Below are 57,671 nucleotides of genomic sequence, written 5' to 3'. Positions count from 1 at the left end.
GCACCAAGAAGAAGGCCGGCAAGGCGCTCACCAACCCCGACGAGGTGGCGGCGGCCGAAGGGTCCGGTGCGGCCAGTGAGGACGACGGCGGCACCGCCTCCGGCTACTACCCCTACAAGCCCTACTGCCAGGACTGCGGCAAGGACACCACGACCGTCACCGCGTACGACGACGCGACCACCGCGTTGACGTACACCTGCGCCTGCGGGCACAGCGAGACCGTGCTGCTGAGTGAGTTCAACTACGGCAAGCTGGTCTGGAAGGTCGACTGGCCCATGCGCTGGGCGTACGAGGGCGTGGTCTTCGAACCCAGCGGCGTCGACCACAGCTCGCCCGGCTCCAGCTTCGTGGTCGGCAGCCAGCTCGTGCGGGAGATCTTCGACGCCGAGCCCCCGATCGGTCCGATGTACGCCTTCGTCGGCATCAAGGGCATGGCCAAGATGAGCAGCTCCCGGGGCGGGGTGCCGACCGCGGCCGACGCTCTGGAGATCATGGAGCCGCCGCTCCTGCGGTGGCTGTACGCGCGCCGGCGCCCGAACCAGTCCTTCGACATCGCGTTCGACCAGGAGGTGCAGCGGCTCTACGACGAGTGGGACGGCCTCACCACCCGCGTCGAGAACGGCACGGCCTCCACCGGTGACCTCGCGGCCTACGGGCGCAGCGCCGCCACCGCCGCCGGACCGCTTCCGTTGACGCCGCGACCCGTGCCCTACCGCACCCTCGCCTCCATCGTCGACATCACGACCGGCAACGACGACCAGACGCTGCGGATCCTGCGCGACCTGGACCCGGCCGACCCGGTCAAGGACCTCGACGAGACCCGGCCCCGGCTCGACTGCGCCAGCAACTGGGTGCGCACCCAGCTCACCCCGGACGAGCGCACCCGGGTCCGCGAGGAGCCCGACGCGGTGCTGCTCGACGGCCTCGACGACGACCAGCGCCGGTCACTGGCCATGCTCCGCGCAGGGCTCCAGGACCACTGGTCGCTGGACGGCCTCACCACGCTCGTCTACGGCGTACCCAAGCAAATGCTCGGCCTGCCCGCGGACGTGAAGCCCACCCCGGAGCTCAAGGTCGCGCAGCGCTCGTTCTTCGCCCTCCTCTACCGCCTGTTGATCGGCAAGGAGACCGGCCCCCGGCTGCCCACGCTGCTGCTGGCCACCGGCGCCGACCGGGTCCGGGAACTGCTCGGCGGGTCGTAGGCTCGAAGGCGGGGGAGGAGACCGCGCCGACCGACCTGTAAGGGAGGTCGCGCGATGAAGAGCGGCAGAGTCACCCATTTCGAGATTCCGGCGGACAACGTCGAGCGGGCCGAGCGCTTCTACGCGGAGTCGTTCGGATGGAACATCCAGGACATGCCTGAGATGTCGTACGCCATGCTGAACACCACGCCGAGCGGCAAGGACGGCCGGCCGACGGATCCCGGCGCGATCAACGGCGGGATGATGAAGCGCAGCGGCATGTTCACGTCTCCGGTCGTCACGATCGACGTGGACGACATCGACGAGGCGCTCGCCACGGTCGAACAGCACGGTGGGTCGACCAAGATGGGCCGGCAGGCCGTCGGCGACATGGGGTTCACGGGCTACTTCTCGGACACCGAGGGCAACCTCATCGGCTTGTGGCAATCTGCGAAGAGTTAGCAGACGAGACGGCCATGCCGTGCGCGGTATTGCGCGGAAGAACGCTCCCAACACCGCCCATGTGCGTAGCGTTGTGCCAATAGTCACCGAGGGCTCCCAACCGGCCTGTTACCTCGCTTAACCTGCGCCCACGGTGGGAATGGGTTACTAAATGGTCGTTCAGTGTTGAGCGCCTGGGAGGGCTCCGGTGACAAAGTTCGTCTATGGCTTCTCGGAAGGGAACAAGGATCTCCGCGACCTGCTCGGCGGCAAGGGCGCGAACCTGGCGGAGATGACCAACATCGGGCTGCCGGTGCCACCCGGCTTCACGATCACCACGGAGGCCTGCCGGGCTTACCTCGACTCCGGCCACCAGCCGGCGGGGCTCGCCGAGGAGATCGCGACCCATCTCGACGCGCTGGAGGCGTCGATGGGTCGCAAGCTGGGGGAGCGCGGCGACCCGTTGCTGGTCTCGGTGCGCTCCGGCGCCGCGTTCTCGATGCCCGGCATGATGGAGACGGTGCTCAACGTCGGGCTGAACGACGCGTCGGTCGACGGGCTGTCGCGGCAGGCCGGCGGCAACGACCGGTTCGCCTGGGACTCGTACCGCCGGCTGATCCAGATGTTCGGCAAGACCGTCTGTGACGTGCCGGGCGACGAGTTCGAGCACGCCATCGAGGCCGCCAAGCGGGCCAAGGGCAGCGACGACGACCTCGACCTGGACGCCGGTGACCTGCGCGACCTGGTCGACCGGTTCAAGGCGATCTTCGCCAAGCACACCGGCCGTGAGTTCCCGCAGGACCCCAAGGAGCAGCTCGACCTCGCCATCCGCGCGGTGTTCGAGTCGTGGAACGCCGACCGCGCGGTGCTCTACCGCCGTCAGGAGCGGATCCCGGCCGACCTGGGCACCGCCGTCAACGTGGTGGCGATGGTGTTCGGCAACCTCGGCTCCGACTCCGGCACCGGTGTCGCGTTCACCCGCGACCCGGCCTCCGGCGCGCAGGGCGTCTACGGCGACTACCTGGCCAACGCGCAGGGCGAGGACGTGGTCGCCGGCATCCGCAACACGGTGCCGTTGCAGGAGCTCGAGCGGATGGACCGGGCGTCGTACGACGACCTGATGCGGATCATGGCCACGCTGGAGGAGCACTACAAGGACCTCTGCGACATCGAGTTCACCATCGAGCGCGGCAAGCTCTGGATGCTGCAGACCCGGGTCGGCAAGCGCACCGCGGCGGCCGCGTTCATCATCGCCGGCCAGCTCGTCGACGAGGGCGTGATCGACCTCGACGAGGCGCTGCACCGGGTGACCGGCGCGCAGCTCGGCCAGTTGATGTTCCCGCGCTTCGACCTGTCGGCCGAGCCCGGCCAGCTGGCCAAGGGCGTCGGCGCCTCACCGGGCGCGGCGGTCGGCCGGGTGGTGTTCGACGCGGTCACGGCCAAGGAGAAGGCGGCCGCCGGCGACGACGTGATCCTGGTGCGCCGGGAGACCAACCCCGACGACCTGCCCGGCATGATCGCCGCACAGGGCATCCTGACCTCCCGGGGCGGCAAGACCAGCCACGCGGCGGTGGTCGCCCGGGGGATGGGCAAGACGTGCGTCTGCGGCGCGGACACGCTCGACGTGGACGTGCGCGGCAAGAAGTTCACGGTGGACGGTCGGACCGTCGCGGAAGGCGACGTGATCTCCATCGACGGCACCACCGGCAAGATCTACCTCGGCGAGGTGCCGGTGCAGCCGTCGGAGGTCGTCCGCTACTTCGAGGGCACGCTCGATCCCGGGCAGACCGACGACGCGCTGGTCAGGGCCGTGCACCGGGTCATGTCGCACGCCGACGAGCGGCGCCGGCTCGCGGTGCGGGCCAACAGCGACACCGGCGTCGACTCGGCGCGGGCCCGGCGGTTCGGCGCGCAGGGCATCGGCCTGTGCCGCACCGAGCACATGTTCCTCGGCGACCGGCGCGAGCTGGTCGAGCGGCTGATCCTGGCGGCCACGCCGGACGAGCGCGACGCCGCGCTGGCCGAGCTGCTTCCGTTGCAGCGCGCCGACTTCGAAGAGATCTTCCGCGAGATGGACGGGCTGCCGGTGACCATCCGGCTCATCGACCCGCCGTTGCACGAGTTCCTGCCGTCGCTGGAGGAGCTCGCCGTGCACGTCGCGGTCGCGCACGAGCGCGGCGAGGACGCCGGCCGCGACGAGAAGCTGCTCGCCGCGGTCCGCCGGATGCACGAGCAGAACCCGATGCTGGGCCTGCGCGGTGTCCGGCTCGGCCTGGTCATCCCGGGCCTGTTCGCGATGCAGGTGCGGGCCATCGTCGAGGCCGCCGTGCAGCGCGCCCGGGACGGCGGCACACCCAAACCCGAGATCATGGTGCCGCTCGTCGGTGCCGTGCAGGAGCTGGAGACGGTACGCACGGAGGCCGAGCGGATCATCGCCGAGGTGGTCGCGGACAGCGGCGTCGAGGTGCTGATCGGCACGATGATCGAGGTGCCGCGGGCAGCGTTGACCGCCGGCCAGATCGCCGAGGCCGCACAGTTCTTCTCGTTCGGCACCAACGACCTCACCCAGATGTCGTGGGGCTTCAGCCGCGACGACGTCGAGGGCGCGTTCTTCTGGCGTTACCTGGAACTGGGCATCTTCGGGATCTCGCCGTTCGAGTCGATCGACCGCGACGGCGTCGGGCGGCTCGTGCGGATCGCGGTCGACGAGGGCCGCCGCGCCCGCCCTGACCTCAAGCTGGGCGTGTGCGGCGAGCACGGCGGCGACCCGGACTCCGTGCACTTCTTCCACGACGTCGGGCTGGACTACGTGTCCTGCTCGCCGTTCCGGGTGCCGATCGCGCGCCTCGAAGCCGGCCGCGCGGCCTGCGAGTCGCAGGGCTCCGACAGCCGCTGAGCGCGGAGGGGCCCCGGCGAAGCCGGGGCCCCAGCGCTGTTAGAGCTCCATCTCCGACTCGATCTTGCGCAGCTGGTGGCGGGCCATCGCGAGGTTCGCCCGGCTCCGCTGCAGCGCGATGTAGAGGAACAGGCCCTTCCCGGCCCGGCCGGTGAGCAGCCGGATCAGGTGGTACTGCGAGTCGAGGGTGATCAGGATGTCCTCGATCTGCTCCTTGAGCCCGAGCATCTCGAGCGTGCGCAGCTTCGCCCGCACCACGTCGGTGTTGCCGGCGGCGGCGACTGTCAGGTCGAGGTCCTTGCCTCCGCCGACCACGCCCAGCGACATGCCGCTGGTGTAGTCGACGAGCGCGACACCGATCGCGCCTTCGATCGTCATGCACTCTTTCAGTGCGGTGTCCATGTCACTCATGAGCCTGTCCTCCGTTGTGTTCGGGCCTGCGGCCTTGACCGTCGAAGCCGAACGACGGTCGGGGCCGATGTGTCAGGACCGGGCAGCGCTGGGTCGGCCCGATCCGGTGGGGCGGGTGGTGCGGCGGGGCAGCGGTTCACGCGCCGGCGGCGCCGGCGGGTTGCCACCGGGGGCGCGCCCCGGGGGTTGGGCGGCGAGCGCCTCGACGAGCACGCCGAGTCGTTGCGCCACGATGCGGGAGGTGCGGTGCACCAGGGCCAGGTTGGCCTGGGGCATGGCGACGACCGTCAGCAGCGCGGTGCCCGCGGCGTAGCTGACCAGGCAGCCACCGTCGGCCTGGATGACCGTCTCGCGGTGGTGGCCGAGACCGACGGTCTCGGCGAACCGCCGGCTGAGGCCGACGGTCGCGGCGGCCATCGCGGCGATGGTGTCGGGCTCGACCCGGTCGACGTCGCTCGAGATGAGCAGCCCGTCCGGGCCGGCCAGAACCGACCCGATCACGTCCGGGACCTCGCGCAGCGCGCGGAGCGCGGCGGCGATGGCGCGATCGGTCTCCACTGGCGGTCTCTCTCCTCTGGTCGGGTTGGCGGCAACCGGCTGCGCCCCGGTGGACCGCGGCTCACCGCAGTGCCTTCAACGCGGTGCGGATGCGCTTGAGCAGCGCCTCGTCGGCCGGGACGGGCGGTGCCACATCGGGCAGCTCCTCGGTCATCTCCGGGAGCCGTTCACCCGGCGCGCGCCGGGGCAACGCGGGCAGTGAGCCGGGCGGGGCCGGCGCCGGCACTGCCGCACGAATGGGTCGGGCCGCCTCGTCGAACGCCGCGCTCCGCGCCTCGGAACGGTCCGGCGCGACCGGGGTGCGTCGCCGGGGCATGCCCGGGTCGCCCAACGAGGCGGACGGGTTGTTCAGCACGGCGGCCGGGTTGCCCAGTGCGGGCGGTGGGTCGCCCACATCGGCCCCGTGGATGCCGCGCGCGCCCGCGGAGCTGCCGCGCGCGGCCCCGGGGTTGCCCAACGCGGCGGCGGGATTTCCCAGAGCCGCCGGGGAGCTGCCCAGGGCCACGGCCGGTTTGCTCAGTGCGACGGCCGGGTCGACGCGGGCGAGGCCGGTCGCGACGTCGGACCGTTCGACCTGCTCGGTGTACGGGATCAGCGGGGCGGGCCGGTGCGCGACCGGTGCGTTCCGGACCACCAGCGGGATGGCGCCGGCCGGCAGTGCGATCAGGCCCGCCGCGGCTAGTCGGCGCACCTCGGTGAGCACCGCGTAGCCGGCCCGGCCGAGCTCCTTGGCCAGGCCGATCGGGTTGAGCGTGCCGTCGGCGCGGCCGATGATCTCCCACTGGAGGGCCGACAGCACGACCCGCGGCACGGGCGGCCGGCGGACCGGCACGACGACGCCGTGGTCGACGCCCGGCTCGTGGTAGATCTCGTCGAGCAGCTTGCGCCGCCGGGCCACCTCGCGGGCCAGCACGGCCGGGTCGACCGAGGTCACCGCGCCCATCCCGTGCGTCTCGCCGTCGACGAAGCGGAGCAGCGCGCTGGCCGAGCCGAGCGCGAAGTAGGCGGCGTCGTAGATCGCGCCGAGCACGCACAGCTCGAGCTCGCCGTGCGTGAGGTGACCCTGCTGGACGAGCCAGGCGGGTGGTCGCACGTCCGCCTTGCCGACGGCACCCCCGGTGGCCAGCGCGGCCAGCCAGGTCTGCGGCGCCAGCCGGTCGGACGCGGTGAGCAGGTCGCCGATGCTGGGGGAGCTGCCCGACTCGGCGAAGACGACGGCGCCGTTGGCCAGGTAGATGCAGTCCTCGGTGCCGATGTGCAGCGCGCCCGTCGCGCCGGCCGTGGCCAGCTGGGTGAGGGCCCGCCGCGGCGAGCCCGTGCGGGGGATCCGTACGGACTTCGCCAATGCTCCTCCTGACGACTCGATTGGTCCGGGCGTTCCGGATCTAGGAACAGATTCAGATTTAAGGGATATGTCCCGGGCGACGGTGGCCGCACGAAGGTGACTGGTCACGGGTGCCGTTGGTTCAGGCCGCGACGAGGTCGTCGGCGAGGATGCGGATCCGTCGTTGCGCGACGGCCAGGTTGCCTTCGTGGCGATCCAGCCACACATAGAGCAGCAACCGGCTGTCGAAGTCGGTGCGGATCATGCGTAGGAGGTGGTAGCCGCCGTGCGTGGTGATGACCACGTCTTCGACCAGGTCGTTGGGGCGCGTCGACGCGAACGGGGCGCGATTGATCGCCGCGTGAATGACGTCGGACGAGCCGGCGGCGGACGCGTCGGGGTCGCCGGTGGGCGCGTTGCCCGCCCACGCGAGCGCGAAACCGGTCGTGTAATCGACCACGCTCGCCCCGATGGCGCCAGGGATGGTCATCGCCTGCCGGAGGCAGTCGTCTATGCCGGACACACGTGCTCCTCCACCCGGGCGGAGCCTTTCGCGTCCACTCCGGCCAGAGGGCGCGCGAGAATCCCGGGTAAACGGGTCGGGGCCGGCGTTGCCGGCCATGACGATGTGCTTCCGCGAAACTACTCCCGGGCGAAGATCGTCCGCAGCAGTCTCACCCTCGGCGATCGGCTAGCAACTCTCGACTGATCGGAGGTTGCAAAAGGGACGCAGATGGGCATGTGCCTCGCCTGGTGCTCAGGACGACCGAACGGGCGCACCGGCGATCGTGGGCGTAACCTGGCGGACACCTTCTCGTTTCCGTCCGTCCGTGCGTCCGCATCGGAGGTAGCTCATGGGCAATCGCTGGGAGAACCTGGTTGTCGACGCGCGCGACCCGGCCCGGCTCGCCCGGTGGTGGGCCGAAGCGCTCAACTACCAGATCACCTACGAGAAGCCCGACGAGGTGGAGATCCGGCGGTTGCCCGACGAGCTGCCCGGCCTGGTGTTCGTGCCCGTGCCGGAGACCAAAGAGGTCAAGAACCGGCTGCACATCGACCTGCGTCCGGACGACCAGGAGGCCGAGGTCGAGCGCCTGGTCGACATGGGCGCCAGGCACGTCGACGTCGGCCAGTCCGCCGGTGACAAGTGGATCGTGCTCGCGGATCCGGAAGGCAACGAGTTCTGCGTGCTCACACCCAGGCAGTAGTTTGACCATGTGACGAGCACTGGCGACGCTGAGCGCTGGGCGCCCGAGCCGGCCAAGGACACCGGCGCCGGGCGCGGCCCGTACGAGCGGGATCGCGCCCGGGTGTTGCACTCGGCGGCGTTCCGCCGGCTCGCGGCCAAGACGCAGGTGCACATGGCCGGCACCGACGACTTCCTGCGCACCCGGCTCACCCACTCGCTCGAGGTCGCCCAGATCGGTCGCGAGATGGGCGCCCGGCTCGGCTGCGACCCCGACGTGGTCGACGTCGCCGGGCTGGCGCACGACCTCGGTCATCCGCCGTTCGGCCACAACGGCGAGGCCGCGCTCGACGAGCTGACCAGCACGTGCGGCGGCTTCGAGGGCAACGCGCAGACGCTGCGGGTGCTGACCCGGCTGGAGGCCAAGGTGCTCGGCGCCGGCCTCAACCTGACCCGGGCGGCGCTGGACGCGACCTGCAAATATCCGTGGCCGCGGAAACCCGACAAGCGCAAGTTCGGCGTGTACGCCGACGACCGCCCGGTCTTCGACTGGCTGCGCGCGGCGGCGCCCGAGCCGGAGCGGCGTTGCCTGGAGGCCCAGGTGATGGACTGGGCCGACGACGTCGCCTATTCGGTGCACGACGTGGAGGACGGCATCCACGGCGGCTATGTGCGGGTGCGCCGGCTGATCGACGACGCGGACGAGCGGGCGGCGGTCTGCCGGGCCGCGGCGGAGGCCTACTCGACGGAGCCGGCGGACGCCCTCGCCCCGGTGCTCGACGAGCTGCTCGCCGACCCGGCGCTGGTCGCGGTCGCCGACCACGACGGGAGCCAGCGGGCCCAGGCCGCCCTCAAGGGCTTGACCAGCGTGGTGACCGGCCGGTTCGTCGCGGCCGCGGTCGAGGGCACGCGTGCCGCCTACGGCCCCGGCCCGCTGCGCCGCTATGCCGCCGACCTGGTCGTGCCGGCGCGGATCCGGGCGCAGTGCGCGCTGCTCAAGGGCATCGCGCTGCGCTACGTGATGCGCCGGCCGGGCGCGCACGGCCGCTACGAGCAGCAGCGCGCGGTGGTGACGGAGCTCGTGGCGGTGCTGGCCGGCCGTGCGCCGGACGGGCTCGACCCGGCGTTCGCGGCGGCGTGGAAGGCGGCCCCCGACGACCCGGCCCGGCTGCGGGTGGTCGTCGACCAGGTCGCGTCGCTGACCGACCCGGCCGCGGTGGACTGGCACTACCGGCTGACCCGGTGAGCATCGGCGCGGTCACCGGGTGGTCCGGACGCGGGTGGCCCGGCGGCGGTGGACGCGGTTGAACAGCCGCTTGCGGTCGGCGTCGGCGATCAGCTCGCGCTGGTGGTCGTGCGCCAGGATGAGCATCAGTTCGGGGTGCTGGTACATCGCGTGACTCCCAAGGTCGAGGTGATGTGTCCATCCTGTTCGGACGGGCCCGCCCCGACATCGGCAGCCATTCCCTAACTTGCGGCCGGCACCCTCCTTACCCGCCCCGCACGAGGCGCCTAGGTATACCTAGTGCCGCAGCTGATAGAAGCGGAAGAAGCCGAAGTCCTCGATCGGGAGCACGTCGACGTCGGCGAAGCCGGCTTCCCGGGCGTACCCCCGCAACGTCGACGGACGCATCACCGTGCCGGTCGCGACCGACTCCGGGTCGGTCATGCTGTCCGGCAGGCAGACCAGCGTGCTGAAGCCGTACATCAGCCGCTCGACGTCGTCGCCCGGCGCCTGGAACGTCTCACCCACCGCCTCGTCCATCACCACGACGGGCGCGCCCGGCCGCACCGCGCCGCGCATCGCCGCCAGCACCTCGACCGGGCGCGGCAGGTCGTGCAGGCACTCGAAGGCGAACGCCGCGTCGTAGTCCCCGTCGGCGGGCAGCCCACCGGCGTCGACCTGGTGGAACGTGACCCGGTCGCGCAGCTTCGTCTCCTTGGCGTTGGCGGTGGCCAGCGCCACCGACGGCGCGTCGACGTCGAAACCGTCGACCCGGGCCTCCGGGTACGCGCGGGCCAGCGCGATCGACGACCAGCCGCCGCCGCAGCCGATGTCGGCGATCCGCGCGCCCGGCCGGCGCAGCACGTCGTCCAGCGCCGGGACGCCGGCCAGCGCGGCCGGCAGCGCGTGCTCGAACCAGGGCCGGTTGGCGTCGGCCTGCGCCTCGCGCATCTCGGTGCCGAACGCCGCCCAACCCACCCCGCCGCCGTCGCGGTAGGCACCGACCAGCGCCGGGAGCTGGATCGCGGCCGCGGCGAGGGTGCGGGCCAGCGGCGCGAGGTAGTTCAGGCTCCGAGTGTCGGTGAGCACCTCGGCGGCGCCGGGCGGCAGGGCGAACAGGCCGTCGCCGGTGGCGGTCAGGATGCCGTACGAGGCCTGCTGCTCCAGCCATTCGCGCGCGTAGCGCTGGACGCCCCCGGCCCGCTCCACCAGCGCCGCCGCGTCGGCCGGGCCGCCCTCGGCCAGCGCCCGGTACCAGCCGAGCCGGTCGCCCAGGTAGACCGACAGCAGCTCGGCCGTGCCGAGCGCGGAGCGGAACAGGCGGTCGGCGAACTCTTCCGTGGTCTGCGTCATCCGTCGGACGCTAGCGATCGCGGAGACACCGCACCGCGTAAAACACGACACAACGTGGTTTCTGGTTGACTGTCCGCATGAGCGAGCGGGTGTTCGTCATCGTGGGCGCGTCCCTGGCCGGCTCACGGGCCGCCGAGACGCTGCGGGCCGAGGGCTTCGACGGGCGGATCGTGCTGATCGGCCTGGAAGACCAGTTGCCCTACGAGCGGCCGCCGCTGTCCAAGGGCTACCTGCTCGGCAAGGAAGAACGGGGCAAAGCCTTCCAGCATGACGAGAAGTGGTACGCCGACCAGCGGATCGAGCTGCGCCCGGGCACCCGGGTGACGGCGGTCGACCCGGCCGCGCACCGGGTGACGCTCGACGACGGCGAGCAGGTGGCCTACGACAAGCTGCTGCTGGCCACCGGCTCGTCCCCGCGCACGCTCGACCTGCCCGGCGGCGAGGGCCCGCGGATCCACTACCTGCGCACGATCGAGGAGTCCGAGGCGCTCGGCGCGACGCTGCGCTCCGGTGGGCCGCTGGTGGTGATCGGCGCCGGCTGGATCGGGCTGGAGATCGCCGCGGCCGCGCGGCACTACGGCTGCGACGTGACCGTGGTGGAGACCGACCGCGGGCCGCTGCGCCAGGTGCTCGGCGACGAGGTCAGTGAGATCTTCCGCGACCTGCACCGCGCGCACGGTGTCGACTTCCACTTCGAGACGCAGGTGCGCGAGCTCGGCGGCATCGGCGACCGGATCACCCACGCGGTGCTCGACGACAACGTCGAGGTGCCGGCGTCGGCGGCCCTGATCGCGATCGGCATCACGCCCAACGTCGAGCTGGCCCGGGCCGCCGGGCTGCGGGTCGACGACGGCGTGGTGACCGACGCCGCCCTGCGCAGCAGCGACCCCGACGTCTACGCCTGCGGCGACGTCATGTCGGCCTACCACCCGCTGCTGCACCAGCACCTGCGCGTCGAGCACTGGGCCAACGCGCTCAACAGCGGGCCGGCCGCGGCCCGCTCGATGCTCGGCCAGGACGTCGCGTACGACCGGATCCCCTATTTCTTCACCGACCAGTACGACCTGGGCATGGAGCTGGCCGGCTGGTTCCCGCGCGGCGGTTACGACCGGGTGGTGTTCCGCGGCGACCCGTCCATCGTGGACGGCAAGGCGCCGGAGTTCATGGCGTTCTGGACCCGGCACGGGCACGTCCTCGCCGGGATGAACGTCAACGTATGGGACGTACAGGACGATATTCAGAAACTCGTGCGGGCCGGCTACACCGGCCAGGATGTCGACCTCGACCGGCTCGCCGACCCCAGCGTGCCCCTCGACACGCTTCTGGCCGGATAACACGCCGGATTCCCTGATCGGCCGCAGGTCGCTCGCCCGGTTGGCGATGCTGAAGCTCTGGCGAGAGCCGAGGAGCGAGCGATGGCAATCAACCACTCGACCGCGCCCGCGGACACGGGTGTGCGGGGTCCGGAGCGCGAACCGGTCACCCTGGACGTCAACGGTGCGACCTACCCGATCGAGCTGGAACCACGCGTAAGCCTGCTCGACGCCCTGCGCGAGCACCTGGACCTCACTGGCACCAAGAAGGGCTGCGACCAGGGCACCTGCGGCGCGTGCACGGTCTGGGTCGACGGCCGCCGGGTGCTGTCCTGCCTGACGCTGGCGATGTCGTGCGAAGGGCACCAGGTCTCCACGATCGAGGGCATCGCCCAGGACGGCGAGCTGCACCCGATGCAGCAGGCGTTCGTCGACCACGACGCCTTCCAGTGCGGCTACTGCACGCCGGGGCAGATCATGTCGGCGATCGCGCTGCTCCGGGAGGGCAACGCCACCACCGACGCGGACATCGCCGAGCACATGAGCGGCAACCTCTGCCGCTGCCAGGCGTACCCGAACATCCATGCCGCGATCCGCGAGGTGCGCGACGCGGACGACGGGGGTTGATGGCGATGCGACCGATCACGTTCTTCCGGGCCGGCTCGATCGACGACGCGGTCGCGGCGGTCAGCGCCAACCCGGACAGCGCGTTTCTGGCCGGCGGCACCACCGAGATCGACCTGCTGCGGCTGGGCGTCATCCAACCCACCCTGCTGGTCGACGTCAACGAGCTTCCGCTGACCTATCTCGAGGACACCGAGGGCGGCGGCGTACGGATCGGCGCGATGGCCCGGATGAGCGACGTGGCCCGGGCACCGCGGATCGTCGAGCGCTACCCCGGCATGTCGCAGGCGCTGCTGCTCGGCGCCTCGGAACAGCTGCGCAACATGGCCTCGATGGGCGGCAACATGTGCCAGCGGACGCGGTGCGCTTACTTCCGTGACGGGCAGTCGCCGTGCAACAAGCGCGAGCCGGGCAGCGGCTGTTCGGCGCTCACCGGAGTCAACCGGGGGCACGCCGTGCTCGGCACGTCCGACCACTGCATCGCCACGCACCCGTCGGACGTGGCCGTGGCGCTGGTCGCGCTGGACGCGACGATCCGCACGATCGGCCCCGACGGCACGAACACCATCCCGATCGAGCGCTTCTTCCTGCGGCCCGAGGACACCCCGAGCGTCGAGCACCCGCTCGCGCACGGCGAGCTGATCGTGGCCATCGACGTGCCGAACGTGCCGGTCGCCCGCACGTCCCGCTACGTCAAGCACCGCGACCGCGTCTCGTACGAGTTCGCGCTGGTCTCGGTCTTCTCGGCGATGCGGGTCGACGACGCCGGCAACGTCGCGGAGCTCCGGTTGGCGCTGGGCGGTGTCGGCACCGTGCCGTGGCGGGCGCACCGCGCGGAGGAGGCCCTGATCGGCCGGCCCGCGACGCCGGAGAACGTCGCCGCGGCGGCCGACGCCGAGTTCGCCGACGCGCGGACCACGCCCATGAACGAGTTCAAGGTGACGTTCGCCAAGCGCGCGATCGTCCGGGAACTGAGCGAGGTGAGCTCATGAGTCCGGTGCTGGGCAAGCCGTTGAACCGCGTCGACGGGCCCGACAAGGTCACCGGGACCGGCCGTTACTGCGGCGAGATCGTGCTGCCCGGCCTCGCGTACGGGCTGATCGTCGGAGCCTCGGTGGCCAGCGGGCGGGTCGTGTCGATCGACGAGACCGCGGCCCGCGCGGCCGGCGGGGTCTACGGGATCCTGACGCACGAGAACACGCCCAAGGTGGCCAACGCGCCGGTGCTGATCCCGTCGCTGGCTGGCAACCCGGCGCCCGGGATGAGCTTCTTCCCCATGCAGGACGACACCGTCCACTACTGGGGCCAGCCGGTGGCGGTGGTCGTCGCGGACTCGCTGGAAGGCGCGGCACACGCCGCGGCGCTGCTCGACATCACCTACGAGTCGAGCACGCCGGTCGCCACTATCGAGGACGGGCGTGCGGCGGCGTACGAGGCGAAAACGCTCTTCGGTGGGCTCATGCCGGCCCACGACGAGCGTGGTGACGTGGCCGGCGCGCTGGCGAAGTCCGACGTGACGATCGACCAGACCTACCACTACGCCGCGAACCACCACAACCCGCTGGAGACCGGCGTGACGACGGCCCAGTGGGACAGCGACCAGCTCACCTTGTGGAACTCCACGATGGGCGTACGCGCCGACCAGCTCACCGTGGCGCGGCTGCTCGGCATCCCGCTGAGCGACATCCGGGTGATCACCCACTACGTGGGCGGTGGCTTCGGCTCCAAGGCGATGGTGTGGCCGCACGTGACGCTGGCCGCGATGGCCGCCCGGCACGTCCGGCGTCCCGTGCGGCTGGCGTTGACCCGGCCGCAGAGCTTCACCTCCAACGGGCACCGGGAGGAGCAGGAGCAGCGGATCAGGGTGGGCGCCAGCCGGGACGGCATGCTGACCGCGATCCGGCAGGAGAAGCTCGCCGTCACGTCGCACTTCGACGACTGGGCGGAGCCGGCGACCGGCGTCTCGTCCGAGATCTACGGCTGCGCAAACTACCTGGGCGCGCACCACCTCATCCGGGGCAACACGATGACGGCCACCTTCACCCGGGCGCCGGGTGAGTCGCTGGAGTCGTTCACGCTGGAGACCGCGATGGACCGGCTCGCGTACGAGCTGGACATGGACCCGATCGAGCTGCGCGTCAAGAACCACCCGCCGGTGGACTCCCACGGCAACCCCTGGTCGAGCGACGGCCTGGCGGAGTGCCTGCGGCGCGGCGCCGACCTGTTCGGCTGGGCGGATCGGGACCCGACGCCGGGCGTACGGGAGGACGGGCACTACCTGGTCGGCACCGGCGTGGCCGCGGCCGCGTACCCGGTGGCGTTCATGATGCCCGTGCAGCGCGCCCGTGCCCGGATCTTCAACGACGGCAGCGCGGTCGTCCAGACCGGCGCGGCGGAGTTCGGCATCGGCGTGCTGACCGCGATGTCCCAGGTGGGCGCCGACGCGCTCGGTGTCGACATGGACGTGCTGCGGTTCGAGGCGGGTGACACCGACCTGCCCAACACGACGTCGGCCGTGGGCTCGATGGGTGCCACCATGCAGTCGTCGGCGGTGCACAACGCGGGCACGACGTTGCGCAACCAGCTCGTCGCCCACGCCGTCAACGACGACAAGTCGCCGCTGCACGGCCTCGCGACGCGCGACGTGCGCGTCGAGAGCGGCCGGATGGTGTCCACCTTGGACCCGTCGATCGGCGAGTCGTACGCGGACCTGTTGCAGCGCAACCGCCTGCTGGACATGGAGGCGCTGGGAAGCTGGACACCGCCGCCGCTGGACACGCCGCACGGCCTGTTCACCTTCGGTGCCCAGTTCGCCGAGGTCGGCGTCGACAAGGACCTCGGCCTCGTGCGGGTGCGCCGGATGCTGGGCGTGTTCGCGCCCGGCCGGGTGCTCAACCCCAAGCTGGCCCGCAGCCAGCTGCTGGGCGGCATGCTGTGGGGCCTGTCGCAGGCGCTGCTCGAAGGCAACCAGATCGACCGCCAGTCCGGCCGGTGGGCGCTCAACAACCTGGGCGAATATCTGGTGCCGGTGCACGCCGACGTGCCCGACATCCAGGTCGAGTTCGTCGAGGTCGACGACGACGTCGTCGGCCCGCTCGGCGCGAAGGGCATCGGCGAGGTGGGCCAGGTCGGCGCCGCCGCGGCGATCGCCAACGCGGTCTTCCACGCGACCGGGCGCCGGATGAACGAGCTGCCGATGACGGCCGAGGTTGTGATGAACGGTGGCGGCGCCGGATGAGGTGAGCGCGACCGCCGCGTTGCCGGAGCGGCCGGCCATAAGCGCACCCACGGCGGATCTGGGACCGGCCATCCGAGCCGCCATCGCGCGGAGCGTCGCCCGCCAACCGTGGCTCGGCCTGAGCGGGTTGCTGCTCGTGGTGCCGATCGCGGTGGCCCTGGCGTTCGCGATGGACGGCCCGGCCCGCTCGGTGGTCGTGATCGGCCCGATCGTCACGTTCTCGCTCGTGCCGATCGCGGTCGTGGCGTTCTGGTGGAACGACTGGCCCGGGACCGCCCTCGCGCCCCGGTGGCTGTCCGGGTGGCTGAACACCCTGTTCATCGTCGCGGCCGGGGTCGGGCTGACCTTCCTCGGGCAGCTGATAGCCGGCGGCGTCGACCCGCGCGGCGTGTTCGACCCGAACCCGGGGCCGGGCCACCTGCCGACGTTCCCCGCCGTGCTGCCCATCGCCGGCACCGCGTTCACCGCGATGCTGCAGTTCACCCTGGTCAACGAGGGCTGGCCGCTGCGCAAGCTGCCCCGGGTGCCGGCCGGGCTGCTGGCCGCCGCGGTCGCGTGGGGCGCCGCGCTGCTCGTCTACTACTTCGTCGTGGACGTGCACCCGCCGGCGTCCACGGGCCTGCACACTCAGACCGGCCCGATGTCCGGAGCGGCGCTCGGCGCCCTGACGGTGACGATCGGCGCCTGGCAGACGTGGCTCTACGTGACGTGGCGCGGTTGGCCGTTCAACCTGGTCAAGCGGCGCTGGCTGCGGCTGCTGGTCGCCAACGGGACGGTGATCCTGGGCGGCTGGGCGACGTACACGCTGATCCACCTGGCGGTCAGCCCCGGGAAGATCATCGCGGGCGCGGCGGCCTTCATCGCCGCGGGCCTGGTGGTCTCGATGCTGTTCGAGAACGCGGTGCGCCCACATATCACGGCGGTGATGGACAAGTGGCTGTCGGTGCTGACGGTGTCGGCGTTGGCCACGGTGCTGTACGTGGTGCTGACCGCCTATGCCCGAACCGTCGACTTCGGCCGGATCGAACCGACCGAGTTCGTGGTGCACGGCAGCCTGAACGCGCTCGCCTTCTCGGTCATCACCCACGTCGCGGTCGGCCGCCGCTGGCCGTTCGCCAGAGATCTACCTTGAGGGGCGCTCCCGCTTCGGGAGCTTCGCCACCACGAAGTCGTACGAGGCGTCGATCGCCTCCAGGATCTCGTCGTCCGGGATTCCGGTGCCGACCTGGAGCGTGTTCCAGCCCGACCGTCCGATGTAGGCCATCACGGCCGCGGAGTCGGGATAGCGGGCCAGCCACTCGTCGGCCAGCTCGCGGTTGGCGCCGCACTTGAGCCCGACGGTGGGCGGCGGCCCGGCACCGAGGAACGCGAAGATCTTGCTGCCGACCTTGGCGACCTGGTCGCCCTCCCACGGCTCGTCCGGCCACGCACCCGGCTTGGCCAGGCAGTAGGCCACCAAATCGTCCCGGGTCATGCGGTCACCATAGCCGCCGTCGAGCCGTGCGCGAACTCGACGGAGCGTGTCAGCGCGACCACTGATCGCGGCGGGTGCGCTCCCATAGGAAACGTATTCGTAACGAAGGCTTGACCCCCTAGCTGATCACGGCGCAAACTCCCGGAAACGTTTACAGCTACCGGGTGGAGGTGCGGGACGTGGGTCGTAAACGTTTACAGGAATCCGCGGACGGGCGGCCGACGGTGCATACCGTGGCCGCTCGCGCCGGGGTCTCCATCGCGTCCGCGTCTCGCGTGTTGAACGGCGTCGGTGGCAGTCCGGAGACCGTCCGCAAGGTGCGCGAGGCCGCCGCCGAGGTCGGCTACGTGCCCAACGCGATCGCCCGATCGCTGCAGTCGCAGCGCACCGAGCTCGTCGCGCTGGCGGTCGAGGACATCGGCAACCCGGTCTACGTCGAGATGATGCGGGCGATCGAGTCCGTGGTCGCCGACTCGGGTCGACAACTGCTGGTGCACGCGACCGGCGGGCGGATCGACAACGAGACCGCGCTGCTGCGCCGGCTCGCCAACCGCTACGTGGACGGCATGATCGTCTCGCCGATCCGCGTCACCGCCGACCATCTGACCGCGCTCCAGGACAGCCCCGTGCCGGTGGTCGTGGTCGGTCAGCTCGCCGAGGACGCGCCCGTCGACAACGTGCGCACCGACTCGCGGCGGGGCATCGCCCTCGCCGTCGACCATCTCGTCGCCACCGGCCGGCGCCGGATCGGGTTCGTCAACGGACCGCTCGACACGGTTCCCGGTGCGGCCCGTGACGCCGGGTTCCGCACCGCGCTGGCCGCGCACGGCATCGTGCTCGACGAGAACCTCGTCGAGGTCGGCGACTTCCAGTACGCCGCGGGCCGGGACGCCACCGAGCGGCTGCTCGCCCGCGCCGAGCCCGACGCGCTCGTGTGCGCCAACGACCTCATCGCCGTCGGCGCCCTGCACGCCCTGCTGGCCCGCGGCCGGCAGGTGCCGACCGACGTGGCGCTGGTCGGCATGGACGACACCGAGCTGGCCCGGATGATGTTCCCCCAGCTCTCCAGCGTCTCCCTCGGCTCGGCCGAGCGTGGTCGCCGCGCCGCCGAGCTGCTCCTGCAGCGCATCGCCGACCCGAGCCTGCCGCCGCGCCGCGCACAGGTGGCACCCAGCCTGGCCGTGCGGGCCTCCAGCGCGCCGGCAACACACGTCCCGGCCCCCCGGGAAGAGGTGACCTCATGACGACGCTCCGTGTCGGGAAACAACGCTCCGACAAGTTCACCATCTACCTGCTGCTGCTTCCCTCGCTGCTGCCGGTCCTCGTGCTCTCGGTGTTCCCGCTGCTGCGGGGCATCTACCTCGGCTTCACCGACGCCCGCGCCGGGCGCAACGTCGACGTGAACTTCACGGGCTTCGAGAACTACAAGCAGCTGCTCGGCGACGAGATGTTCTGGAACTCGTTCAAGATCGGCCTGATCTGGGCCTTCGGCGTCACCGTGCTCCAGTTCGTCCTCGCCCTCGGGCTGGCGCTGCTGCTCAACCAGCAGCTCCGGTTCCGCGGCGTGGCCCGGGTGCTGTCCGTCGTGCCGTGGGCGATGCCGCCGGTCGTGGTCGGCATCCTCTGGAAGCTCGTCTACCACCCGGACGCCGGCCTGCTCAACGAGTTCTTCCACCGGATCGGCGCGGACGGGCTGCGGGCCAACTGGCTCGGCGACTTCAGCACCGCCCTGCCCGCCGTGATCATCGTGGGTGTCTGGGCCGGCATGCCGCAGACCACCGTGGTGCTGCTGGCCGGGCTCCAGGGCGTCGCGAAGGAGCTGCACGAGGCCGCGGCGGTCGACGGAGCCAGCGCGTGGCACCGGTTCCGGCACGTCACGCTGCCCGCGCTGACGCCGGTCATCGTGGCGATCACGTCGCTGGACTTCATCTGGAACTTCAACTCGTTCGGCCTGGTCTACGTGCTGACCGCCGGCGGCCCGGGCGGCAAGACGATGTTGCCGATGCTCTTCGCGTACGAGGAGGCGTTCCGCTACGGCAACTACGGGTACGCCGCCGCCCTCGGCAACGTGATGGTCGTGATCATCGTGGCGCTGCTCGCCATCTATCTCCGTCGCCGGCTGCGGGAGGCGAACTGACATGCTGGGCAAACCGAGCCGCACCGGTCGGGCCTTGCAATACCTGGCCCTCGCGGCATACCTGGTCTTCCTCGGGTTCCCGCTGGTCTGGCTGCTCTCGACGGCCTTCAAGCCGCCGCGCGAGCTGGTGCAGCTGCACCCGGCGCTGATTCCGAGCAACCCGACGTTCCAGAACTTCGTGCAGGCGTTCACCGAGCAGGAGCTCGGCCGGGCGGCGTGGAACAGCCTCCAGGTCTCGCTCGCCTCGGCGGTGCTGACCGTGCTGGTCGCCATGCCGGCGTCGTACGCCCTCGCGAGGTTCAAGTCGAAGCTCGGCACGGTGGCGCTGGGCTGGGTGCTGCTGTCCCAGCTCTTCCCGTTCGTCCTGCTGATCATCCCGATCTTCCTGGTGCTGCGGCAGGCCGGCCTGGCCAACTCGCACGCCGGGCTGATCCTGATCTACGTCGTCTGGGCGCTGCCGTTCGCGCTCTGGATGCTGCAGGGCTTCGTCCGCAACATTCCGCGCGAGCTGGAGGAGGCGGCGTCGGTCGACGGCGCGAGCCGGTTGCAGACCCTGCGCCGGGTGGTCTTCCCGCTGCTCGCGCCGGGCCTGGTGGCGACCGCGCTGTTCTCGTTCATCTCCGCCTGGAACGAGTTCTTCTTCGCCCTGGTGCTGATCAAGACACCCGAGCTGCAGACGCTGCCCGTCGCGCTGGCCCGGTTCGTCGGCATCGAGGGCACCGCCCGGCTCGGCCCGCTGGCCGCCGGTTCACTGCTGGCCACCCTGCCCAGCCTGGTCTTCTTCGCGTTCATGCAACGCCGGCTCTCGTCCGGGTCCCTCGCGGGCGCGGTCAAGGGCTGATCAAACCCCCATCCCCAAGGAGGTAAAACCGATGCTCCCCATCAGATTTCGTCGACTAGCCGCGGCCGCGGCGGTCGCCGTGGTCGGCGTCGGCGCGCTCGCCGCGTGCGGCAGCGGCGGCGACGACGAGGCCTCGTCCGGCCCGGTCAAGCTGCGGTTCCTCAGCCTCGCGTGGCAGAAGGAGTCGCTGCAGGCCAACAAGGACCTGGTCGCCAAGTGGAACTCCGAGCACCCCGACATCCAGGTCGAGTACGTCCAGGGTGACTGGAACTCGGTGCACGACCAGCTGCTCACCTCGTTCGAGGGCGGCGACGCGCCGGACATCGTGCACTACGAGGCCTCGTCGATCGGCGAGTTCAGCAAGCAGGGCTACCTGGCCGACCTCAAGGACCTGATCCCGGCCGACCTGAAGGGCCAGATCGACCAGGGCGTCTGGGACACCACGACGTTCGACGGCCAGGTCACCGGTGTTCCGTTCCTGTTGGAGTCGCAGGTCGTCATCGCCAACAAGAAGCTGCTGGACGCGGCCGGCGTCACCGTTCCGGCGGCCGACGCCGGCTGGACCTGGGACGAGTTCCAGGCCAACGCCCAGAAGCTGACCAAGTCCGGCCAGTACGGCGTGGCGTGGGCGCTCAAGTCGCCGACCAACCGGGTGCTGAACCTGGCGCTCAACTACGACGGCAAGTTCTTCTACACCGACGGCGGCAAGACCGAGGTCAAGATCGGTGACGCGGAGAAGGAGATCCCGAAGCGCATCCACGACATGCTCTACACGTCGAAGACGGCCTCGCCGGAGGCGCTCGGCATGAGCGGCGCCGACACGCTGCCGGGCTTCTTCGCCGGCAAGTACGCGATGCTGCCCGGCTCGGTCTCGCTGCGCCAGCAGATGGTCGAGCAGGCGCCGAAGGACTTCGAGTGGGTCACGCTGCCGCCGGTCAAGGGCCTGTCCGCCAACCAGGCGGCCAACCCGCAGACGCTGTCGATCTCCGCGGACTCGAAGCACAAGGAGCAGGCCGCGCAGTTCCTGTCGTTCTTCCTCAACCCGACCAACATGGCCACGCTGGCCAAGGGTGACTGGCTGGTGCCGACCGGCAAGCAGGCCAACGAGGAGCTCGTCAAGCTCACCGAGGGCAAGCAGGGCTGGGACGTGGCCGCCAACAGCGCCGCCGACCTGACCGTCGCACCGTTCCAGCAGGCCGACGGTTACCCGGAGTGGAAGACCAAGTACGCCACCCCGGCCCTCCAGCAGTACTTCGCCAACAAGATCACCCTGGACCAGCTCGCAGCTCAGTTGGTCGACGGTGGCAAGCAGGTTCTGAGGTAACAATGTCACTCTTGCTCGACACATCGGTCGGTTGCCTGGTCGGCGCCGCGGTCGGAGACGCCCTGGGTGGCGCCACCGAAACCGCGTTGCCGGAGCAGATCCGAGCCCGCTTCGGTGGCTGGGTCGAGGGCATCGTGCCCCCGTACCACGCCGACTGGGCCACCGCGCGGCCACTCGCGCCGTACCACAAGGGCGACGGGCACATCACCGATGACACCTTGATGACCCATGCCCTGGTACGCGCGTACGCGGCCAAACGGGACCACCTCGACGCGTACGACGTGGCGGATCTGCTGGTACCTGACCTGATCGAGCGGGTGGTGCACATCCCCGACCTGGAGCGGGACGGGGTGACCTTCCATCGGCTCGCGGCCGCCGAGCGGTGGCTGGTCACCCGCCTGCACCACGCACACGCGGACCCGCGTGAGGCCGGGGTCGGCAACATCGTCAACTGCGGTGCGGCCATGTACATGGCACCGGTCGGCATCGTCAACGCGGGCGACCCGGCCGGGGCGTACGCCGAGGCCGTGGAGCTCACCGGCGCGCACCAGCACAGCTACGGCCGGGAGGCCGCGGCGGTGTTCGCCGCCGCGGTCGCCGCGGCGGCGGCCCCCGGCGCGGGTGTCGAGGACGTGGTGACGGCGGCGCTCGACCTGGCGCGCGACGGCACGAGGGGGGCCATCGACGCCGTGGTCAAGGAGGCCCGGGGGCACGACGACTGGCGCGTCGCGATCCCCGCGTTGCGGGCCGCCGTGGCGCCCTTCGACACGGTCGGCGAGGACTACCGCCGGCCGGGTCTGGGCGCCCGCCGGCCGAGCCGGCTGCACGCCATCGAGGAGCTGCCGGTCGCCATCGGCATGCTCGTGGTGGCGCGCGGCGAGTTCCGTCCGGCCGTGCTGGGCTCGGTCAACTACGGCCGGGACGCCGACTCGACCGCCACCATGGCCGGCGCGATCGCCGGTGCGCTCGGTGGCGCCGACGCGGTGCCCGCCGAGTGGTCCGACGTGGTTGCCACCGCCTCGAAGACCGACCTGGTCGAGCCGGCCCGGGTCCTCGCTACCGTGGCCAGCGAGGTCTTCGACCGCGACCGGGCCCGGTTCGCCCGGCGCGCGGAGCGGTTCGCCGAGCTCGCCGGCGGCACCCGGTGAGGATCACCTGGGTGCAGCCCGAGGACCTGCTGCCGCACGAGCTCGCGGCCAGCCGGGACGAGGGCCGCGACGTGACCGCGTTGGCCGCACGGTGGACGGCGGCCGGCGGGGACCTCACGCCGCCGGTCAGCGGCGCGTCGCCGGAGCCGGCGTCGCCGGCCCTGCGGGCACTCGCCGTCGAACTGCTCGACGCCGCCGACGCGTTGCCGCCGGCGGCTAACTCGGATGAGCCCGACGACCTGGCCGGCCTGCGGGCGACCTGGCCGGCGACGTGGTCGCTGCCGACGACCGCGTCGGCGGACCGGTTGCACGGTGCCTGGCTCGGCCGGGCGGTCGGCTGCCTGCTCGGCAAGCCGGTGGAGAAGATCTCCCGACACGGGATCCGGGAGATCCTCACCGCCACCGGCGGGTGGCCCCTGCGCGGGTACTTCACCGCGCGGGGGCTGCCGCCCGAGGTCGCGGAGCGCTTTCCGTGGAACCGGCGCAGCGCGCCGACCAGCCTCGCCGAGAACATCGACGGCATGCCCGAGGACGACGACCTCAACTTCGCGTTGCTGGCCCTGCGGGTGCTGGAGACGCACGGGCGCGGCTTCACCAGCGCCGACGTGGCGCAGGCGTGGCTCGACTGGCTGCCCGGCGGGCGGGTCTTCACCGCCGAGCGGGTGGCCTACCGCAACCTGCTGCTGGGCTACCCGCCGCCGGCCAGCGCGCGGCGGCACAACCCGTTCCGCGAGTGGATCGGCGCCCAGATCCGCACCGACGTGTACGGCTGGGTCAACCCGGGCCGGCCCGACCGGGCGGCCGAGCTGGCCTGGCGGGACGCCGTGGTCAGCCATGTCCGCGGCGGGTTGCACGGCGCGCTGTGGGCCGCCGCCCTGGGCGCCGCCGCGCCGGTCGCCCGCGACGTCGACGAGGTGCTGGACGCCGCCGAGGCCGTGCTGCCGCCGCGCAGCCGGTTCGCCACCACGGTCCGCGAGGCGCGGGCGCTCGGGGCGGGCTCCGACGACTGGGAAGCGGTGGTCGACGAGCTCTACGCCCGGCACGGCCACCTGCACTGGGTGCACGTGCGCAACAACGCGGCCCTGGTGGCCGCCGCGCTCGCGTACGGCCGGGGCGACCTCGAGCGCTCGATCTGCGCCGTCGTCAGCGGCGGCTGGGACACCGACTCGACCGGCGCCACGGTCGGCGCGGTGACGGGCGCGCTGACCGGCGCCGCCGCCCTGCCGGAACGCTGGACCGGTCCGCTGCACAACCGGCTGGCCAGCAGCATCGCCGGCTTCGACGGCATCGGCTTCGACACGCTCGCCGCCCGCACCCTGGCGGTGGCGGCATGAGCGAGCGTAGCGAGCGCAGTCAACTCAGTTGCCCGCGTTCATGCTCCGCCGACCGAAGGGAGGTGGCGGCATGACCGCGCGCGTGGTGGTTGTCGGCAGCACCAACCTGGATCTGGTCGTGACGACGCCGCAGCTGCCCCGGCCGGGGGAGACGGTGCTCGGCGAGGACTTCCGCACCGTGCCCGGCGGCAAGGGCGCCAACCAGGCCGTTGCCGCCGCCCGGGCCGGCGCGGACTGCGCGTTCGTCGGCGCGGTCGGCTCCGACGACTTCGGCGTGCGGCTGCGCGACAGCCTGGTCGCGGCGTCGGTCGACGTTCGTGGCCTGCGCACCGTTCCCGGCCCGTCCGGGGTGGCGCTGATCGCGGTCGACCAGGCGGCCGAGAACTTCATCGTGGTCGCGCCGGGCGCGAACGGCGCGCTCGCCGACCTGACCGACGACGACCGGGCGGCGATCGGCGCCGCCGACGTGTTGCTGCTCCAGCTCGAGGTGCCACTGCCCACCGTGGTCGCCGCGGCCGGCGCCGCCCGCGCGGCCGGCACCACCGTGGTACTCAACGCCGCACCGGCCGCGTCGCTGCCGGCGGAGCTGTTGGACCTGGTAGACCTGCTGGTGGTCAACGAACACGAGGCGGCGGTGGTGTCCCGGGCGGCCGAGCCGCTGGACGCCCTCCTGGAGCTGGTGCCCCGGGTCGTCATGACGCTGGGCGCCCGCGGTGCGCTCTACGCCGACCGCTTCGGCCGCCGGCTCGAGGTGCCCGCCCCGCGCATCGAGGCCGTGGACACCACCGCGGCCGGTGACGCCTTCACCGGCGCCCTCGCGGTCGGTTGGGCCGAGCAGGGGGAAGCGGCGATCGCGCACACCCTGCGGTGGGCCTGTGCCGCCGGTGCCGCCTGCGCCGAGCGCGCGGGTGCCTCCTCCGCCCTGCCCGACCGGGCCACCATCGACGCCCTGCACGACGCGACCTACCGAGGAACTCCGTGAGCTTCAACCCGTACGTCCCGCGGCCCATCGACCTGCCGACCGAGGTGCCGCTGGCCGGCCACGCGGACCTCACCGACCTGGACGAGGCGAAGATCTTCGCCGCGCCGTCCGACCCGGCCGACTGGCCGGCCTGGCGCGCGCAGCTCACCCGGTGGCGGGCCGGCGCCCGGGAACGGCTCGGTTACACCGGCAGCCACTACGACGAGATCCCCGGCGACTGCTTCTCCGTCTGCCTGGCCTGGCTGTGGGACGAGACGCTCTACGACCACGAGCGCGGCGTCTTTACGGTCGACGCGTTCCTCGACACCGCCGCCTGGGACTTCGGCGGCTTCGACGGGGTGGTGCTCTGGCACGCGTACCCGGTGATCGGTCTGGACGACCGCAACCAGTTCGACTGGTACCGGGACGTCCCGGAGCTGCCCGCCGTCGTGCGCGCCTTCCAGGACCGGGGCGTCCGGGTGTTCGTCGACTACAACCCGTGGGACACCGGGACCCGCCGCGAGCCGGGCACCGACGCGGCGGAGGTCGCCGCGCTGGTCGAGACCCTCGGCGTCGACGGCGTCTTCCTGGACACGCTCAAGGAGGGCGCCGGCGAGCTGCGCGCGACCCTCGACAAGATCCGCCCCGGCCTGGTGCTGGAGGGGGAGAGCCGCGTCCCGCTCGCCCGCATCGAGGACCACGCGATGTCCTGGGCGCAGTGGTTCGCCGACTCCGAGGTGCCGGGCGTGCTGCGGGCCAAGTGGTTCGAGCGGCGCCACGTGCTGCACCACACCCGCCGCTGGCACCGCGACCACCTCGACGAGCTGCACTCCGCCTGGCTCAACGGCGTCGGCCTGCTGGTCTGGGAGAGCGTCTTCGGCGTCTGGGTCGGCTGGAACGAGCGGGACCGCGCGGTGCTGCGCGCGATGCGCCGCGTGCAGACCAGCCACCCGGCCTGGTTGCGCTCCGAGGACTGGGTGCCGCTCGCGGACCATCCCGGGACCGGGCAGGTGTACGCGTCCCGCTGGACGCACGACGGCGATCCGCTGTGGACGGTGGTGAACCGGGGCGGCGACCACGACGGGCCATGGCTGGTCGTCGACGGGCCTGGCGGCCGGTTCGTCGACCTGGTCACCGGTGCGCCGTTGACCGTGACCGACGCTGGAGACGGCCGTTTCGCGGTCGGCGGCCCGCTGCCGGCCGGCGCGATCGCCGCCGTGGTGCGCACCGACGCCGCGGTCGAGTCGCACGAGCCGCCGGTCGGCGACCCGTCGTTCCCGGCCCGATCCGCTGTTCGCATGCGCACCCCGTGGGCTCCGCTCTCGGAGGTGCCGGCGGTGCTCGTGGCCGTCGACGCCGTCCGGCGGGATCTGGTGGTCCGGCACCGGGTGCGGGAGACCGGTCTCTACGGCGAGGCACCGTATGTCGACGAGTGGAAGCCGCTGCCGCCCCGCCTGCACCACACAGGCACGGTGCGCCGCAGTGTCCATCTCGGACGGTTCGCCATCGCGACGCACGAGGTGACCCACGGCGAGTACGCGTCGTTCCTGCGTGCCACCGGCTACCGCCCGGTCCGCGCCGAGCGGTTCACCGCCGGTCAGGGCCCCGCCGACGCGCCGGTCACCGGTGTCGACCTGGCCGACGCTCGGGCGTACGCCGCCTGGGCCGGACTGCGGCTCCCCACCGAGGACGAGTGGCAGGTGGCCGCCGAAGCGGGCCTGCTCGCCCGCCGCGAGCCGCTGGTGTGGAACCTGACCGAGAGCGAGCACACCGACGGGCGTACCCGGTTCGTGATCCTCAAGGGCGGCGCCGCGTACGAGGCGCAGGGTTCCGACTGGTATTTCGACGGCGGACCGCAGCCCGCCGACGTCTCGGTGAAGCTGGTGCTGACCGGCGCCGGAATGACCCGCTCCGACCAGATCGGCTTCCGCTGCGCGGCCGATCTCCCCGACGACGAGGAGTGACCTGATGGGCAGACTCTGGCGGATCGGCGGCGGCGTGGCCGTCGTGCTCGTCGCGCTCGGCGTGGCCGCGGCCATGCCCGACCGGGCCGGCGCGGAACGCGTGCGCGCGGGCACCCTGACCACCGCGGCCGCGCCGTCACCGGCGCTCGGCGGGAGCATCGACTACACCGTCTACCTGCCCTACGGATACGACGCCGCGGCGGCCACTCGCTACCCGGTGCTCTACCTGCTGCACGGGCGCGGCGACACCATGCAGGCCTGGACCCGGGTGAAGGACGACCTGGACAAGCTGATCGCCGACGGCGAGGTGCCGCCGGTGATCGCGGTGCTGCCGGACGCGCCCTGGAGCGGTCGCGGCAACTACTACATGGACTCGGCCTACACCGGCGCCGACGACCCGGGCCGACCGGTGGAGACGGCGTTCACCCGGGACCTGGTCGCGCACGTCGACGCGACCTATCGCACCGCCGCGCACCGGGGTGCCCGGCTGATCGGCGGCTACTCGATGGGCGGGGCCGGTGCCCTGCGCTACTCGCTCGCGCACTCCGACCTGTTCGCCAACGCGCTGGTGCTCAGCCCGGCCGTGTACAAGCCGCTGCCGCCGGTGGACTCGTCGGCGCGGGAGTTCGGCGCCTTCGGGTCGGGCGACCAGCGGTTCTCCGAGGAGGTCTACCAGCGGCTCAACTACCCGGCGCTGCTGTCGGGCCGGGACGCGGACCTGCCGGTGCGGATGTACATCGCGGTCGGCGACGACGAGTGGGCCAACCCGGACCCGGCCGACGCGGCGCACGACCTGGACTACGAGGCCGCGACGCTCTACAACGCGGTGCGGCGCGCCGACGGGGTGGCCGCCGAGTTCCGCGTCGTTGACGGTGGGCACGACTGGGACGTGTGGCGACCGGCCTTCGTGGACGGTCTCAAGCACCTGGCGGGCACCCTGAGTGCCACGCCGGCGGCCGGGCTGCCCGGGCCGCTTTACGGCACTGCGGGTGCCGACTGGGCCGGCGGCGTCGCGGCGCACCCCGACGGCACCACCACCATCGGGTACGCGGCCTCCGGGCCGGTGGCCGGTCAGCCGTACGCGGGCGGCCTCGACGCGGTCGTGAGCCGGGTCGGCGGGTGGACGACGCAGTTCGGCACGCCGGCCAACGACCGCCTCTACGGCGTGGTGCCGACGGCCGACGGCGGTGTGCTGGCGGCCGGCTACACCCGCGGCGACCTGGACGGCGCGCATCCGGCCAGCCCGGCGGACGACGCTTTCGTGACCCGGCTTTCCGCGTCCGGGCAGCGGTCGTGGCTGACGCAGGCCGGCGACCCGGCCAAGGCGGACCGGTTCTACGCGCTGGCGGCGGCACCGGACGGCGGCGCTTACGTGGCCGGCTACTCCAGCGGCTCGTTCGCGGGCGGCGCTTCCGCGGGTGACAAGGACGCGGTGGTCGCCCGGATCTCCGCTTCCGGCCAGGTCGTCTGGAGCCGCCAGTTCGGCGGTCCGGGCGAGGACAAGGCCTACGCGGTGGCCGCGGACGCCCAGGGCGTCTACGTCGCCGGCAGCACCTCGGGCGCCCTGGCCGGCACCACGCCACTGGGCGGTCTCGACGGCTGGCTGGCCCGGTACACACCGGACGGTGAGCGGTCCTTCGTGACGGCGGTCGGCGGCGACGGGGACGACCTGCTCGGTGGCGTCGCGATCGCCGCCAACGGCACGGCGGTGGCCACCGGGTCGACCGGCGGCGACGTGCTCACCGTCGCTTATACCAAGGCAGGCAAGCAGAAGTGGCGCACGGTGGTCGGTGGCCGGGGCGCCGATGCGGGTGCGGACGTCGTGCCGCTTCCCGACGGCGGTGTCGCGGTGGTCGGCTTCACCGGTAGCACGCTCGGGCTGCCGGTCGGCGGCGCTGACGTGCTGACCCTGCGGCTGGATTCCCGCGGGCGTCAGGTGGGCGTGGCCCAGTACGGCACGGCCCGTGACGACGCGGCCGACGCGTTCGGCGAGGAGAACGTCTACGCGACCCGGGCCGCCGACGGCCGGCTGCTGGTCAGTGGGCTGACCGACGGGGATGTCTTCCTGGCCGCCGTCGACGCGGGGAAGGGGACGCCATGACGGCACCACTGCACGGGGTGAAGGTCGTCGACCTGGCGACCCTGTTCGCCGGCCCGCTCGCGGCGGCCTTCCTCGGTGACTTCGGCGCCGACGTGGTCAAGGTCGAGCATCCGGCCAAGCCGGACCCCGCGCGCGGCCACGGGCCCGCCAAGTACGGCGTCGGCCTGTGGTGGAAGGTGCTGGGCCGCAACAAGCGCACGGTCACCGCCAACCTCTCCGACCCGGACGGCGCGGCGGTGCTGCGCCGGCTGCTCGCCGACGCCGACGTGCTCGTGGAGAACTTCCGCCCCGGCACCCTGGAACGCTGGGGTCTCGGGCCGGCGGAGCTGCACGCGGTCAACCCGCGGCTGGTGGTCGCTCGGATCAGCGGGTTCGGCCAGGTCGGTCCGTACGCGCGCCGGCCCGGCTTCGGCACGCTCGCGGAGGCGATGAGCGGTTTCGCGGCGGCCACCGGGGAACCGGACGGTCCGCCGACGCTGCCGCCGTTCGGGTTGGCCGACTCGGTCGCCGCGCTGGCCACGGCGTACGCGGTGATGCTCGCCCTGCGCTCCCGGGATGTCAGCGGCACCGGCCAGGTGGTCGACCTGGCCATCATCGAGCCGATCATGGCGATGCTCGGGCCGCAGATCACCTGGTACGACCAGCTCGGCTACGTGCAGCCCCGGCTGGGCAACCGGTCGAACAACAACGCGCCCCGCAACACGTACCAGTGTGCTGATGGTCGTTGGGTGGCTGTCTCGACCTCCGCCCAGAGCATCGCCGAGCGGGTGATGGCGTTGGTCGGCCGGCCGGAGCTCGTCGCCGAGCCGTGGTTCGCGACCGGGAGCGGGCGGGCCGCGCACGCCGACGAGCTCGACGCCGCGGTCGGCTCGTGGGTGGCGCAGCGCGATCGGGACGAGGTGGTGGCCGCGTTCGAGGAGGCACAGGCCGCGGTGGCGCCCGTCTACGACGTGCGGGACATTCTCGCGGATCCGCAGTACGCGGCCCTCGGGACCGTGCGGACCGTGCCGGACGAGGAGCTCGGTGCGGTGCGCATGCAGAACGTGCCGTTCCGGCTCTCGGAGACGCCGGGGGAGATCCGGCACGCGGGGCGGCGGCACGGTCAGGACACCGACGCGGTCCTGGCCTCCCTGGGTTATTCCCCTGACGAGGTGGCCGCGTTGCGCACCCGTGGGGCGATCTGATGCTGCTGACGTGGCTCTACGTGCCCGGCGACCGGCCGGAGCGGTTCGCGAAGGCGGTGGCGTCGGGCGCCGACGCGGTCATCCTCGACCTGGAGGACGCGGTGGTTCCCGGCCGCAAGGCGTACGCCCGGTCGGCGGTCGCGGAGTTCCTCGCTGTGCCTTCGCCGGTGCCGGTGCAGGTTCGGGTCAGCGAAGAGGTGGAGCTTGACCTGGCGGCGGTGGCGGGCCTTCCGGGGCTGGGCGGGCTGCGGCTGCCCAAAGTGGAGTCTGCGGGCTTTGTCGCCGCGGTGGCGGCGCGGGTCGACGTGCCGCTGCATCCGTTGATCGAGTCGGCGGTCGGGCTGGAGAACGCTTTCGCCATCGCGTCCGCTTCCGCTGTCGCGTCTCTTGGTCTGGGCGAGGCCGACCTGCGCTCGGACCTCGGTGTGACCGACGACGAGGGGCTGCTGTGGGCGCGTGGCCGGGTGGTGGTGGCGGCCCGCGCCGCCGGTCTGCCGCCGCCGGCGATGGCGGTCTACACCGACCTGGCCGATACCGACGGGCTGGTGGCGTCGTGCGCGCGCGGGAGACGGCTCGGCTTCCTCGGCCGGGCGGCCATCCATCCCCGCCAACTGCCGGCGATCGTCGCGGGCTTCCGGCCGTCGCCCGCCGAAGTCGACCGGGCGACGGCGCTGTTGGCGGCGGTGGCCGGGGCCGCTCGCCAGGACTCGGGGACGGTGGTGCTGCCGGACGGGCGCTTCGCCGACCGCGCGATGGTCGCCGCCGCTCAGCGGACCGTCGACCTGGCCGCCCGCTACCGCTGACTCACCTCGTACGGTTGGCGGGCCCCGTCGACACAAGGAGAAGCCATGACCGATCCGCAAGCCCTCGTCGCACAGCTCGAGGAGCAGGAGCGCCGGCTGGTGTTCGCCCGGTTCGACAACGACGACGCGTGGCGGCTCGGGTCCGCGATCGTGGCGCTCGGGCGCGAGCGGAGCCTGCCCATCACGGTCGACATCCGCCGGCACGGTCACCAGCTCTTCCACGCCGCGTTGCCGGGCACCGCACCCGACAACGACCGCTGGATCGAACGCAAGATCCGCGTGGTCGAGCGCTTCAACGCCGCGTCGTTCCTCGTCGGCCGGCGCCTGGCGGCGGCGGGCCGCACCCTGGGCCCGGACGAGGGCATCGAGCCGGCGGACTACGCACCGCACGGCGGGTCGTTCCCGGTGCGGATCGCTGACGTCGGCGTCGTCGGGACGGTAACGGTCTCGGGCCTGCCCCAGGCCGACGACCACGCGCTGGTGGTAGAGGCGATCGAGGCGTTCCTGGCAGGCTGAGCGGCATGGATCCGCTGCTTTTCGCGCCGATAGAAACCCTGCGCCAGCGCCAGAGCGCGAAGTGGCGCACCCATCCGTCGGACGTGCTGCCGTTGCCGGTGGCCGAGATGGACGTTGACCTGGCCCCGCCGATTCAGGCCGCGCTGCGGGCGGCGGTCGAGCGCTCGGACACGGGCTACCCAGCGCCGATGCCGGCGATGGCTCTGGCCCTGGCCGGCTTCGCCGGTGAACGGTGGGGCTGGGAGCTCGACCCGTCGTCGGTGACGGCGGTGACCGACGTGGGTGTCGGCGTCGTGGAACTGCTGCGGGTCCTGGTGCGCCCGGGCGACCCGGTGGTGATCTGCCCGCCGGTCTACCCGCCGTTCTTCGACTGGGTCCCGGAGGCCGGCGGCCGGGTGCACGAGGTGCCGCTGGCGGAGGGCCGGCTCGACCTGCCGGGCCTGGAACGCGCGTTCGCCACGCACCCGGCCGCGTTCCTGCTGTGCAACCCACACAACCCGGTCGGCCGGGTACACACCCGCGAAGAGCTGACCGAGCTCGTCCGCCTGGCGACGGCGTACAACGTGCCGATCCTCAGCGACGAGATCCACGCGCCGCTGGTGCTACCGGGCGCGACGTTCACCCCACTCCTGACGGTCCCGGGCGCCGCCGCCGTAGCGGTCAGCCTGGTCTCGACAAGCAAGGCCTGGAACCTGGCGGGCCTGAAATGCGCCACGATCGTCACGGCGTCGCCGAAGATGGCCGCGCTGACCGACCGCCTACCACCGGACACCCCGTGGCGCATCGGCCATTTCGGCGTCCTGGCCAGCGTGGCCGCGTACACCGAAGGGGTCCCGTGGCTGGACCAGCTGCTCGCCACCCTCGACGAGCGCCGGTCCCTGCTCGGCCGGCTGCTGGCGGAGCGCCTGCCCACGCTGTCGTGGCAGCCGCCCGAGGCGACGTTCCTGGCCTGGATCGACTGCTCGTCCATCGGCGCCGGGGCCAGGGACCTGTTCTTCGAGAAGGGCCGGGTGGCCCTCGAACCCGGCCCGCTCTTCGGAGCCGCGGGCCGCGACCACGTCCGCCTCAACTTCGGCACGAGCGCGGAGATCTTGGAGGCCGCGATCGACCGCATGGCAAAAGCCATCGACAGTTGACCCTGCTCGGATGTGCGGCTGGGGCTCCCGAACTGGGGGACAACAATGATCGCGCGGTGGCAGGTCCCAGCCTTGCGGTAATGGTCGTGGGCGCGGTCTCCGTCAGGCTCCGTTGTGCGGCAGCGGCAAAGCGCAGGCGCGTACTGGCCGGCACGGAGGTAAACGCGTCAAGGCCCCGCGAGAGGCCAACGCGGCCGCGCCCAGCTGCGACGGCCGCGTGGCAAGCAGGCAACGACCACAACACGTGCCGCTGCGCGAGAAGGTGCCCATCCGCGACAGACGCGTCGCGCAAAGACGCGACGGCAACCGCCGTGCGGCCGTCGACGCGAGCCGCCACCGCCGGGATCGCCCGCAGCCACGCCGGTGGACTGCCCGAAACGCAGCGGGACGGATCGACAAAGTCTCGGCGACGACATCTCGATCTCTGCCCGGTCCGCCGCGTTGTTATCGCGGTCGGGCCCTGCCCGAACAATGATCATGCTCCCGGCCTGCGAATGTACCGCGGCTGCACCGGCGCTGTAACGCGTACCTCGATCGTCTCATAATCGCCGCTGTCTCACAGACTGGGGAAAGCATGAGACCGAACCGACTGGCGCTCGTCCTGTCCGGCATGGCCGTGATGATGCTAACCGGCGGGGTTGCCGACATCGCAACCGCCGCTGCCCCGGCGTCGTGCCGAGTGGATACCAGGACCACCGAGGAGTCCCCCGCATGGCTCTCGTCACCCGCCGGCAAGCGGGTCGTTGAGGCGCTTGCCGGCGAACTCGATCGGCCGACCACCGCTGCCGCAGGCAAGACCGACGGCCTAGACGCGCTGCGCGCGGGCATCATCGGCCGCACCGTCGACCACCAGACGAAGGAAATCGTCGTGGTGATCGACCCGAACCAGCACGACCGGGTCACGCTCGGGCGAGACCTCTCCCAGGTCGCTGACCGCGCCCGCGGCGCTGCCGCCGGTCCCAAGGTGCGTGTCCAGGCTGGCTGCTCGTCCGCGGCCGAGCTCTTGGACGCCAAGCGCATCCTGTCTGCCCGAGACTGGCACCCGCAGGCGGCACAGGCGTCGTTCATGTCCTATCTCGACCCGGCCGACTCGCGCTTCCACGTCGAGGTGGACAAAGCGTACCCGGGCGTCGCCGACGCCCTGCGTGCCCGACTGGGCGACCGGGTTGACGTCACGTTGGGCTTACCGAGCCGCACCGACCGCAACAATGACGCGTCCCCGCACAAGGGCGGCGCGAAGATCAACGACGGCGCCTCGGCTTGCACTTCGGGCTTCGCGGTCCGGCAGTCTGACGGCACCCGCGCGGCCGTCACCGCCGGCCACTGCTTCGATGACTACGCACAGGTGAACTCAGGCAGCCAGTACTACGGCTTTGCGGTCCCGCGGAGGAACTATCCCACCTACGACATGAGACTGGTGACCGCCAACAACCAGTGGTACACCAATGTCATCCACGTCGACCCCTGCTGCCCGAGCGCCCGCACCGTCTGGTACTCGGGAAATCCTGCCGTGAACTCGCTGGTGTGCACCAGCGGCTCCTTCTCCCTAGCCAAGTGCGGCATCCGGGTGCTGAACTGGACCGGGGAATACTGTGATTCCTACGGCTGCACCTGGGGCCTGATAACCGGCCGGCGCGACGACGGCAGCTTCATAGTCCAGAACGGAGACTCCGGAGCGCCGGTCTACAGCAGACCACCCGGCAACAACATTGCCTCGATCCACGGCATGGTCGTAGTCGGGAATGGCTCGACGATGATGGCGGAGCTGATCTCCGGCATCGAGTACAACTTGAACGTCACTGTCGCCACACTTCCCTGACGCTCCTCACCCCCGCACCCGCATCAGATGGCAGCATCGTCTGATGCGGGTGTTCCTTCGCAGCGGAGCCAGGCAACAGCGCCGCCGCCCTGGGATCGCCGGCCCCGACCCGCTTGTTCCGGCATCTTCCACGTACATGGAATAGCCGTGCCTCCGCGCGTTGGGTGCCGGGAGAGTGGGCATACAAACGTTCTGGGGGGAAACCGTGGAGTTCCGGGTCTTGGGCCCGCTGGAGGTGAGCGGCGACGAGGCGGTCCTGCCGTTGGGATCCGCGCAGAAGCCGCGATTGGTGCTGGCCGCATTGTTGTCGCGGGCGGACCAGCCCGTGCAGCTCGACTGGCTTATGAGTGCGGTCTGGGCCGATCACCCGCCGGCGTCCGGACGGAAGAATCTGCAGCACTACGTCCATCAGCTACGCGCGCTGCTGGGTGCCGACCGCATCGCGAGCCATCCGGGCGGCTATCTCATCCACGCCGGGGACGACATGGACGCGGCGCGCTTCCGCCGCATCGCCATGGAGGGGCGCGCGGCGCTCGACGAAAAAGACGCGCACCGGGCGGGCGATCGGCTGCGCGCGGCGCTTGACTTGTGGCGAGGGCCGGCGTACGCCGAGTTCACCGATTGCGCGGCGCTTGTTGGTGAAGCCGCACGCTTGGACGACCTGCGGCTGAGCGTCTACGAGAACTGGGCCCAAGCCGAACTGACGCTGGGGCGTTACGGCACGCCCGTGAGCGAGTTGACGGACCTGCTCCGGGCCCATCCGTACCGGGAAAGCCTGATCGGTTACCTGATGCGGGCGTTGTACGGGGCCGGGCGACAGGCTGATGCGCTACAGGTATTCCGCAAAATGCGGACCTGTTTCATCGAGCAGCTCGGGATCGAACCAGGGCACCAGTTGCAGCGGCTCCACCAGCAGATGCTGCGCGGCGACGAGGAGCTCGCCACCCATGTGGTCGACATTGTCCAAGGCTCGTTGACGGCCAGCGCCAACGATGCGATCGCGGTGCCCGTTCCTCGCGAGCTTCCCGCCGACGTGTCCGGCTTCGCCGGCCGCGAGGATGTTCTCAAGGCGCTCGACGAGTTGCTACCCGGCAATCCGCAGAGCTCCGCCAGACCCGTGGTCATCGCCGCGATCACCGGCACGGCCGGAGTCGGCAAGACGGCCCTGGCCGTCCATTGGGCGCACCGCGTCGCAGAGCAGTTCCCCGACGGGCAGCTATACCTCAACCTCTGTGGACACGCCCAAGGCCGTCCTCTGCGCCCGATCGAAGCACTCACCGCGCTGCTCACCGGCCTCGGAACGCCGCTCGATCAGATCCCGGTCGAGGTCACCGCGGCTGCGGCGCGGTACCGCTCGCACGTCGCGGGACGGCGTGTCCTGATCGTGCTCGACAATGCCGAATCCACGGCCCAGGTCCGCCCACTCCTGGCCGGGAGCTCCGGCTGCCTGGTCCTGATCACCGGCCGCGATCGGCTGACGGGGGCTCGTTGTCCACGAGGGGGCTCGGCGGATCGAACTCGCCGGTTTGACCCCCGATGAGTCTGTGGAGTTGCTCGGTGAGCTGGTCGGGTACCGGCGAATCGTCGCCGAGCCGGACGCCGTCGCCGAGCTGGCCAGCGCGTGCGCCAATCTGCCACTAGCGTTGCGGATAGCTGGCGCCGGCCTAGTCGATCAACCTCGCCGCGGGATCGCTGACTACGTCGCCGAATTGGCCGCCCGCAACTCGATCGTGGCGTTGACCGTCGACGGCGACGAGGACAGCTCCGTCCGCTCCGCGTTCGACCTGTCATATCGCGCGTTACCCGAGTCGGCCCAGCTGATCCCGGGCCGATACACCGCGCACGACCTGCTGCGCCAGTACGCGGCTCACCTCGCGATCGACGAAGACAGCCTCCCTACGCGTACCTCGGCCGTACACCGGCTGTTCGACTGGTTCTCGTCCATGAGTGTCATGGCCAGCAGGCTGCTTCATCCCGAGGTGCTGCGGCTGCCGGTGCGGGAGGAGCTGCCGACCGCTGTGCCAGCCCTGACCGGGGCAGGGCCACGGCCTCGGCAAGATTTCGGAATACCTGGCGAGCCGTGCTGACCACCCAGCTGGGCCATCACCCGCGCCACGTCCTCAGACGACGGTGACGGTCACAGCCGACAGCAACGCGGGGTCAATGTCCGATCGTGCGGGCTAAAGCCTGCGGGTGCCGGCGACGGCGGCTTGCAGCCTCTTGGCCAGGGAGGCCTGCTCCGCCTCGGTCACCGGGAGCACGCCGCGGCTGCTCATGACCGCCGCGAACTGTTGGTCCTCGTAAGGCACGCCAGGCGGCAGTGGTGCGACGTGCCAGTGCACGTGGGCGTTGCCTTGGTGCGAGCCCAGCGACATCAGATAGACCCGCTCTGTCGGCACCACGCCCTTGACGGCCTCCGCGACGTCGTGCACCACCTCGGTGAGGTGCCGGAACAGCGCCCGGTCGCCCGTCACGTCGGTCACGTGTGCGCGCGGCACCACGAGGGTGTAGCCGACCAGCGGTGGGTAGCGGTTGAGGAACGCCGCGCAGGTCTCGTCCTCGTACACGATGTGGTGCCGGTAGTCCGGGTCTCCGCTCAGGGTGGCGCAGACGAAGCAGGGGCCGGTGCGGACCCGCCGCTCGTAGGCCGCCTCGTCGAACGGGACCTTCATCGCTTCAACGACGGTCCGGTGACCGTCGGTGGGCGGGCGCCGAGGAAGAAGATGCCCGGGAAGCCGCTGGTTTCGAAGCCGGCGCTGCGGTTGCCGCTCCAGGTCGTGTTCTCCACCCGCATCGTGCCCGTGCGGTCGTTGCTCACGAAGAAGACTCCGCCGCCGCCTTCTTTGGCTGTGTTGTTCTGCAACTTGGAGCCGGCGATCCGCAGCGTGAACAGGTTGCCGTCCAGGTAGATGGCGCCGCCGCTGCCGCCGCCCGGAGATCCCGAGCGGGCCGGGTTCGCGCCGCTGCCGATCGCCTTGTTGTTGGTGAAGACGCTGTTGAGCACGACCCAGGAGACGCCGATGCTGCTCAGCGCCGCCCCGTTCGAGCAGACACCGCCGGTGAAGGTGCTGCCGACGACGTACACCGGCTGGCCGTTGAACTGGCTCAGCACCCTTATCGCCGCGCCGCCGAGGTCGGGGCCGGACGCGTCGCAGCGGTTGTCCGTGAACTTCGTGTTGACCGCCTTGAACCGGCCACCGCGTACGAAGATCGCGCCTCCGCCACCACCCTCGACAGTCTCCCCGGTCGAGTTGCCGCCCGTGAACGCCAGGTTCTGCACGGTCAGTCGCGGGTGGTCCTGGTCCTGGCAGTGCGAGGTGGTGAAGCCCTGCGCCTCGTCGCACGTGTTCATGTAGAGGATGCGCCGCTTGCCGCCGCCGCTGAGGGTTACCTTGCCGCCGCCGTCGAGCACGATCTTCGGGCCGTTGGCGTTCTTCACCTTCGCGGTCGCGGTCATCGTGATGGTCACCGGATCGGGGCCGCAGTTGAAGGTGATGATCCCGCCGGCCGCCACCGCCTTCACGACGGCGGCCGACGTGCAGCTGGCCTTCGTACCCGTGCCGATCGTGCGGGTGGGTTTGCTGGTGTTCTCCGCGCGGCCCTCGGCCGGGACCGTCGCCTTGCCGCTCGGGTTGCCGAAAGTGGCGGGCTTGGCCGGTGGCTTCGGGGTCGGCCCGCGGCCGATGCCACCCTTGCCCGGCGGTGGGGTGGTCGCGTCGGGGTCCGTCGTGGCCACCCGGTCCTGGGAAGCGGCTCCGTCCGGAACCTGCGCGCCCTGGCCACAGGCCGAGGCCAACAGAGCCACGAGCAGCAGGGGTACGGCGGTCGCGCGGATCATTCGCACGCGGACGACCTTAGGGGTTAAGCGTGGAACTCCGCGAGCCGTTCGCCTTCCGCGTGCAGTCGCTCGCGCTCGGTGGCGGTGAGCGGACGGAACTCGTCGTAGCCGAGCGCGCCGTCGCTGAACTTCCACGTGCCGGCCACCGCGCCGTCGACGAGGAACACCGGGAACGACTGCGGCGCGCGTACGTGGAAGATCCGTTTGCGGAACTCCTCGGGGAGCAGGCCGGAGCGTCGGGCGTGGACCAGCAGCGCGGCGTCCCAGTTGGGCAGGAAGCGGGGTGGCGCGTCCGCGTCACCGTCGGCGATCGGTCCGCCGGCCAGGTCGACGAGCTCGGTGCCCTGCTCATCGCGGTACGTGGTGGTGTCGAGTTCGGCCAGCACCGCCCCGACGGTGGCGACCGGTAGGCCGGCCCAGGTGGCGATCTCCTTGCGCGTGGCGGGGCCGAACCCGGTCAGGTAGCGCCGGACGAGCTGGACACGGCCCGCCTCGACCGTGCCATTTTCCGCGCCGACCCAGTCGTCGGCGAGGGTGTAGAGGTCGGCGCGGCGGCGCTCCCAGGTGCCGCTGGGCGGTTGGCGGACGAGATCCAGCCAGAGGCCGATGCCGCGCCGCCGGTCGGCGCCGATCACCTTGTCGATCTCGGCCTGCTTGAGCGGGCCGTCCGCGAGTGCGGTGCGCAGGGTGGCGGCGGCCGCTTCCATCTCGTCGGCTTTCAGGGTGCCGCGCCAGGCACGCAGGACCTGGGCCCGGCGGTCCGCGCGGATGGCGAGCGCCCAGGGCCAGTAGTCACGCCGGCTGACCACGTGGATGGTCGAGCGCAGCAGGGTGCCCTGGATGATCTCGCGATCGTGCAGCAGTTTGGTAACGGCGTCGCGTTCGACGGGCTCGGCGCGCGACCACAGGCCGATGTAGATCGCGGGTGCGTACTGCGCCTGCAGTCCGGCCATGCGCTCCAGAACCTGGGGGAGATCGGCCTGGGAGCGCTCCAGCAGCAGCTGGCGATGCAGCACGGTCCGGTTGATCTCCGGGCTGGTCAGGGTGCGCGTCACGGCTCTGACACTTTCATATCCGCCAGGTGGCTGATGTCTCGGTGGCGATGTGCGTAGAGGCTGGTTCTCGTGCCAACCGGCCGCCCCACACAACTATGAGCGGCGGTGACCTCTGTGACGATCGGCCTCCGCAGGCGCCGATCCGATAGAGGTTGCCGCCGCCCATGGTCGCGAGGGTTGGCCGGCCCGGAACCCTGCGTCTGAGCAGATTCGATGGTTGCAGCCATCGAATTAGATAGGGCGCAGCCCTTCCGAGGGAGGGGCGGCGCGGGGGACTATACGTCAAGCCAAACGGTGCTGACGACCTTGGAGGCAGCCGCAGCCGAAAAGTGGGATGCCGAATTCACGAACGAGCCGGTGAGAGTCGCGGCCAGGATGCCGACGACCGCTGCTCCCGCAGCAACGGTCCTCGCGGTCCAGGCTGGGAGTCTGCGCTGAGCTTTCATGGCGGGCTCCTAAATGGACAGTTACGCGGTCACCCTGGCCAGGTAGCTGAGTATTGCAAGGTAAACACGATCGATACAACGGGAAGTAGTGGCGCAACTACAGACAGTTGGCGATATGCAACCTGGCTGTTTGTAACCTGGATGGCAGATATGACCGATGTGAAGGGCTTTCGTTTGCCCAACGACGTGCAATCTGCAATTGCTTGACCGCAAAGACCGCATAAACGTGTTTGCTTGATGACCGCAAATATGGTTAAAGCGTCGCGGGATCGGGCGCTCCGAAGGGAGTGGGAGCGGTGGCAGCCTTGCCGATGGCCGCAACCCCAATCGGTCGTGAGCAGCAGGTCGACGCCCTCCACCGGCTCGTGGAGGAGCTGGCGGCCGGCCGCGGCTCAGCGGCGATGGTCGAAGGCGAGCCCGGCATCGGCAAGACCTCGATCGCCCGCGCCGCCGTCAGCCTGGCCCGCGACACCCGCGTGCAGGTCGTATGGGCCGTCTGCGACGAGCTCAGCCAGGCATTCCCATTCCTGCCCCTGCTCGAGGCGCTGCGCAGCCATCCCGACATGCCGGCCGACGAGTACGCGCGCATCTGCGACCTGCTTCGCGCCGACCCCGGCATCGGCAACCGGATGGATGTCATCCCGGCCGCGACAGAGCAATTGCTCGCGCTGTTCGACGACGTCTGTGCCAAGGCGCCGACCATGCTCGTCGTCGACGACCTGCAGTGGGCCGACGTCGCGACGGTGATGACCCTGGGCCGCCTCCTGCGCGGGATCGACCGGACGCGCCTGTTGATCGTGGCCCTCAATCGCACCGTGCCCCGCCGCGACGACCTGCTGGCGCTGCGCCGCGCGATCGAGCCCAACGTGTTCCGCATCGAGAGCCTGCAGGCCGACCAGGTCACGGCGTTCGTCTCCCAGCTCGTCGGCGGCACACCCGGCCCCGGGCTGCTGAAGCTGGCCGCCGGCGCGGGCGGCAACCCGCTCTACCTGACCGAGCTGGTCGACGTCCTGGTCCGCGCCAAGGCTCTCGACCACACCGAGGAGTGCGTCGAGGCACACGACACCGCCACTCCTCGGTCGCTGGCCGCCGCGATCTCCGACCGGCTCGAGTTCATCTCCGGTCCGACCCACGACGTGCTCCGGGTGGCCGCCCTGCTCGGCATCGACTTCTCGGTCAGCGAGCTGGCCGTCGTCTCCGGCCACCGGTTGCAGGACCTGTTGCCCGTCCTGGACGAAGCCATCCTCGCCGGGGTGTTGCTCGAGAACGGCAGCGAGATGGCCTTCCGCCATCCTTTGATCAGGCAATATCTATACGACGCGATGCCCGCCGGCGTACGTGCGGCCTGGCACCGCGACGCGGCCAGGGCCCTGGCCAACAACGGCGCGTCCGCCGAGCGGGTCGCCCGTCAGCTGCGCCCCACCGTCGAGGAAGACGCCGCGGGCAAGGTCGTCGACGCCTGGGTCGTGGGTTGGCTGTCCGACTCGGCACCGCAGCTCGTCGGGCAGGCGCCGCAGGTGGCCATCCCGATGCTGCGCTGGGCCCTCAACGGCACCGCTCCCGGCAACGACGTCTACGACGTGCTGTCTTGCCGACTAGCCGACGCCCTGTTCCGGGTCGGTGACCCGATCAGCGCGACCGACGTCGCCAACACCGCGTTGATGCACGTCCAGCGCCCGGACTCGCTGGTCGATCTGCACTGGACACTCATGCAGTGCCAGGCCCTGGCCGGGCGGTCGCAGGAGTCCCTCGACCCGCTGCGCCGGGCGCTCAACGCGCCGGGCATCGGCCCGCGCCAACGAGCGCGGCTGCTGGTGCTCATCGCCCGCACCTACCGCACACTCGGTCGCGTCGACGCGGCCGGCCGGGTCGCCGAGGAGGCGCTGGAGACCGCGACCGAGGCCGGCGACCGCTTCGGCATGGGCTGGGCACTGTTCGTGCGCACCATCGTGCACGGCATGCGCGGCGAGTCCGAGCAGGCGCTGCCGCTGTTCGACCGTGCGCTCGCGGTGGCCGAGGGTGACCCGGCGCTCGCCGACCTCCGGCTGATCCTCCAGATCAACCAGGCGGTGGCCTTCGGCGTCCTCAACCGTTACGACGACGCGATCCGCCTGGCCGAGCGCGTACGCGACGGAGCCCAGCGCGCCGGCGCCGTCTTCCGCCTGGCCCAGGCCCACTGCGTACTCGGTGAGTTGCTCTTCGACATCGGCAACTGGGACGACGCGCTGGTCGAGATCGACCTGGCGCTCGACGTCTCCAAGGACCCGATGGTCGACTGCTTCCAGCACGGCCTGGCGGCGACGATCCAGCTCCACCGTGGCGAGGCAGACAGCGAACGCCACCTGAAAGCGGCCGACCGCTTCGCCGAGAAGGTGGGCGCACGGATCTGCCGTCCGTTCGCGATGGCCCGGGCCCTGCAGAAGGAGCAGGCCGACGCGCCGGCCGCGGCGCTTGAGATCTTGCTCGACGGCCTCTCCGACCGGGTCCAGGAGTCGGAGGACACGGTCAACATGCTGGCCGACGCGGTGCGCCTGGCCACGATGCTGGGCGACCTGTCGGCGGCCGAGGCGGTCGTCCAGCGGTCGGTGGCCATGGCCCGGGACTCGGTCGGCCCGCACCGCCAGGCGGTCGCCCAGCACTGCCAGAGCCTGCTGGCCAACGATCCGGCCGGCCTGATCGAGGCGGCCAAGGGCTACCGGGAGGCCGGCCGCCCGCTGCCCCGGGCGCAGGCACTGGAGGCCGCGGCGCTGATCCTCGCCGACCGTGGCGACACGTCGGAGGCGCGGGACCTGTTCACCGAGGCCTACGGGCTCTACCAGAAGCTCGGCGCCGAGTGGGACCTGTCCCGCACCCAGGCCACGTTCCGCAACTTCGGCATCCGTCGAGGTCCGCGGGTCCGCCACCGCCAGGCCCGCCGCGGCTGGGAGGCCCTGACCCCGACCGAGATCAAAATCGCGGCGATGGTCGCCCAGGGCATGTCCAACCCGCAGATCGCGGCGCAGCTGTTCCTGTCGCGACGCACGGTGCAGACCCACGTCTCCCACATCCTCGCGAAGCTCGAGCTCTCGTCCCGCATCGACATCGCGCGCGAAGCCGGCCAACGCGAGATCACCCACGTCGTGAGCTGAAGCTCGAACATCTGACAACCCGCGAAGACCCGCTTCTTTACTCGGGTCCGCCGTGGTCCGGACCGGCGCGGACCCGAGTCATTCTGTCTGACATACGGAGACGCCACATCGGGTGGAGGCTTCCCGATGTGGCGTCAGTTCCGTGTCCGTGGAGTCGGTGCGACTTACAGCGGCGGTGCGTCCCGCTGGCCGGGGATGCCTGGCCAGTTGCGGCAGGCGCAGGACCAGCCGCCGAAGCGGCGGCGGGTGCGGAGGGCGCCGAGGCGGGGTGGGCTGGACCCGCATCCGCAGCGGCGGCAGGCACGGCCCGCCGTGGTGGAGCGGCGCCGGCCGAGCCATCGCCCGACCGGCACCGATCCGTACCCGCGACCCAGAGTCAGCCGGCGCGGCATGACCTGGTGACCCGCGCCTCGGGGGTCGGCTTGGAGGCGCCTCGCTGTCGCGGGATGTAAGCGCGCGGTAGGTCGATCTGGTCGACCTCGTCCCGCCCGCCCATGGTGAGCAGGTGGCGGCCCAGGTGGGCGCGGAGGCTCGCCTCCCAGACTCCCTGCTCGATGTGTGGTGGCGCCACCCAGCGATGTGAGCTGTCGCTGTAGTGCAGATGCTCGTCACCACGACCAAGAATGCTCAATGAAGACACCTTCTCCGCCGTTTCCGGCGCCGGCGGTCCCAGCGCTCGACACAAAGCTTCGTCGTGGCGGGTGGCGGAGATAACAGCCACGGGGCGTACTTATGCGCCTGCCTCGGGACCCCGAAATGGCGTACGTATGCAATTGGCCTTCCAGACATGCGCCACCTGGCGGATGTCCGGGTGGCGTTTTGGAGGCAGGCTCGTTTCAACCGAGCGCTAGGTCCTCGCTGACGTACCGCCAAGGGGCTGCGGTGGTGGGAGACACAGGGGACGTGACCGACCCCCCGACGGTCACGCCCCCTGCTCGGGATACGCGTCACACCCACCCCCACCAAGATCCATTCGGCAGGGCAGGATGGAGGCGGACAGGGTGAGGGGAGCGCATGGCAGGCCGGATCCGCGAGGAAGACATCGCGCTGGTTCGCGAGCGGACCGCGATCGCCGACGTCATCTCGGAGCACGTGACGCTCAAGAGCGCCGGCGGCGGCAACCTCAAGGGCCTCTGCCCGTTTCATGACGAGAAGACCCCTTCGTTCACGGTCGCGCCCGGCCGCAACGTCTTCTTCTGCCACGGTTGCGGCAAGGGCGGCGACGCGATCTCGTTCCTGATGGACGTCGACCACCTCACGTTCGTCGAGTCGGTCGAGCGGCTCGCGGCCCAGGCCGGCATCCAGCTGCGCTACGTCGAGGGCGGCCCCGCGCCGATCCGGGCCCAGCAGCAGGGGCAGAAGCAGCGCCTGGTCGCCGCGCACGCCGCCGCCGCCGAGTTCTACGCCGGTCAGCTCACCACCCCCGGTGCCCGGCTGGCCCGCGAGTTCCTCGCCCAGCGCGGTTTCAACCGGGCCGCCGCACAGGACTTCGGCTGCGGTTTCGCACCCGAGGGCTGGGATCCGCTGACCAAGCACCTGCGCCAGCAGGGGTTCACCGGGCAGGAGCTGGTCACCGCCGGGCTGGCTCGCGAGGCCCGCTCCGGTTCGCTGATCGACCGCTTCCGGCGCCGGCTGGTCTGGCCCATCCGTGAGCTGTCCGGCGACATCATCGGCTTCGGCGCGCGCAAGCTGTTCGACGACGACGACGGCCCGAAATACCTCAACACGCCCGAGACGCCGCTCTACAAGAAGTCGCACGTGCTCTACGGCATCGAGCACGCCAAGCGGGAGATCGCGCGGCAGGGTCGGGCGGTGATCGTCGAGGGCTACACCGACGTGATGGCCTGCCACCTGGCCGGCGTCAAGACCGCGGTCGCCACCTGCGGCACCGCGTTCGGCGGCGACCACATCAGCGTGCTGCGCCGGCTGCTGATGGACACCGACGCGTTCGCTGGCGAGATCATCTTTACCTTCGACGGCGACGCCGCGGGTCAGAAGGCGGCGCTGCGGGCGTTCGACGAGGACCAGCGCTTCGTCGGGCGTACGTTCATCGCGGTCAGCCCCGACAACATGGACCCCTGCGACCTGCGCCTGGCCAAGGGTGATCTCGCCGTTCGAGACCTGGTCGCGCGGCGCGAGCCGATGGTCGACTTCGCGCTGCGGCAGATCCTGGGCAAGTTCGACCTCGACACCGTCGACGGCCGGATCGAGGCGATGCGCCGGGCCGCGCCGCTGGTTGCCAAGATCAAAGACCGCGAGAAGCGTCCCGAGTACGTGCGGAAGCTCGCCGGCGACCTCGGCATGGAGATCGAGCCCGTGCAGCGGGCCGTGGCCAACTCGGCGGCTCCGTCCGCCACCGCGACGGCCGCGGCGAACGCGGCCGCGGGGCGCGCCGACTCGCCCCAGGCCCGGGTCGAGCGCGAGGCGCTCAAGCTGGCCATCCAGGTGCCGGTGTTGGCCGGGCCGATGTTCGACGCGATCGACGAAGAGGCGTACTCGACCGTCGAGCTGCGCACCGTCCGCGCCGCGATCGCCGAGGCCGGCGGTGCGGTGAGCGGCACCAGCGGGGTCGTCTGGATCGAGCGGGTACGCGACGCCTGCGGCGACCTGACCGGCAAGGCGCTGGTCGGCGAGCTCGCCGTCGAGCCGATGTTGCGCGACACCGACCCCGACCCGCACTACGTCTCGGTGCTGCTGGCCCGCCTGCAGTGGGGCGCCACCGACGCCCGGATCCGCGACCTGAAGTCGAAGGTGCAGCGGATCAACCCGGTGACCAGCAAGGATCAATATCTGGCCCTGGCCGGCGAGCTGTTCTCCCTGGAGCAGCACGCCCGGGCCCTGCGCGAGCAGGCGGCCGGCGGGCTGTGAGGACGACGCGATGAGCATGTGGGACCTGTTCCGCCGGGCGCCGAAGCTGCCGGCCGATTCCGGGATCACCCTCGACTCCGACGAGCGGGTGATCGCCTGGTCGCGTACCTCTTCGGATGCTTATGTGGTGGCCACCGACCGCGGCCTGCGGCTGCCCGACCGCGACCGGCTCGACTGGCATCAGATCCACAAGGCGGTCTGGTCCGGGCGTGAGCTGACGGTGACCCCGGCATCGGTGGTCGAGCAGCGCGACGGGTACGACGTCATGGCCGACGCTTCTCCGGTGTCGGTGCTGCTGCTGGAGCCGCGCGAGGTGCCCGCACAGGTGCGATCGCGGGTGACGGGCTCGGTCTCGTACACCTCGCATCACGTCGTCGACGGCGGTGTCGGGGTGCGGGTCGTCGGCCGGAAGGTCCGCGGCCGGGACGGGCTGACCTGGTCGGTGCGCTACGACTCGGCTGTGGAGGCGTCCACACCGGACGTCGTGGCGGCGACCGGCGCGCTTGTCGCGGAGGCCCGGGCCGCCACCACGCCTCGGGACCTCTGACCGAAATTCATCAGCGGGCGCTGATATCCGCTGTTCCTTGTCGTACCCCGTCGTTAGGGTCCGCCTGTGACTGAGGGCAGGCCTCTCATCGAGGCGACGGGGCTGGTCAAGCGGTTCGGCTCGTTCACCGCGGTCGACGGCATCGACCTGTCCGTGCGGGCGGGCGAGGCGTTCGGCTTTCTCGGCCCCAACGGCGCGGGCAAGAGCTCGACCATGCGCATGATCGGCTGCGTGTCGCCGGTGACCGCGGGCGAGCTGCGCATCCTCGGCCTCGATCCGGCCCGCGACGGCCCGGCGATCCGGGCCCGGCTCGGCGTCTGCCCACAGAGCGACAACCTCGACCCCGAGCTGACGGTCGCCGAGAACCTGACGACCTACGCGCGGTTCTTCGGCATCCCCCGCAAGGTGGCCCGCGCCCGGGCCGCCGAGCTGCTCGACTTCGTGCAGCTCGGCGAGCGGGCCGGCAGCAAGGTCGAGCCGCTCTCGGGCGGCATGAAACGGCGGCTGACGATCGCCCGCGCGCTGATCAACGAGCCCGAGGTGGTGCTGCTCGACGAGCCGACCACCGGCCTCGACCCGCAGGCCCGCCACCTGGTCTGGGAGCGGCTGTTCCGGCTCAAACAGCGGGGCGTGACACTGGTGCTGACCACCCACTACATGGACGAGGCCGAGCAGCTCTGCGACCGGCTCGTGGTGATGGACGCCGGGCGGATCGTCGCCGAGGGCTCACCGCGCGACCTGATCGCCCGGCACTCGACCCGCGAGGTCGTCGAGCTGCGCTTTCTCGCCGAGTCCCAGGAGGTGTTCGTCGACAAGCTGGCCGGCATCGGGTCCCGGGTGGAGGCGCTGCCCGACCGGGTCCTGCTCTACGTCGACGACGGTGATGCCGCGGTGGCCACGGTGCACGACCGCGCCCTTTCGCCGGCCAGTGTGCTGGTGCGGCGCAGCTCGCTCGAAGACGTCTTCCTGCACCTGACCGGCCGGACCTTGGTCGACTGATGACCGCGACGTTGGCCGTTTTCGAATACCACCTAGTGGGCTACCGCCGCACCTGGCGCGGCTCGGTGTTCGGCTCGTTCCTGCTTCCCCTGCTGACAATGCTGGGCTTCGGCGTAGGCGTCGGCGCCTACATCGCCGGCGGCGTCGGTGGGGTGTCCTACCTCGACTACGTGGTGCCCGGCCTGCTCGCCTCGACGGTCGTCCAGGTGACGATGTTCGAGACGACGTGGCCGGTCCTGGGCAACTTCGAATGGCACAAGATCTACTTCGGCCAGGCCGCGGCGCCGTTGCGGGCAGCCGACATCCTCGGCGGCCACCTGGTCTTCGTACTGTTCCGGGCCGTCCTCTGCGCGGCGCCGTTCCTGCTGATCGCGACGCTGTTCGGCGCGGTCCACTCCTGGTGGGCGCTGGCCACGCTGCCGGTCGTCGCGCTGCTCGCCTTCGCCGTCGCGGCGCCGACGATCGCCTACAGCGCCACCGTCCGCAGCGACAGCTACCTCGCGCTGCTGTTCCGCTTCGCGGTGCTGCCGATGTCACTGTTCGCCGGGGTGTTCTTCCCCGTCGAGTCGATGCCGGTCGGGCTGCGCTGGGTCGCCTACGCGACCCCGCTGTGGCACGGCGTCGACCTGTGCCGGGCCGCCACCCTCGGCGTCGCACCACAGTGGTCCGGGTGGGGGCATGTGGGTTATCTGGCGCTCTGGGCGGCCGCCGGCTGGTGGCTGGCCCGCCGCCGCTTCCAGACAAGGCTGTTCCATTGAAGCCCGATGCCCGGCGCCCTTCGTCGTCGCGCGGCGCCTGGCGCCCGATGCCCGGCGCGCTTCGTTCCGCGCCCCGGGCCCCCACGCCCGCCGCCCGATGCCCGGCGCCCGCCGCCCGGCGCCCTTGGCGATCGACGCCTGCGCTGGCTCCAGGCGCATCTGCGCAGTGACGAGGTGAGGTTGAGAACATGGTCGCGTTGGTCCTGCCTCGGCTGATCAGCTTCGAGGGCCCGGTGCGCCGGTCCATGTCGGTCGCTGAGCGGAATGCTGCCGCGTTGCGGTCGGCCTACTGGCTGGTGATGATCTCGGGGTTCGTCGAGCCGGTTGTCTACCTGCTTTCCATCGGCATCGGGGTCGGCGGCCTGGTCGGCGACCTCACGTTGCCGAGTGGCGCGGTGGTCGACTATGCCGCATTCGTCGCGCCCGCCATGCTCGCCTCGGCCGCGATGAGCGGTGCGCTCGCCGAGGCGACGTTCAACTTCTTCGGGAAGATGAAATACATGCGGCTGTACGAGGGGATGCTGGCCACCCCCGTGCGGCCCTTCGAGATCGCGCTCGGCGAGCTCGCGTGGGCCATGGTGCGCGGCTCGCTCTACTCCGCCGCCTTCCTCGTGGTGATGGTCGCCCTCGACCTGACCACTGTCGGCCGTGCCCTGCTCGCGTTTCCGGCCGCGGTGCTGGTCGGCTTCGCGTTCGGCTCGCTCGGCATGGCGTTCTCGACGTTCATGCGCAGCTGGCAGGACTTCGATTTGATGGGCTCCGCCCAGTTCGCCCTGTTCCTGTTCTCCGGCACGTTCGTGCCGGCGGAGAGCTACCACCCGGCCCTGCGGTGGCTGGTCGAGGTCACCCCGCTCTACCGCGCGGTCGACCTGATCCGGGGCATATCGATCGGCACCGACGAAGTCCTAGGCGGATTGATCGACGTCGGTTATCTTCTGCTCGTCACCGCGGCCGGCCTCGTCATCGCCGGTCGGCGCATGACAACTCTGCTATGTAAGTAGCGCATCACCGCACGTCAGGGCGTTTTGGCCGGACGAAACCGGCATCTCCGCCGCAGTGCGGCGAAGATTCATTAGCCAGGGCCACGGCTTTTGTTGCTCCCAGCAAAAGTTATCTCGAATAGATCTGAAGCTCTTTACACCCACAGCGGAAGCTCATACTGTGTCGTCCACAACACCCGGACGTTGCGCCGGTGTGAACGGGACGACCAAAGGATGGGTGCCGTGCGGGCTGTTGAGCCTCTGCACCTGCGGCTGCTGCGGCTGCTGCGAGACAACGGTGCGGTCTCCCGCGCCGAGCTCGCCGACCGGCTGGAGATGCCGCGACCACGGCTGCTCGCCGAGCTCGAACGCCTGGTGTCATTGGGTTACGTCGCCGAAGCCGGGTTGGCCGCCTCCCGCGGCGGTCGTCGCTCCACTCTGGTCGAGCTCAGCCCCAACCTCCGTTTCGCCGCCGTCGACCTGGGCGCCAGCTCGATCGACGTCGAGATCGTCAACGGCCGGCTGGAGCCCGTCGTGGCCTACGCGGAGCCCGCCGACATCCGCAGCGGCCCCAAGGGCACCTTGCTGCGCGTCAACGAGCTGCTGCACAAGGCCAAAGTGGACGGTGCCTACGAGCGCCTCGACGCGGTCGGCATCGGCGTTCCCGGGCCGGTCAGCTTCCGCGACGGCGTGCCCGTGTCACCGCCGATCATGCCCGGCTGGGACCGCTTCCCGGTCCGCGAGCTGCTGACCCGCGAGCACGGCTGCCCGGCGGTCGTCGACAACGACGTGAACATCATGGCCATCGGCGAACGGCACGGCGGCGTCGCCCACTCGGTCGACGACTTCCTGTTCGTGAAGATCGGCACTGGGGTCGGCTGCGGCATCTACCTCGGCGGAGAGGTCTACCGCGGCACCGACGGCTGCGCCGGCGACATCGGCCACATCCAGGTCGACTCGCACGGTCCGATGTGCTCCTGCGGCAACGTCGGCTGCCTCGAAGCGCTGTTCAGCGGCGCGGCGATCGCCAAGGACGCGACCGCCGCCGCCCGCGCGGGTGGCTCGCCCGCGCTGGCCGAACGGCTCGCCGCGAACGGCTCGGTGACCGCGGTCGACGTCGCCGAGGGCGCCATCGAGGGCGACGTGGTCTGCATCCGCCTGATCCGCGACGGCGGCCGCCGCGTCGGCGGTGTCCTCGCGGGCCTGGTCAGCTTCGCCAACCCGTCGATGATCGTGATCGGCGGCGGCCTCGCCCAACTCGGCCACATCCTGCTGGCCGAAATCCGCAGCGTCGTCTACCGGCGCTCGCTCCCGCTCGCCACCGGCAACCTACCGGTGGTCCTGTCCGAACTCGGCAGCCGCGCAGGCGTGACCGGCGCGGCGGTGCTGGCCAGTGACATGGCCTTCATGGAGGCGTCATGACCGAGAGCACCGCCCCGGAAACCGGCACGCCGTCAGGCGCCACCGGCAACCGGAAACCGACCCCGAACGGCACGACTCCCGAGCCGGTCGACACCTCAGCCACCGAAACGTCGGCGGCGGAGCCCACGGCAGCCGCCACCACGGCGGACGGCGCGTCGGTGGAGACAGGCGAAGCCGGCACCGCCGCGGCAACCACGCCTCCCCGCAAGCGCGCCGCGCGCTCCCCGCGCACCACCACCTCGCGAGCCCGATCCACGGCCAACCCCAGCAACGAAACCCCAGCCCCGGACGCGGCGGGCGAGCCGAGCGCGAGCGCGGAGCAGCCCGGCAGCGTCAGCATCCCGCAGGCGCGGCACGCCGCACCGGACGAAGTGGACAGTGCCGCCCCAGCCGACGTTGAAGACGCCCCCGGCGACACGGTCGACGGCGACGAGGTGGGTTCGGCGGCGACGCCCGTACAAGGTGGCGGCGGTGTGGTCGACGACGGTGCCGAGCGTCCCGTTGTCCTGCGTCTGACCGACGTGGTCAAGACCTTCCCCGGTGTGCGGGCGCTCGACGGTGTGCAGCTCGAGGTCCGGGCGGGTGAGGTGCACTGCCTGCTCGGCCAGAACGGCGCCGGGAAGTCGACGCTGATCAAGGTGCTCTCCGGGGCCCACCAGCCTGACTCCGGTGTGGTCGAGTGGCTCGGGGAGCAGGTTCGGTTCGCCAACCCGCAGGCTGCCAACAAGGCCGGCATCGCGACCATCTATCAGGAGCTCGACCTCGTCGACGACCTCTCGATCGGGGAGAACGCGTTCCTCGGCCACGAGCCCAAGGTCGCCGGTTTCGTGAAGCGCGGCACCATCAACCGCCGTACGCGGGAGATCCTGACCCGGCTCGGGCATGGCGAGATCGCGCCGAACAGGATGGTGCGTACGCTGCCCGCCGCCGGTAAGCAGGTGGTCAGCATGGCCCGCGCGCTGTCGCACGAGGCTCGACTGATCATCATGGACGAGCCGAGTGCCGTGCTCGCGCACGACGAGGTCGAGAACCTCTTCCGGATCATCCGGGAGCTCACCGCGCAGGGCATCGCCGTCATCTACATCTCGCACCGGCTCGAGGAGATTCGCGAGATCGGTGACCGGGTCACGGTTCTCAAGGACGGCCGGACCACCGCCGCCAGCCTGCCGGCGCGCACGACACCGACCCGCGACCTGGTGAGCCGGATGACCGGACGGAGCATCGAGTACGTCTTCCCCACGCGCGTCAACGCTCCGACGGAGCCGGAAGAGCTCCTCCGCGTCGAAGGCCTCGGCCGCGCCGGCGAGTTCGACGACATCTCGCTGACGGTCGGCAAGGGCGAGATCGTCGGCATCGCCGGGCTGGTCGGTTCCGGCCGGTCCGAGCTGCTGGAGACCATCTTCGGCGCGCGGCAGCCCGAGCAGGGCCGGATCTACGTCAAGGGCAAGGCGTTGCGGCCCGGTGCGGTCGGTGCCGCCGTGCGCGCCGGCCTGGGGATGGCGCCCGAGGAGCGCAAGGCACAGGCGCTGCTGCTCGGCGAGCCGATCTACCGCAACATGACGCTTTCGACGTTCAGCAAGATTGCGAAGTTCGGCTTCACTGACACGGGCAAGGAACGGGAAGAGGCGATGAAGGTCGCCGACCAGCTCGAGCTACGCCCGCGCGACGTACGCCGGCCGGTGCGCACCCTCTCCGGCGGCAACCAGCAGAAGGTGGTGGTCGGGCGCTGGCTGCTCGGCGACACCGACCTGCTGCTGCTCGACGAACCCACCCGCGGCGTCGACGTCGGCGCCCGGGCCGAGTTGTACCAGGTGATCCACGCACTCGCGGCGCAGGGCGTCGGGGTGCTGCTGGTTTCCAGCGAAGTTCCGGAGGTCCTCGGCCTCAGCGACCGGGTGCTGGTCATGCGCGAGGGCCGGATGGTCCGCCACGCCCGCGCCGAGGAGCTCGACGAAGAGACTGTGCTCGACCTCGTCATGGCGGGGTCCTTGATGGAAGGTGCGCCAGCATGACCGTCAGCGCAACGAGCGGAGACCAGCGATGACCGGGCTTCCCGCTCAGACGGCGCCGGCCGTCAAGGAGGCTCTGGGCGGCGGCCCGGAGGAGAAGGGCGGCGGCGGTGGCAGCAACGGCTGGTGGCACAGCGACGCCGGCGAGGCGACCCGGCGCAACCTCGGCCTGATCGGCGTGCTGGCCGGTCTGATCCTGATCGGCATCATCACGCAGCCCGAGCTCTACGGTCGCGAGGGCTGGTGGATCACCAACGTCTGGGCGATCCTCAAGCTCGGCGCGACGGTGGGTGTGGTCGCGGTCGGCATGACCTTCGTGATCATCGGTGGCGGCATCGACCTCTCGGTCGGCGCCATCATCGCTCTCGCGGGCGTCTGGTCCACGACGGTGGCCACCCAGGAGATGGGCACGTTCTTCATGATCCTCACGGCGCTGGTGGTCGGCGTCGTGGTCGGATTGATCAACGGCTTCCTGATCTCGTACGGGCGCCTGGTGCCCTTCATCGCCACGCTGGCGATGCTGGTGGCCGCCCGGGGTCTGGCCGCCCAGATCTCCAACAAGCAGACCCAGCAGACCGACAACCGGACGATCAACGCCATCGCCGCGGAGGACTTCCTCGGCGTGCCGATCCTGGTCTGGATCCTCGCCGTCGTCGTGGTCCTGGGCTGGATCCTGCTCAACCGCACGACGTTCGGCCGGCGCACGGTCGCGATCGGCGGCAACGTCGAGGCCGCCCGCCTGGCCGGCATCAACGTCCGACTGCACACCATGATGTTGTACGCACTCGCCGGGCTCTGCTGCGGCATCGGCGCCGTGATGCTGACGTCGATCGGCACGTCGGCGCAGGCGGCGATGGCCACCAACTACGAGCTCGACGCGATCGCCGCCGTGATCATCGGTGGCACGTTGCTCAGCGGCGGCCGAGGCACCATCGTCGGCTCGCTGCTCGGCGTCGTCATCTTCTCCACCATCACCAACCTGTTCACCCTCAACGCCTTGTCGACCGAGGTCCAGAACATGGTCAAGGGCGGCATCATCGTGGCCGCCGTGCTCATCCAGCAGTTCCGCTTCAACTCCCTGAGCCAGTTCTTCAAACGGAACCGGATAACCGCAGCTAGCTGACAGCGACGCACCTGATCCATGGTGGTCGTCCGATCCGGACGATCGCTTGGCTCCACACACCCTCGATACCCCCGCAAGTAGAGAATCCAGGAGGTCGTCAATGACCCAGCACGACCCGGTCCGCCGGCGGTTCCTGCTCGGCGGCGCCGCGCTCGGCGCCGGTGCTCTCCTCGCCGCTTGCACGAGCAACGACAGCGGCGACGACAACACCAACACGCAGACGCAGGGTGGCAACAACGCCTCGCCGAACGCCAACACGGCGCCCGGCAAGAAGGTCACCATCGGTTTCTCCGCACCCGCGGCCGACCACGGCTGGATCGCGGCTATCACCAGCAACGCCAAGGCACAGGCCGCCGAGTACTCGGATGTCACCTTCACGACGGTCGAGGCCGGTGCGGACGCCGCCGCGCAGCGCTCCGCGTTGTCGACGATGATCTCCCAGAAGCCGGACGTCATCGTCCTGCTGCCGCACGACGGCAAGGAGCTCAACGCGTTCGGCCTCGAGGCGATGAAGGCCGGCATCCCGGTCGTCAACCTCGACCGCGCCTTCCCCGACGCGCTCGCCTACCGCCTGCAGATCAAGGGCGACAACTACGGCATGGGCGTCGCGGCCGGCAACTACATCGCCGAGCAGATGAAGGCCAAGGGCGTCAGCAACCCGATCATCGGCGAGATCGCCGGTATCGACAACCTGGAGCTGACCCAGGAGCGTTCGGCCGGCTTCAAGGCCGCGCTGGCCGCGGCCGGCCTGACGGTCGCCAACCGGCGGGCGGCGGGCTTCACGGTCGACACCGGTCAGGCCGAGATGAGCCAGCTCCTCCAGGCGCTGCCGAAGATGGACGCGCTCTGGAACCACGACGACGACCAGGGCATCGGTGTCCTGGCCGCCGCCAACCAGGCCAACCGCAAAGAGTTTCTGATGGTCGGCGGGGCCGGCTCCAAGGCCGCGATCGAGGCCATCCAGGCCGACAACTCGGTCCTGAAGTGCACCGTCACGTACAGCCCGTCGATGGCCTCCTCGGCCATCTCGCTCGCTCGCCTCATCGCGCAGGGCAAGGGCATGTCCGACCTGGTCGAGCTCCAGGTGCCGAAGGAGATCATCCTGGCCTCGGAGACGATTACCAAGGAGAACGCGAGCACCTACCTCCCGCTCGGGTTCAGCTAAAGGGGGAGACCCACCTTGTCCACTGATTCACGTTCCCGTAAGGACCACGAGCTGCGGGTCGGCATGGTCGGCTACGCGTTCATGGGCGCCGCGCACTCCACCGCGTGGCGCACCGTGAACTCGGCGTTCGACCTGTCGACGCAGGCCCGTATGGCCCTGATCTGCGGCCGTGACGAGTCGAAGGTCGCCGGTGCGGCCGCGAAGCTCGGCTGGGACGCGTACACGACCGACTGGCGCGAGGTCATCGAACGCGACGACATCGACGTGGTCGACGTGTGCACGCCAGGCGACAGCCACGCCGAGATCGCGATCGCGGCGCTGGCGGCAGGCAAGCACGTACTGTGCGAGAAGCCGCTGGCGAACTCGGTCGACGAAGCCCGCGCCATGGTCGCCGCGGCGGCCAAGGCGCAAGCCAGCGGCATCCGGTCGATGTGCGGGTTCAACTACCGCCGCGTTCCGGCCGTCGCGATGATGAGACAGCTCATCGCGTCCGGCCGGATCGGAGTGATCCGCCACGTCCGCGCGGTCTATCTGCAGGACTGGATCGTCGACCCGCAGTTCCCGCTGGTCTGGCGACTCCAGAAGGACAAGGCGGGCTCCGGTGCCCTCGGTGACATCGGGGCGCACATCATCGACCTGACCCAGTACGTCACCGGCCAGAAGATCACCGGGGTCAGCGCGCTGACCGAGACGTTCGTCAAGGAGCGTCCGCTGCCGGCCGAGTCGAGCGGCCTGGCCGCCTCGTCCGGCGAGGCGGCGGAGGCCACCGGCCAGGTCACGGTCGACGACGCCGCGCTGTTCCTGGCCCGGCTCGACGGCGGCGCCATCGCCACGTACGAGGCGAGCCGCTTCGCGATCGGGCGCAAGAACGGCCTCCGGGTCGAGATCAACGGGTCGCTCGGCTCGCTGGTCTTCGACCTGGAGCGGCTCAACGAGCTGGAGTTCTACGACTCCGCGGCACCCACCGCAGAACAGGGCTTCAACCGGATCCTGATCACCGAGGCCGACCACCCGTACATGGCCGCCTGGTGGCCGCCCGGCCACATCATCGGCTACGAGCACTCCTTCACCCACGAGATGCGCGACTTCATCGAGGCCATCGCCACCGGCACCGACCCGGCGCCCTCGTTCCTCGACGCCCTCCAGGTCCAGCTCGTGCTGGACGCGGTGGCGCGCTCGGCGGACCAGGGCACGGTCTGGACCGACGTCGAACCGGCACTCGCCGAATAGTCGCCCGACCCCTCGGGCCGACCCGCGAGGGTCCCGCCGCGGTTGCGCCCCGCGGCGGGACGGGTCGTCCGGAGGTATCCGGTCGTCCGGTGCGACCGGACCGGGATTCCCGGTCGCACCGGACGCCGACCGGCACCACCCGCAAGGCACCACCCGCAAGGCACCACCCGCACGGCACCACCCGCACAGGTCCGCACCGCACTCCACGACGACACAGGCAACAACCTTGGCGAAGCAGGCATCTCGCCAGGGGTCAGGCACTCTCCGCGTCACACCCGTTCGCGCCCACGAGCCGGTGCCTCAGGCGCCCGCCCCATGACCCCGGAGGGCACTATGAGCCGTCCGCCACATCCACCCTTCCTTCTTCCTCCCGGCGCTGCCGCTGGTGTTCCGCGGCCGCCACACCTTTGACCCCGGCATGACGCGGGGGAGGCAGGGCCGCGACGCCGACCGGCCCTGCCTACCAAGCCCCGTCCGCCCGATCCGGCCCGGGTCCGGGTCCGGCGTCGTTGCCGCCGACTCCGACGCCGTTTCCGGGGTGCCATCCCGAGGGCGGTTCGGGCGGGCGGGGCCCATGCCAGCGACCGGCTAGCGCCGGCCGCAAAGAACCACGGGGGAACAGAGCACCAGTTCAGCGAGCAGGAGGGGACACCATGAAAACGGGTGTCTGGTTGGTAGGCGCGCGCGGATCCGTCGCGACCACCAGCATGGTCGGGGCCTTGGCGCTGCGCGCCGGGCTCGCCGAGCCGACCGGGTGCGTGACCGAGCACCCGGATCTGCGCGGATCAGCGCTGCCACCGATCGCCGATCTGGTGTTCGGCGGCCACGACGTCGTCACCACATGCCTGGCCAAGAAGGCGGAGACCCTCGGCGAGGCGGGTGTCGTGCCGCCCCGGCTGGTCGCCGCCGTCGCCGAGGACCTGACCGCCGTCGAGGAGAACCTGCGGACCGTACCCGCCGGTGGGACCCAGGCCGAGACGGCGGCCGCACTGGCCGCCGACATCACCGGGTTCCGCGAGCGGCTGGGCCTGGAGCGGGTCGTCGTCCTCAACGTCTCCACCACCGAGTCGTTGCCTGAGCCGCGACCCGCGCACGGCGACCTCGACCTGCTCCGCACCGAGCTCGCCGCCGGCGGTTCGCCGCTGCCGGGCAGCTCGCTGGCCGCGTACGCGGCGTTCACCGCTGGTGCGTCCTACGTGGACTTCACTCCGTCCACCGGTGCCCGGCTGCCGGCCCTGGACGCGCTGGCCCGCGAGCAGGGCCTGCCCTACGGCGGCCATGACGGCAAGACCGGCGAGACGCTGGTCAAGTCCGTCCTCGCGCCCATGTTCGCCCAGCGCAACCTGAACGTGCGCAGCTGGAGCGGCCTCAACCTGCTCGGCGGGGGCGACGGCGCCAACCTGGCCGCGCCCGGGCCCAACGCCGCGAAGTCCGCCAGCAAGCAGCGGGTGCTCGCGGAGACCCTCGGCTACGAGCCCGAAGGCAACACCCGCATCGAGTACGTCGACGACCTGGGCGACTTCAAGACCGCCTGGGACCTGGTCAGCTTCGCGGGCTTCCTCGGCGTCCGGATGCGGATGGAGTTCTCCTGGCACGGCTGCGACTCCGCGC

The 57,671-nt window shown here is 71.1% G+C and carries 49 protein-coding genes (2 of these 49 only partly in view); 38 read left to right on the top strand and 11 right to left on the bottom strand.

Features of this window, described 5'->3' with window-relative positions; translation table 11 throughout:
* The 3 genes from lysS to ppdK all read left to right on the top strand — a co-directional run.
* Positions 1-1,202, top strand: the 3' portion of a protein-coding gene (lysS, locus tag CHC05_RS15250; RefSeq protein ID WP_245870859.1) for a lysine--tRNA ligase. It extends 472 nt beyond the left edge of the window; only the last 1,202 of its 1,674 coding nucleotides appear in the window; its start codon lies beyond the left edge, outside the window; its stop codon occupies positions 1,200-1,202.
* Between the two features lie 54 nt (positions 1,203-1,256).
* Positions 1,257-1,643: a VOC family protein gene (locus CHC05_RS15245; RefSeq protein ID WP_089249162.1), complete on the top strand. Its 387-nt coding sequence runs from the start codon at positions 1,257-1,259 to the stop codon at positions 1,641-1,643.
* Positions 1,644-1,830: 187 nt separating this feature from the next.
* Positions 1,831-4,518, top strand: coding sequence for a pyruvate, phosphate dikinase (gene ppdK / locus CHC05_RS15240; RefSeq protein ID WP_089249160.1), 2,688 nt, complete (start codon positions 1,831-1,833; stop codon positions 4,516-4,518).
* A 39-nt stretch (positions 4,519-4,557) separates the two neighbouring features.
* Here ppdK and CHC05_RS15235 read toward each other — a convergent pair whose 3' ends face one another.
* The 4 genes from CHC05_RS15235 to CHC05_RS15220 form a co-directional block, all read right to left on the bottom strand.
* Entirely contained in the window at positions 4,558-4,929 is a 372-nt protein-coding gene (locus CHC05_RS15235) for a hypothetical protein (protein ID WP_089249158.1), read from the bottom strand.
* Between the two features lie 72 nt (positions 4,930-5,001).
* Complete coding sequence (locus CHC05_RS15230; RefSeq protein WP_089249156.1) at positions 5,002-5,487, bottom strand: roadblock/LC7 domain-containing protein; 486 nt, start codon at positions 5,485-5,487, stop codon at positions 5,002-5,004.
* A gap of 61 nt (positions 5,488-5,548) precedes the next feature.
* Positions 5,549-6,832, bottom strand: a complete 1,284-nt coding sequence (locus CHC05_RS15225; RefSeq protein WP_089249154.1) for a hypothetical protein — start codon at positions 6,830-6,832, stop codon at positions 5,549-5,551.
* 121 nt (positions 6,833-6,953) lie between these two features.
* Positions 6,954-7,334, bottom strand: coding sequence for a hypothetical protein (locus tag CHC05_RS15220; RefSeq protein ID WP_089249152.1), 381 nt, complete (start codon positions 7,332-7,334; stop codon positions 6,954-6,956).
* 331 nt (positions 7,335-7,665) lie between these two features.
* On the opposite strand from CHC05_RS15220, the gene CHC05_RS15215 reads away from it, so the two are divergent.
* On the top strand, positions 7,666-8,019 hold the full coding sequence (locus CHC05_RS15215; RefSeq protein WP_089249150.1) for a VOC family protein: 354 nt from the start codon (positions 7,666-7,668) through the stop codon (positions 8,017-8,019).
* 9 nt (positions 8,020-8,028) lie between these two features.
* Positions 8,029-9,243: a deoxyguanosinetriphosphate triphosphohydrolase gene (locus CHC05_RS15210; RefSeq protein WP_089249148.1), complete on the top strand. Its 1,215-nt coding sequence runs from the start codon at positions 8,029-8,031 to the stop codon at positions 9,241-9,243.
* 12 nt (positions 9,244-9,255) lie between these two features.
* On the opposite strand, the gene CHC05_RS43030 is transcribed toward CHC05_RS15210, so the two are convergent.
* Together CHC05_RS43030 and CHC05_RS15205 are read right to left on the bottom strand one after the other, a co-directional pair.
* Positions 9,256-9,390, bottom strand: coding sequence for a hypothetical protein (locus tag CHC05_RS43030; protein ID WP_281257673.1), 135 nt, complete (start codon positions 9,388-9,390; stop codon positions 9,256-9,258).
* A gap of 129 nt (positions 9,391-9,519) precedes the next feature.
* Positions 9,520-10,575 carry a class I SAM-dependent methyltransferase gene (locus CHC05_RS15205; RefSeq protein WP_089249146.1) on the bottom strand — a complete coding sequence of 352 codons (1,056 nt, stop codon included), beginning with the start codon at positions 10,573-10,575 and terminating at the stop codon, positions 9,520-9,522.
* A gap of 77 nt (positions 10,576-10,652) precedes the next feature.
* Between CHC05_RS15205 and CHC05_RS15200 the strand changes: the two genes are divergently transcribed.
* From CHC05_RS15200 to CHC05_RS15180, 5 genes are all read left to right on the top strand, one after another.
* Positions 10,653-11,909 carry an NAD(P)/FAD-dependent oxidoreductase gene (locus CHC05_RS15200; protein WP_089249144.1) on the top strand — a complete coding sequence of 419 codons (1,257 nt, stop codon included), beginning with the start codon at positions 10,653-10,655 and terminating at the stop codon, positions 11,907-11,909.
* Positions 11,910-11,990: 81 nt separating this feature from the next.
* Entirely contained in the window at positions 11,991-12,515 is a 525-nt protein-coding gene (locus CHC05_RS15195; RefSeq protein ID WP_089249142.1) for a (2Fe-2S)-binding protein, read from the top strand.
* A gap of 5 nt (positions 12,516-12,520) precedes the next feature.
* Positions 12,521-13,504 (top strand): FAD binding domain-containing protein, encoded by a 984-nt coding sequence (locus CHC05_RS15190; protein WP_089249546.1) that lies wholly within the window; start codon positions 12,521-12,523, stop codon positions 13,502-13,504.
* Positions 13,501-15,750: a xanthine dehydrogenase family protein molybdopterin-binding subunit gene (locus CHC05_RS15185; RefSeq protein ID WP_089249140.1), complete on the top strand. Its 2,250-nt coding sequence runs from the start codon at positions 13,501-13,503 to the stop codon at positions 15,748-15,750. The genes CHC05_RS15190 and CHC05_RS15185 overlap by 4 nt, the downstream gene beginning before the upstream one ends.
* Positions 15,734-16,882 (top strand): hypothetical protein, encoded by a 1,149-nt coding sequence (locus tag CHC05_RS15180; RefSeq protein WP_089249138.1) that lies wholly within the window; start codon positions 15,734-15,736, stop codon positions 16,880-16,882. Before CHC05_RS15185 ends, CHC05_RS15180 begins: the two co-directional genes overlap by 17 nt.
* Here CHC05_RS15180 and CHC05_RS15175 read toward each other — a convergent pair.
* Positions 16,874-17,224: an MmcQ/YjbR family DNA-binding protein gene (locus tag CHC05_RS15175; RefSeq protein ID WP_089249136.1), complete on the bottom strand. Its 351-nt coding sequence runs from the start codon at positions 17,222-17,224 to the stop codon at positions 16,874-16,876. The genes CHC05_RS15180 and CHC05_RS15175 overlap by 9 nt on opposite strands.
* A 233-nt stretch (positions 17,225-17,457) precedes the next feature.
* Between CHC05_RS15175 and CHC05_RS15170 the strand changes: the two genes are divergently transcribed.
* From CHC05_RS15170 to CHC05_RS15095, 16 genes are all read left to right on the top strand, one after another.
* Positions 17,458-18,468, top strand: coding sequence for a LacI family DNA-binding transcriptional regulator (locus CHC05_RS15170; RefSeq protein WP_245870856.1), 1,011 nt, complete (start codon positions 17,458-17,460; stop codon positions 18,466-18,468).
* Complete coding sequence (locus CHC05_RS15165; RefSeq protein ID WP_089249132.1) at positions 18,465-19,361, top strand: carbohydrate ABC transporter permease; 897 nt, start codon at positions 18,465-18,467, stop codon at positions 19,359-19,361. Before CHC05_RS15170 ends, CHC05_RS15165 begins: the two co-directional genes overlap by 4 nt.
* Before the next feature lies 1 nt (position 19,362).
* Positions 19,363-20,202, top strand: a complete 840-nt coding sequence (locus CHC05_RS15160) for a carbohydrate ABC transporter permease (RefSeq protein WP_089249130.1) — start codon at positions 19,363-19,365, stop codon at positions 20,200-20,202.
* 31 nt (positions 20,203-20,233) lie between these two features.
* A complete protein-coding gene (locus CHC05_RS15155) occupies positions 20,234-21,526 on the top strand; it encodes an ABC transporter substrate-binding protein (RefSeq protein WP_089249128.1) in 1,293 nt (430 codons plus the stop codon).
* A 2-nt stretch (positions 21,527-21,528) separates the two neighbouring features.
* Positions 21,529-22,674 (top strand): ADP-ribosylglycohydrolase family protein, encoded by a 1,146-nt coding sequence (locus CHC05_RS15150; protein WP_089249126.1) that lies wholly within the window; start codon positions 21,529-21,531, stop codon positions 22,672-22,674.
* An 11-nt stretch (positions 22,675-22,685) separates the two neighbouring features.
* Positions 22,686-24,008, top strand: coding sequence for an ADP-ribosylglycohydrolase family protein (locus CHC05_RS15145; protein WP_245870855.1), 1,323 nt, complete (start codon positions 22,686-22,688; stop codon positions 24,006-24,008).
* 70 nt (positions 24,009-24,078) lie between these two features.
* Positions 24,079-24,990 carry a ribokinase gene (locus tag CHC05_RS15140; protein WP_089249121.1) on the top strand — a complete coding sequence of 304 codons (912 nt, stop codon included), beginning with the start codon at positions 24,079-24,081 and terminating at the stop codon, positions 24,988-24,990.
* Positions 24,987-26,933: an SUMF1/EgtB/PvdO family nonheme iron enzyme gene (locus CHC05_RS15135; RefSeq protein ID WP_179266195.1), complete on the top strand. Its 1,947-nt coding sequence runs from the start codon at positions 24,987-24,989 to the stop codon at positions 26,931-26,933. The genes CHC05_RS15140 and CHC05_RS15135 overlap by 4 nt, the downstream gene beginning before the upstream one ends.
* A 4-nt stretch (positions 26,934-26,937) precedes the next feature.
* A complete protein-coding gene (locus tag CHC05_RS15130; RefSeq protein WP_089249119.1) occupies positions 26,938-29,034 on the top strand; it encodes an alpha/beta hydrolase-fold protein in 2,097 nt (698 codons plus the stop codon).
* A complete protein-coding gene (locus CHC05_RS15125) occupies positions 29,031-30,218 on the top strand; it encodes a CaiB/BaiF CoA transferase family protein (protein ID WP_089249117.1) in 1,188 nt (395 codons plus the stop codon). Before CHC05_RS15130 ends, CHC05_RS15125 begins: the two co-directional genes overlap by 4 nt.
* Positions 30,218-31,021, top strand: a complete 804-nt coding sequence (locus CHC05_RS15120) for an HpcH/HpaI aldolase/citrate lyase family protein (protein ID WP_089249115.1) — start codon at positions 30,218-30,220, stop codon at positions 31,019-31,021. Before CHC05_RS15125 ends, CHC05_RS15120 begins: the two co-directional genes overlap by 1 nt.
* A gap of 45 nt (positions 31,022-31,066) precedes the next feature.
* Positions 31,067-31,537 carry a heme-degrading domain-containing protein gene (locus tag CHC05_RS15115; RefSeq protein ID WP_089249113.1) on the top strand — a complete coding sequence of 157 codons (471 nt, stop codon included), beginning with the start codon at positions 31,067-31,069 and terminating at the stop codon, positions 31,535-31,537.
* 5 nt (positions 31,538-31,542) lie between these two features.
* Positions 31,543-32,673: a MalY/PatB family protein gene (locus CHC05_RS15110; RefSeq protein ID WP_089249110.1), complete on the top strand. Its 1,131-nt coding sequence runs from the start codon at positions 31,543-31,545 to the stop codon at positions 32,671-32,673.
* 574 nt (positions 32,674-33,247) lie between these two features.
* Entirely contained in the window at positions 33,248-34,492 is a 1,245-nt protein-coding gene (locus CHC05_RS15105; protein ID WP_144022602.1) for a chymotrypsin family serine protease, read from the top strand.
* Between the two features lie 205 nt (positions 34,493-34,697).
* A complete protein-coding gene (locus CHC05_RS15100) occupies positions 34,698-36,032 on the top strand; it encodes an AfsR/SARP family transcriptional regulator (protein WP_179266194.1) in 1,335 nt (444 codons plus the stop codon).
* A 4-nt stretch (positions 36,033-36,036) separates the two neighbouring features.
* Entirely contained in the window at positions 36,037-36,579 is a 543-nt protein-coding gene (locus CHC05_RS15095) for a hypothetical protein (protein WP_089249104.1), read from the top strand.
* Between the two features lie 93 nt (positions 36,580-36,672).
* Here CHC05_RS15095 and CHC05_RS15090 read toward each other — a convergent pair whose 3' ends face one another.
* The 3 genes from CHC05_RS15090 to CHC05_RS15080 are packed head-to-tail and all read right to left on the bottom strand — an operon-like array spanning position 36,673 to position 39,385.
* Complete coding sequence (locus CHC05_RS15090) at positions 36,673-37,164, bottom strand: HIT family protein (protein ID WP_089249102.1); 492 nt, start codon at positions 37,162-37,164, stop codon at positions 36,673-36,675.
* The gene (locus CHC05_RS15085; RefSeq protein ID WP_089249100.1) at positions 37,161-38,330 is read right to left on the bottom strand and encodes a hypothetical protein; all 1,170 of its coding nucleotides are present in this window, start codon (positions 38,328-38,330) and stop codon (positions 37,161-37,163) included. The genes CHC05_RS15090 and CHC05_RS15085 overlap by 4 nt, the downstream gene beginning before the upstream one ends.
* Before the next feature lie 23 nt (positions 38,331-38,353).
* A complete protein-coding gene (locus tag CHC05_RS15080) occupies positions 38,354-39,385 on the bottom strand; it encodes a winged helix DNA-binding domain-containing protein (RefSeq protein ID WP_089249098.1) in 1,032 nt (343 codons plus the stop codon).
* A 757-nt stretch (positions 39,386-40,142) separates the two neighbouring features.
* Here CHC05_RS15080 and CHC05_RS15075 point away from each other — a divergent pair.
* Positions 40,143-42,959 (top strand): ATP-binding protein, encoded by a 2,817-nt coding sequence (locus CHC05_RS15075; RefSeq protein WP_089249096.1) that lies wholly within the window; start codon positions 40,143-40,145, stop codon positions 42,957-42,959.
* 376 nt (positions 42,960-43,335) lie between these two features.
* Here CHC05_RS15075 and CHC05_RS15070 read toward each other — a convergent pair whose 3' ends face one another.
* The gene (locus CHC05_RS15070) at positions 43,336-43,590 is read right to left on the bottom strand and encodes a hypothetical protein (protein ID WP_089249094.1); all 255 of its coding nucleotides are present in this window, start codon (positions 43,588-43,590) and stop codon (positions 43,336-43,338) included.
* 383 nt (positions 43,591-43,973) lie between these two features.
* Here CHC05_RS15070 and dnaG point away from each other — a divergent pair, with 383 nt between their 5' ends.
* The 11 genes from dnaG to CHC05_RS15015 form a co-directional block, all read left to right on the top strand.
* Entirely contained in the window at positions 43,974-45,827 is a 1,854-nt protein-coding gene (gene dnaG, locus CHC05_RS15065) for a DNA primase (RefSeq protein ID WP_089249092.1), read from the top strand.
* Between the two features lie 16 nt (positions 45,828-45,843).
* Complete coding sequence (locus CHC05_RS15060; protein WP_089249090.1) at positions 45,844-46,374, top strand: hypothetical protein; 531 nt, start codon at positions 45,844-45,846, stop codon at positions 46,372-46,374.
* A gap of 66 nt (positions 46,375-46,440) precedes the next feature.
* The gene (locus CHC05_RS15055; RefSeq protein WP_089249088.1) at positions 46,441-47,373 is read left to right on the top strand and encodes an ABC transporter ATP-binding protein; all 933 of its coding nucleotides are present in this window, start codon (positions 46,441-46,443) and stop codon (positions 47,371-47,373) included.
* The gene (locus tag CHC05_RS15050) at positions 47,373-48,131 is read left to right on the top strand and encodes an ABC transporter permease (protein ID WP_089249086.1); all 759 of its coding nucleotides are present in this window, start codon (positions 47,373-47,375) and stop codon (positions 48,129-48,131) included. Before CHC05_RS15055 ends, CHC05_RS15050 begins: the two co-directional genes overlap by 1 nt.
* Positions 48,132-48,319: 188 nt before the next feature.
* A complete protein-coding gene (locus CHC05_RS15045) occupies positions 48,320-49,132 on the top strand; it encodes an ABC transporter permease (protein WP_089249084.1) in 813 nt (270 codons plus the stop codon).
* Between the two features lie 222 nt (positions 49,133-49,354).
* A complete protein-coding gene (locus tag CHC05_RS15040) occupies positions 49,355-50,533 on the top strand; it encodes an ROK family protein (RefSeq protein ID WP_089249542.1) in 1,179 nt (392 codons plus the stop codon).
* A 473-nt stretch (positions 50,534-51,006) separates the two neighbouring features.
* Positions 51,007-52,545 carry a sugar ABC transporter ATP-binding protein gene (locus tag CHC05_RS15035; protein ID WP_089249540.1) on the top strand — a complete coding sequence of 513 codons (1,539 nt, stop codon included), beginning with the start codon at positions 51,007-51,009 and terminating at the stop codon, positions 52,543-52,545.
* A gap of 28 nt (positions 52,546-52,573) precedes the next feature.
* Positions 52,574-53,665 carry an ABC transporter permease gene (locus CHC05_RS15030; RefSeq protein WP_089249082.1) on the top strand — a complete coding sequence of 364 codons (1,092 nt, stop codon included), beginning with the start codon at positions 52,574-52,576 and terminating at the stop codon, positions 53,663-53,665.
* A gap of 100 nt (positions 53,666-53,765) precedes the next feature.
* Positions 53,766-54,830, top strand: coding sequence for a substrate-binding domain-containing protein (locus tag CHC05_RS15025; RefSeq protein WP_089249080.1), 1,065 nt, complete (start codon positions 53,766-53,768; stop codon positions 54,828-54,830).
* A gap of 63 nt (positions 54,831-54,893) precedes the next feature.
* Complete coding sequence (locus CHC05_RS15020; RefSeq protein WP_089249078.1) at positions 54,894-56,060, top strand: Gfo/Idh/MocA family protein; 1,167 nt, start codon at positions 54,894-54,896, stop codon at positions 56,058-56,060.
* A 653-nt stretch (positions 56,061-56,713) separates the two neighbouring features.
* Positions 56,714-57,671 carry the 5' portion of an inositol-3-phosphate synthase gene (locus tag CHC05_RS15015; RefSeq protein ID WP_089249076.1) on the top strand. 176 nt of this gene lie beyond the right edge of the window, so only the first 958 of its 1,134 coding nucleotides appear in the window; it begins with the start codon at positions 56,714-56,716; its stop codon lies off the right edge, out of view.

This window comes from Asanoa hainanensis (genome assembly GCF_900188485.1).
Classification (GTDB): domain Bacteria; phylum Actinomycetota; class Actinomycetes; order Mycobacteriales; family Micromonosporaceae; genus Asanoa; species Asanoa hainanensis.
Note: the sequence above shows the minus strand (reverse complement) of the source record. Positions and strands in the feature narration are given on the sequence as shown.

Coding starts and splice junctions, on each gene's coding strand:
- CHC05_RS15245 (WP_089249162.1), top strand. CDS start 1,257: ATGAAGAGCGGCAGAGTCACCCATTTCGAGATTCCGGCGGACAACGTC.
- CHC05_RS15235 (WP_089249158.1), bottom strand. CDS start 4,929: ATGAGTGACATGGACACCGCACTGAAAGAGTGCATGACGATCGAAGGC.
- CHC05_RS15215 (WP_089249150.1), top strand. CDS start 7,666: ATGGGCAATCGCTGGGAGAACCTGGTTGTCGACGCGCGCGACCCGGCC.
- CHC05_RS43030 (WP_281257673.1), bottom strand. CDS start 9,390: ATGTACCAGCACCCCGAACTGATGCTCATCCTGGCGCACGACCACCAG.
- CHC05_RS15205 (WP_089249146.1), bottom strand. CDS start 10,575: ATGACGCAGACCACGGAAGAGTTCGCCGACCGCCTGTTCCGCTCCGCG.
- CHC05_RS15200 (WP_089249144.1), top strand. CDS start 10,653: ATGAGCGAGCGGGTGTTCGTCATCGTGGGCGCGTCCCTGGCCGGCTCA.
- CHC05_RS15195 (WP_089249142.1), top strand. CDS start 11,991: ATGGCAATCAACCACTCGACCGCGCCCGCGGACACGGGTGTGCGGGGT.
- CHC05_RS15190 (WP_089249546.1), top strand. CDS start 12,521: ATGCGACCGATCACGTTCTTCCGGGCCGGCTCGATCGACGACGCGGTC.
- CHC05_RS15185 (WP_089249140.1), top strand. CDS start 13,501: ATGAGTCCGGTGCTGGGCAAGCCGTTGAACCGCGTCGACGGGCCCGAC.
- CHC05_RS15175 (WP_089249136.1), bottom strand. CDS start 17,224: ATGACCCGGGACGATTTGGTGGCCTACTGCCTGGCCAAGCCGGGTGCG.
- CHC05_RS15165 (WP_089249132.1), top strand. CDS start 18,465: ATGACGACGCTCCGTGTCGGGAAACAACGCTCCGACAAGTTCACCATC.
- CHC05_RS15160 (WP_089249130.1), top strand. CDS start 19,363: ATGCTGGGCAAACCGAGCCGCACCGGTCGGGCCTTGCAATACCTGGCC.
- CHC05_RS15155 (WP_089249128.1), top strand. CDS start 20,234: ATGCTCCCCATCAGATTTCGTCGACTAGCCGCGGCCGCGGCGGTCGCC.
- CHC05_RS15150 (WP_089249126.1), top strand. CDS start 21,529: ATGTCACTCTTGCTCGACACATCGGTCGGTTGCCTGGTCGGCGCCGCG.
- CHC05_RS15140 (WP_089249121.1), top strand. CDS start 24,079: ATGACCGCGCGCGTGGTGGTTGTCGGCAGCACCAACCTGGATCTGGTC.
- CHC05_RS15130 (WP_089249119.1), top strand. CDS start 26,938: ATGGGCAGACTCTGGCGGATCGGCGGCGGCGTGGCCGTCGTGCTCGTC.
- CHC05_RS15125 (WP_089249117.1), top strand. CDS start 29,031: ATGACGGCACCACTGCACGGGGTGAAGGTCGTCGACCTGGCGACCCTG.
- CHC05_RS15120 (WP_089249115.1), top strand. CDS start 30,218: ATGCTGCTGACGTGGCTCTACGTGCCCGGCGACCGGCCGGAGCGGTTC.
- CHC05_RS15115 (WP_089249113.1), top strand. CDS start 31,067: ATGACCGATCCGCAAGCCCTCGTCGCACAGCTCGAGGAGCAGGAGCGC.
- CHC05_RS15110 (WP_089249110.1), top strand. CDS start 31,543: ATGGATCCGCTGCTTTTCGCGCCGATAGAAACCCTGCGCCAGCGCCAG.
- CHC05_RS15105 (WP_144022602.1), top strand. CDS start 33,248: ATGAGACCGAACCGACTGGCGCTCGTCCTGTCCGGCATGGCCGTGATG.
- CHC05_RS15090 (WP_089249102.1), bottom strand. CDS start 37,164: ATGAAGGTCCCGTTCGACGAGGCGGCCTACGAGCGGCGGGTCCGCACC.
- CHC05_RS15085 (WP_089249100.1), bottom strand. CDS start 38,330: ATGATCCGCGCGACCGCCGTACCCCTGCTGCTCGTGGCTCTGTTGGCC.
- CHC05_RS15075 (WP_089249096.1), top strand. CDS start 40,143: ATGGCCGCAACCCCAATCGGTCGTGAGCAGCAGGTCGACGCCCTCCAC.
- dnaG (WP_089249092.1), top strand. CDS start 43,974: ATGGCAGGCCGGATCCGCGAGGAAGACATCGCGCTGGTTCGCGAGCGG.
- CHC05_RS15060 (WP_089249090.1), top strand. CDS start 45,844: ATGTGGGACCTGTTCCGCCGGGCGCCGAAGCTGCCGGCCGATTCCGGG.
- CHC05_RS15050 (WP_089249086.1), top strand. CDS start 47,373: ATGACCGCGACGTTGGCCGTTTTCGAATACCACCTAGTGGGCTACCGC.
- CHC05_RS15045 (WP_089249084.1), top strand. CDS start 48,320: ATGGTCGCGTTGGTCCTGCCTCGGCTGATCAGCTTCGAGGGCCCGGTG.
- CHC05_RS15030 (WP_089249082.1), top strand. CDS start 52,574: ATGACCGGGCTTCCCGCTCAGACGGCGCCGGCCGTCAAGGAGGCTCTG.
- CHC05_RS15025 (WP_089249080.1), top strand. CDS start 53,766: ATGACCCAGCACGACCCGGTCCGCCGGCGGTTCCTGCTCGGCGGCGCC.
- CHC05_RS15020 (WP_089249078.1), top strand. CDS start 54,894: ATGGTCGGCTACGCGTTCATGGGCGCCGCGCACTCCACCGCGTGGCGC.